Source organism: Streptomyces caniscabiei, from assembly GCF_014930365.1.
GTDB classification, from domain to species: domain Bacteria; phylum Actinomycetota; class Actinomycetes; order Streptomycetales; family Streptomycetaceae; genus Streptomyces; species Streptomyces caniscabiei.
Genome location: NZ_JABXWI010000011.1, coordinates 214,289 through 271,286, shown reverse-complemented (window position 1 = coordinate 271,286; position 56,998 = coordinate 214,289). Strand labels below are relative to the sequence as shown.

Sequence of the window (56,998 nt, the reverse complement as noted above, 5' to 3'; positions counted from 1 at the left end):
CGCTGGCGCTGCCCACGATCATGGCGGGCGTCAACCAGGTGATCATGCTGGCCCTGTCGATGGTCGTCATCGCGGGCATGGTCGGCGGCGGCGGACTCGGCTCCACCGTGTACGACGGCATCAGCTCCGTGGACGTCGGCCTCGGTTTCGAGGGCGGTATCGCGGTCGTCGTCCTCGCGATCTACCTCGACCGGATGACCGGCGCCCTCAACCAGCGCGTGTCGCCGCTCGGCCGCCGCGCCCTCGCCAAGGCGCACACGGCCGTCGGCGGCCTCGGCTTCCTGCGCTGGAAGCCGGCCACCCCCGTCGCGATGGTCGGTGTGGTCGTCCTCGCGCTGGTCGCCGGCGGTCTGAACGTCTTCGGCCGGTCGGACGACGGCACCGAGGTGACCTCGGACGTCGGCAAGGGCCGCCCCATCAGCATGGGCTACATCGACTGGCCCGAGGGCGTCGCCTCCACCTACCTCTGGAAGGAGATCCTCCAGCGGCGCGGCTTCACCCCGCAGACCAGGTCGCTGGAGGTCGGCGCCCTCTACAACGGGCAGGCACAGGGCAGCGTCGACATCCAGACCAACTCCTGGCTGCCGGCCACGCACGCCTCGTACTGGGCGAAGTACAAGGACCGGCTGGAGGACTACGGCAGCTGGTACGACAAGACCTCGCTGGAGATCGCCGTCCCCTCCTACGTCAAGGGCGTGAAGTCCCTCGACGACCTCAAGGGCAGGGCCGACCTGTTCAAGGGGAAGATCTACGGCATCGAGCCCGGCGCGGGCGAGACCAAGCTCTACGAGGACGAGGTCCAGCACAGGTACGGACTCGAGGGCGAGTACCAGCTGGTCAAGTCCAACACCTCCGCGATGCTGGCCCAGCTGGACCGTGCCTACCAGAAGAAGGAACCCGTCGCGGTCACGCTCTGGTCGCCGCACTGGGCGTACGACAAGTACGAGCTGACCAAGCTGAAGGACCCCGAGGGCGCCTTCGGCGCGGGCGACGGGATCCACACCCTCGGGCGGAAGGGCTTCGCGAAGGACGAGCCCCAGGTCGCCCGGTGGCTGAAGGACTTCGAGCTCGGCGACGCCCAGCTCACCTCCCTCGAAGGGGCGATCCAGGACGCGGGCAAGGGGCACCAGGAGGACGGCGTCCGGGCCTGGCTGAAGAAGAACCCCGGGATCGTCGACAAGCTGGCCCCGGTCGCCGGGTCCCACTACGAGCGGGGCAGGCAGGCCGGTGCCGCGCCGGTCATCGGCTACCCGGCGTGGGACGAGGGCGTCGCCGTCACCCATCTCTGGGAGAACGTCCTGGAGAAGCGCGGCTACCGGCCGAAGAAGACCAAGCTCGACATCGGTCCGCTGTACACGGGCCTGTCCACCGGGCAGGTCGACGTCGAGTTCGACGCCTGGCTGCCGGTGGCGCAGAAGTCGTACTGGGACAAGTACCGCGCCGATCTCGTCGACCTCGGCGCCTGGTACGACAGGACGTCACTGGAGATCGCCGTCCCGTCGTACGTGAAGGGTGTGCGCACGATGGACGATCTGCGGGCGCACAAGGACGAGTTCAAGGGCCGGATCGTCGGCATCGAGCCCGGCACCGGTCAGATGGTCCGCCTGGAGAACACCGTCATGCCGGCCTACGGGCTGTCGGACTTCAAGCTCACCGAGGCCGGGACGAGTTCGATGCTCGCCGAGCTGGACCGCGCCTACGCGAACAGGGAGCCGATCGCCGTCGTGCTCTGGTCGCCGCACTGGGCGTACGACGCGTACGACCTGACGCGGCTCGCCGACCCCGAGAAGACCTGGGGCGCGAACAACCAGATCCGTACGCTCGCGCACCGGGACTTCCCCGAGAAGTACGCCGAGCTGAACGGCTGGCTGAAGAACTGGCACATGACCCCGGACGAGCTGATGAGCCTGGAGCAGGCCGTCCGGAAGGCCGGGCGGGGCCAGGAGGACGAGGGCGTCGAGAAGTGGATCGACGCGCACCCGGGGATCGTCGACGAGATGGCCCCCGTGAGGTAGCAGGTCGCGACGGCCCGAACGTACGAAGGGGTTCGCGTACGGGCGTACGAGAAAGATCCGGACAACCCTGGGGCGGTCCGCGTCCACCCGGTTCCGCCGCTCGGCGGCCGGGTGGTGCGGGCCGCTCCCGCGTCCCCAACTCCTCTCCGCAGTCCCTGACTTGGCGGGACGGCGAGCGGCCGCGCCGAGCGCCAGGGACGATGTCGTGGCTGCGCGGGACGGCTACGGCGGTCGGCGGACCCGCACCGGCGGCGTGGTGACACGGTGTGCCGGAGGGGGTGCTCCGCGCGGTCGCCGGGGCCGCGACGACCCTCGCCGGGCGGTGCGACGAGGCCGCGAGAACGGAGGCGGGGTGGTGGCCGCGCTGGCGAGAAGTGTGAGCATGGACCCCCTGCCGTTTCACAGGGATGTGACGGGCGCGTGAAACGGTTTGCCGAACATGCGTAGGGTGCAGAGAACTCATCAGGACAAGCGCGCCCGATGAGTGCCGGACGGGTGGGCATCCGTACCCGGACCAGTGAGCGTTCGCGGACCCGCCCGACGGGAGTCCGCGAGCCGACCGACGAGCGAAGGAGGGAGCCGGAGCGATGGGCGACCACAAAGAACAGCCCCTTCGGGTGGGCGCGGCCGTCCGGCGGCGGCGCCGGGCACAGGAGCTCACCCTCGCCGCCGTGGCCGAGCGCAGCGGCCTGTCGGTCCCCTTCCTCAGCCAGGTCGAGAACGAACGGGCCCGCCCCAGCAGGCCCTCCCTGGAACGCATCGCGGACGCCCTCGGCACCACCGCCGTCGAACTCCTCGCCGCGGCCGACCCGGCGTGCAGCGTCGACGTCGTGCGCGCCGCCGACGAGGACGGCTTCACGCCCCCCGACGCCTCCTCGCGCTCCCTGGTGCGCGGTCACCACCAGTTGCACGCCATGGAGTTCACCGGCGACCACGACGAGGGCCGCGAGGTCCAGCACCGCAACGACGAGCTGATGTACGTCGTCGACGGCGCCGTCGAGGTCGAGGCCGAGGGCCGTGCCCACCGCCTCGGACGCGGTGACACGCTGTACATGTCCGGTGGCGTACGGCACCGCTGGCGGGCCACCGAGCCCGAGACCCGGGTGATCGTGGTCGCGGTCGCGGACCACATCGAGGCCCTGGAGGACCGCCACCGCAAGGGCGCGTGAGGTCGTGCCGCGCTCCCTCCCCCGGGTCGTCTCCCTCGTCCCGTCCCTGACGGAGGCCGTCGCCGTCTCGCTGCCCGGCGTGCTGGTCGGCGCCACCGACTGGTGCGCCCACCCGGGTGATCTTGACGTGGTGCGGATCGGCGGCACCAAGAACCCCAGGACCGACGACATCGTCCGGCTCGCCCCCGATCTGGTCATCGCCAACGAGGAGGAGAACCGCGAGCCCGACCTGGCCGCCCTGCGCGAGGCGGGTGTCGAGGTCCTCGTCACCGAGGTACGGGACGTGCCGGGAGCCTGCGCCGAACTGGACCGGGTGCTGCGCGCCTGCGGGGCCCGCTCCCGGCCGCGCTGGCTGGACGAGGCGGAGTCGGCGTGGTCCCGGCCGCCGGGCGCCGCCGACGGTCCGCTGACGCCGGGCCGTAGGACGACCGCCGTCGTGCCCGTCTGGCGGCGGCCGTGGATGGTCCTCGGCCGGGACACCTTCGCCGGTGACGTGCTCGCCCGGCTCGGTGTGGACCACCTGTACGCCGGGCACGCCGAACGCTACCCCCGGGTCCCCGTGGAGGAGCTGCGGGCCGCCGCGCCCGACGTCGTGGTCCTGCCCGACGAGCCGTACCGCTTCACCGCCGACGACGGCCCCGAGGCCTTCCCCGGGCTGCCGTGCGCGCTGCTCAGCGGCCGGCACCTCACCTGGTACGGGCCGTCGCTGGCCGAGGCTCCGCGGGTGCTGGACGCGGCGCTGCGGGCAGCGCGCCGCTGACCAGACCGCGCGCGGTGCACACGGCGGCGGTGACCCAGGCCGTCAGCAGCAGCGCGTACAGCGCGACGGCGAGGACGTCGAGGGCGACGAGCCCCGTGTGCCGGGCCAGCCCCGTCGCACCCGTCGCACAGGTGCCGACCGGGAAGGTGAACGCCCACCAGGCCATCGAGAACCCCATCCCCCGCCGCCGGGCGCGGACCACCAGGGCGGCGGCGAGCGCGAGCCAGAACAGCGCGAAGCCCAGGACGGGCACACCGTAGAGAACGGCGAACGGGGCGAAGGCGTGCGCGTACGAGGCCGGTACGGCGCCGGGGGCCGCGTCGGCGAGGTTGCCGACGGCGGTGGTCGACTGCCCGAGCGGGCCCAGGACCAGGAACAGGCTCGGTGTGAGCGCGAGCGGCAACGGCCCCGCCGCGACGAGCCGGCCGCACACCGCCGGCAGCACGACCAGGGTGGCCAGCAGGCTCAGCCCGAACAGCGCGAGACAGCCGAACAGCAGCGTCTGCCGGGCCTGCCCCGGCGGCAGATACGTCACGAGCAGCGGACCGAGCGCGGCGGAGACCATCGGGGCGACGAGGGGGAGCAGCAGGGCGGGGGTGACCCGTTCCGCGTCGATCCGCTGCCGGACGATCATCAGATACGGCACGACCACGGCGGCGAGAACGCCCGCGACCGTCCCGGCGCCGAAGAGCACGACGTCCAGGGCGACGGCCGCCCGCACGCCGATCCAGTCACGGCCGACGACGAGGGCACCGCCGCCGACGGCCAGCAGGGCCATGGAGAGGCAGCCGTGGAAGGGGGCCACGGCCGGGTCGAGGAGGTCGGCGCGGGCCTGGTCGCGGTGGTGGGTCCAGTGCAGGGCGCGGGCGCCGAGGACGGCGACCAGGGCGACGAGCGCGAGCGCCCACACCGCCGCACAGGCCGTCCGCAGACCCGGGACGCCCACGGGGAGCCCGGCACCGGCGGAGGCCACGATCGCGGTGCCCATGACCGGGGCGTACCAGTTCGGACCGAGGTGGCGGAGCGCGGGGAACGGGCGGGGGCGGGAGTGGGAGGGCGGCGTGGAAGCGAGGACTGGCTGGGGTGGGCGGACTGCGGTGGCCATGCTGCGAGCGTCCCGCTGCCGGGCGGGGCCCACCAGGGAGTTCGGCTGTATGGGGACATAAGCTGGGGTTATGAGTGAGACGAGCGGGGAGCGGGGCGGACTGGCCCACCGGGTGCCGGACCTCGGGGCGCTCGAACTGCTGCTGGCCGTGGCCCGGCTGGGTTCGCTCGGGCGGGCGGCGCGGGAGCTGGGCATCACCCAGCCCGCCGCGAGCAGTCGTATCCGCTCGATGGAACGCCAGCTGGGGGTCGCGCTGGTGGACCGGTCGCCGCGCGGGTCCCGGCTCACCGACGCGGGAGCGCTCGTCACGGACTGGGCCCGGCGGATCGTGGAGGCGGCCGAGGCGTTCGACGTGGGCGCGCAGGCGTTGCGGGACCGGCGTGACTCGCGGCTCCGGGTCGCCGCGAGCATGACCATCGCCGAGTATCTGCTGCCGGGCTGGCTCATCGCGCTGCGCGCCGAACGGCCCGACACGGCGGTGTCGCTCCTCGCGGGCAACTCGACGGTCGTGGCGGAGCGGTTGCTGGCGGACGAGGCCGACCTGGGGTTCGTCGAGGGGCCGACCGTGCCGGCCGGGCTGGACGCGGCCGTGATAGCGCACGACCACCTGATCGTGGTGACCGCGCCGAGCCACCCCTGGGCGCGCCGCCGCAAGCCGCTGGAGGCGGCCGAGCTGGCCTCCACGCCGTTGATCCTGCGCGAGAAGGGGTCGGGGACCCGGCAGGTCCTGGAAGCGGCCCTGGGGGGCCTCGCCCGCCCTCTCATCGAGCTGTCCTCCACGACGGCGGTCAAGTCCTCCGCGCTGAGCGGCGCGGGCCCGGCGGTACTCAGCGAACTCGCCCTCGGCGAGGAACTCTCCGCCCGCCGCCTGGTCCGCGTCCCCGTGAACGGGGTCCGCCTACGGCGCGCCCTCCGAGCGGTCTGGCCGACAGGCCACCGCCCGGCCGGGCCCGCGCGGGATCTGTTGGGGTTGACGCGAGGGGTGGGGTGACCGGGGTTCGCTGCGCGGCCGCGGGCCGGTGGGGCTTCTCGCGCAGTTCCCCGCGCCCCTGAAAAGCAGGGGCTGCGCCCCGCGCTTTTCGGGCCCGCAGGGCTGTGGTCTTTCAGGCCCGCAGGGGCCTGGTCTTTCAGGGGCGCGGGGAACTGCGCGAGAAGCCCCACCGGGCCCGCAGCCGCCAGATCGCCGTCCCCCCCACCTCAGGAGGCGCCCCCCACCCATGTGGCGCCCCTCACACTCAGACCGCCGCCGCGCACACAAGCGCCCGCATCACCCGCACGTCCTCGCCCATCTCGGGATGCCACTGCACGCCCAACACCCACGCGGGGTCGGCGAGTTCGATCGCCTCGACCGTGCCGTCGGAGGCGTACGCGGAGGGGAGGAGGCCCGTGCCGAGGCGGTCGACGGCCTGGTGGTGGTAGGTCGGGACGTCGGCCTCCTCCGCGTTGATGTCGGCGTACCGCGTGCCCGGTACCGGCTTCACCGCGTGGCGGCCGAAGACGCCGACCCCGGCCATGTGGTCGTCGATGTGCTGGATCAGCGTGCCGCCGAGCGCGACGTTCAGCAGTTGCATGCCCCGGCAGATGCCCAGCAGCGGCGTCCCGGCGTCCAGCGCCGCCCGGATCAGCGCCAGCTCCCACGCGTCGCGTGCCGGCGCGGCCGGGCCGCAGCGCGGGGAGCGCTCGGCGCCGTAGCGGGCGGGGTCCACATCGGGCCCGCCCGCGATGACCAGGCCGTCGAGACGGGCGACCGCCGCGGTGGCGTACGACGGGTCGTCCGGCGGCAGCATCGCGGCGATGCCGCCCGCCGCCTGTACGAGCCGGGGGTAGCCGGCCGGCAGCAGGGCCGCCTCCAGCTCCCAGACACCCCAGCGCGCGCCCGACTCCAGATACGTACTCACACCGATCAACGGCCTGGTCACACATGCTCCTCACGTGTGGAAGTCACGAAAGTCCCGTTCCACGGAACCCGTGGAACGGGTCGTTCAGTCCCGTGCCAACTCTGCCTCGGCCGCGGCCAGCGCGGCGAATTCCTCCTCCGGCGCCTTCGCCACCAGGTGCTTGCGGCTGTAGAACCCGAAGTACGCCGCCGCGACCGCGTACACGCCGAGCGCGATGAGCGCCGCCGTCACGTCCACCAGGAACGTCGCCACCAGCGCCGAGCACGCGAGGACGAGGGCGACCGAGGAGGTCAGCACGCCGCCCGGCGTGCGGTACGGCCGCTCCAGCCCCGGCTCGCGGCGGCGCAGCACGATGTGCGAGAGGGACATCAGCGCATAGCTGATGGTGGCGCCGAAGACAGCGATGTTCAGCATCCGGCCGCCGTCCCCGGTGGCCGCGGCCAGCGCGAAGCCGATCGTGCCCGGCACCAGCAGTCCCAGGTAGGGGGCCTTGCGACCGCTGGTGAGGGACAGGACGCGGGGCAGGTAGCCGGCCCGGGAGAGCGCGAAGAGCTGGCGCGAGCCGGCGTAGATCAGGGAGAAGAAGGAAGCCACGAGGCCCGCCAGACCGGCGTAGTTCACGAACCGGCTGAGCGCCGTCGCCTTGCCGTCCGGCTGGAGCGCCTCGACCAGCGGATTGCCGGCCGCCTGGATGGCGTTCGAGCCGCGCGCGCCGGCCGCGGCGAAGAAGGTGATGACCGCCAGCACCACCAGGACGCCCATCGACCAGCGGATGGCCTTGGGGAGCGTACGGGCCGGGTCCCTGGTCTCCTCGGCGGCCAGCGGCACGCCCTCGACGCCCAGGAAGAACCACATGCCGAACGGGAACGCCGCCCAGATGCCCAGCAGCCCCATGGGCAGCCAGGAACTCGCGCCGAACGCGGAGGAGTCGACCGGGATGTCGTCCAGCGCGGAGACGCTGAAGTCGGGCAGCGCGCCCAGGGCGAACACGATCAGGGCGAAGACCGCGATGCCCGTGACGACGAAGCTGGCGATCAGCGCCTCACCGACGCCCCAGAGGTGGATGCCGATGAAGATCGCGAAGCAGACGAGGTAGACCGGCCAGCCGGACTCCAGACCGAACAGGCCCAGCGATTCGACGTAGTCACCGATGAAGATCACGATCGCGGCGGGGGCGAGCACGTACTCGATCAGGATCGCCGTGCCGGTCAGGAAGCCGCCCCACGGGCCGAGCGCCCGGCGTGCGAAGCCGTAGCCGCCGCCCGCCGTGGGCAGGATCGCGGACAGCTCGGCGAGGGCGAAGACCATACAGGCGTACATGGTGCCCATGAGCACCGTGGCGATCGCCAGACCGCCGAAGCCGCCCTCCGCCAGGCCGAGGTTCCAGCCGGAGAAGTCGCCGGAGACGACATAGGCGACGCCGAGGCCGGTCAGCAGGACCCAGCCGGCGCTGCCCCGGCGGAGCGTCCGGCGCTCCAGATAGTCGTCCGCCGCGTCGGCGGTGTCGGTGGCTTTCAGGGACATGGCGCACTCTCCCCACTCAAAGGAATGGATCCATACCTTTGTGGGGTGGGTGGCCGAAAAGCAATACCCCTGCGTTAAGCGAGCGTAAATACGTGCTCATCCGGCTCATCCGAGGAAGCCGCGCAGCAGGGCCGCCGTGCCCGAGCAGTGTTCCCGCATGATCTCCCGCGCCGCCTCGGCGTCCTCGTCGAGGACGGCCTCCACCAGGGCCGTGTGCTGCTGCTGCGAGTGCTCCAGGTTGCGCACCAGCAGGGGGATGCAGTCGAGCAGGTCGTTCACCCCGGCGCGTACGCCCGCGTACTGGGCGGCCAGCGAGGGGGAGCCCGACAGCTCGGCGAGGGTGAGGTGCAGCAGGGTGTCCAGCCGCCGGTACTCCGCGAGCGGCGCGTTGTGGGTGCGCGCCAGCGCCCCGCGCAGCCGCTCCGCCTGCTCGCCGGTCAGGCCGTGCGCCGCGCACAGCCCCGCCGCGCCCACCTCCAGCACCTCACGGAAGCGCAGCGTGTCCTCGACGTCGATGCCCTTCAGGCGTCGGCGCAGCTCGTCCTCGTCCGGCGTGGCGACGCGGGGCAGCACGAACGTGCCGCCGTACCGCCCGCGGCGCGCCTCGATCAGGCCCTGGTCCTGGAGCACCTTCAGCACCTCGCGCAGCGTCACCCGGCTGATGCCGAGCCGCTCCGCCAGCTCGCGCTCGGCAGGCAGCCGTTCGCCGCCGGGCACCAGGCCGAGCCGGACCACCTGGAGGATCTGCTCCAGCGCCTCCTCGAAGCCGTTGCCCGCCCGGACCGGACGCAGGACGGACGCCAGTCGGTCGTCGGCCCACGGAGTCTCCGGTTCCGCCCCTGTCCGCGACATGTGACCGTTCCCCCTTCCCAACTAATGGTTACGGGTAATACCTTATGGCTCCCGGATGGCTGAATGGCTCCGGGGTGGCCGAAGAAGCTTCTAGGAGGCTTTCCCGTGGCAGACCGCACACCCCCGCTCTCCGTCGAGGAACTCCACACCCTCGTCGCGGGCGGTGAGATCGACACTGTCGTCCTGGCCTTCCCCGACATGCAAGGGCGCCTCCAGGGCAAGCGGTTCGCCGCGCGCTTCTTCCTCGACGATGTACTCGCCCACGGCACCGAGGGCTGCAACTACCTCCTCGCCGTCGACACCGAGATGAACACCGTCGACGGCTACGCGATGTCCTCCTGGGACCGGGGCTACGGCGACTTCGCCATGCACCCCGACCTGTCGACCCTGCGCCGGGTGCCGTGGAACGAGGGCACGGCCATGCTCATCGCCGACCTCGCCTGGAACGACGGCTCACCGGTCGTCGCCGCGCCCCGCCAGATCCTGCGCCGCCAGCTGGAGCGCCTCGCCGAACTCGGCTACACGGCCAACGTCGGCACCGAGCTGGAGTTCATCGTCTTCAAGGACACCTACGAGCAGGCCTGGGACGCCGGCTACAAGGGTCTGACCCCGGCCAACCAGTACAACATCGACTACTCGGTCCTCGGCACCGGCCGCATCGAGCCCCTGCTGCGGCGCATCCGCAACGAGATGGAGGCCGCCGGGCTGACCGTCGAGTCCGCCAAGGGCGAGTGCAACCCCGGCCAGCACGAGATCGCCTTCAAGTACGACGAGGCCCTGGTCACCTGCGACCAGCACGCGATCTACAAGACCGGTGCCAAGGAGATCGCCTCGCAGGAGGGCGTCTCGCTCACCTTCATGGCGAAGTACAACGAGCGCGAGGGCAACTCCTGCCACATCCACCTCTCCCTCGCGGACGCCGACGGCACCAACGTCATGGCCGACGGACAGGACATGTCCCAGGTCATGCGGTACTTCCTCGCCGGACAGCTGGCCGCCCTGCGCGACTTCTCGCTGCTCTACGCCCCCAACATCAACTCCTACAAGCGGTTCCAGCCGGGCTCCTTCGCCCCGACCGCCGTGGCCTGGGGCTACGACAACCGCACCTGCGCCCTCAGGGTCGTCGGCCACGGCCGCTCGATGCGCTTCGAGAACCGGCTCCCCGGCGGTGACGTCAACCCGCACCTCGCCGTCTCCGGACTGATCGCGGCCGGCCTGTACGGCATCGAGCAGAAGCTGGAACTGCCGGAGGTGTGTGCCGGCAACGCCTACGCCGCCGAGTACGACCACGTGCCGACCACCCTGCGCGAGGCCGCCGAACTCTGGGAGAACAGCCCCATCGCCAAGGCCGCCTTCGGCGACGAGGTCGTCGCGCACTACCTGAACATGGCCCGCGTCGAGCTGGCGGCCTTCGACGCCGCCGTGACCGACTGGGAGCTGCGCCGCTCCTTCGAACGTCTGTGAGGCACCCCTTGTCCCAGCACCACATCCTGGACGTCCTCAACCCGGCGACGGAGGAGGTGATCGCCGCCGTCGCGGGCGCCGCCGAGCAGGACGTCGACACGGCCGTGCGCCGGGCGGAGAAGGCACAGCGCGCCTGGGCCGCCGTCGCCCCCGCCGACCGGGCCCGGCTGCTGCGCCGCTTCGCCGCCGTCGTCGACGACCACATCGAGGAACTGGCCCTGCTGGAGGTCCGCGAGGCCGGACACACCCTCGGCAACGCCCGCTGGGAGGCGGGCAACGTCCGGGACCTGCTCGACTACGCCGCCGGCGGGATCGAACGGCTCTCCGGCCGGCAGATCCCGGTGCCCGGCGGCCTGAACGTCACGATCCTCGAACCGCTCGGGGTCGTCGGCGTGATCGCGCCCTGGAACTTCCCCATGCCGATCGCCGCCTGGGGCACCGCACCCGCACTCGCCGCCGGCAACGCCGTGATCCTCAAGCCCGCCGAGACCACCCCGCTCACCGCGCTGCGCCTCGCCGAACTCGCCCTGGAGGCCGGGCTCCCCGAACACCTCCTCCAAGTGCTGCCCGGCCGCGGCGACATCACCGGCGAGGCCCTCGTCCGTCACCCCGGCGTCGCCAAGATCGTGTTCACCGGCTCCACCCGGACCGGCAAGCGCGTCATGGAACTCTGCGCCGACCAGGTCAAGCAGGTCACCCTCGAACTCGGCGGCAAGAGCCCCAACATCGTCTTCGCCGACGCCGACCTCAAGGCGGCCGTCGACCCGTTCTCCTTCCTCGACAACGCCGGCCAGGACTGCTGCGCCCGCACCCGCGTCCTGGTCCAGGAGTCCGTGTACGACGAGGTCAAGAGCCTGCTCGCCGAGTCGTTGGCCGGCGTGGTAGTGGGCGACCCCGCCGACGAGAAGACCCAGATGGGCCCGCTGATCTCCCGTCAACAGCTGGACCGCGTACGGTCGTTCGTGCCCGACGACGCCTCCGCGCTGCGGGGCGAGGCCCCCGAGGGCCCCGGCTTCTGGTTCCCGCCGACCGTCCTCACCGGCGAACTGCCCGACTCCGCCGCCGCCCGCGAGGAGATCTTCGGCCCGGTCGCCGTCCTGCTGCCCTTCACCGACGAGGCGGACGCGATCCGGCTCGCCAACGACACCCCGTACGGCCTCTCCGGCTCCATCTGGACCCGGGACGTCGGCCGCGCCCTGCGCGTCTCCCAGGGCGTCCGCGCGGGCAATCTGTCCGTCAACTCCCATTCCAGCGTCCGCTACTGGACCCCCTTCGGCGGCTTCAAGCAGTCCGGCATCGGCCGTGAGCTGGGCCCGGACGCACTCGCCGCCTTCACCGAAACCAAGAACGTCTTCATCAGCACGGAAGGCTCCGCACAGTGACCTCGACGACCCCTGAGAACATCTGCCGCCGCCTGGTCGGCCGCACCGCCGTCATCACCGGCGCCGGCAGCGGCATCGGCCTGGCCGCCGCGCGCCGGCTCGCCTCCGAGGGCGCGCGCATCGTCTGCGGCGACGTGGACGAGGCACGCGGCAAGGCGGTCGCCGAGGAGGTCGACGGAATCTTCGTGAAGGTCGACGTCACCGATCCCGAGCAGGTCGAGGCGCTCTTCAAGACCGCCTACGACACCTACGGCAGCGTCGACATCGCCTTCAACAACGCGGGCATCTCACCGCCCGACGACGACTCCATCCTGGAGACCGGCCTGGAGGCCTGGAAGCGGGTCCAGGAGGTCAACCTCACCTCCGTCTACCTGTGCTGCAAGGCCGCGATCCCCTACATGCGCCGCCAGGGCAAGGGCTCGATCATCAACACCGCGTCCTTCGTGGCCCGGATGGGCGCCGCCACCTCCCAGATCTCCTACACGGCCTCCAAGGGCGGTGTGCTGGCGATGTCGCGGGAGCTGGGTGTGCAGTTCGCCCGCGAGGGCATCCGCGTCAACGCGCTCTGCCCGGGGCCGGTGAACACCCCCCTCCTCCAGGAACTGTTCGCCAAGGACCCGGAGCGGGCCGCGCGCCGGCTCGTGCACATCCCGGTCGGCCGGTTCGCCGAGGCCACCGAGATCGCGGCGGCCGTCGCGTTCCTCGCCAGCGACGACTCGTCGTTCGTGAACGCCACCGACTTCCTGGTCGACGGCGGTATCTCGGGCGCCTACGTCACCCCGCTCTAGGCGGTACGTCCGCCTGCGTCACCCCGCTCGGGTGGTACGTCCCGGACCCGCGCGGGGCGCTGTCCCCCGGACCCGCGCGGGGCGCCGCCTCCCGGCCACCGGAACACCGACCCCGCCGGTGTGATTAGAGTGCCGGGATGAGCAGTTCGCCGCCGCCCGGCTGGTACCGCGACCCGTCCTTCCCGCTCACCGAACGCTGGTGGGACGGGACCACGTGGACCGACCACCGGCGCCAGCCGGAACAGCCCGTGCCACCGCTGCCCCAGCCCGGGTCGCCCGCGCGCCGGGGTCCCGGCCGCACCAAGGTCGTGGCCCTGGCCGCCGTCGGGGCCGTCCTGGTGGCCGGGGCGGTCACCGGCGGTGTCCTGCTGCTCGGCGAGGACGGCGACGCCGGCCGGGAGACACGGACCACCACGGCGTCCCCGACCTCCGAGGCCGACGGGAAGGACAGCCCTGCCCCGACCGAGTCCGCCGGCCCGTCCCCCTCCGGGGACGCGAAACTCGTCGTGGACGACCTCAACGGCATCACGTTCCCGATCCCCGACGGCTGGGAGAACGGCGACCGCTCCGGTGAGGACGACGCCGTCCTGGTCACGGACGGCACCTTCGACTGCCCCGGCGAGGGCAGTGTGTGCCGCGGTGGCGTCGTCGTCTCGCGCACCGTCACCGGCAGCGACGAGACCTCCCCGAAGGTCCTCGCCGAGAACGACGTCGAGGACGCCGCGAAGGACGCCTTCGACCGCAACGGCCTGGACCAGCAGCCGTACGACGGCATCACCGGCCACGAGGTCGTCGGCTCCGGTTCGGTCGCCGTCGCGGGCCGCGCCGGCTACTACGTGCGCTGGCGGGTGACGACGGGGGCAGGCTCCGGCGGCTACGTCCAGTCCCTCGTCTTCCCCTCCAGCAGTGGCTCCGGGGCGCCGGTCCTCGTCCGCTTCGCCCTCGACGCGGGCGCCGAGGGCCCGCCGCTCGACGACATCGACGAGATCGTCGAAGGCATCCGACCGGCGGGCGACACGGACTCCGAAACGGGCGGGGGAGTGGGCAGCAGCCTCGGCCCCTCGTGACCCGCGCTACCGGAACGCGCTACAGGAACGTGTGACCCTCGCCGCGATACGTCGGCACCGTCGCCGTCACCTCGTCGCCCTCCACCAGGTGCAGCACGTCGAACCGCTCGCACAGCTCACCGGCCTTGGCGTGCCGGAACCACACCTTGTCGCCGAGCAGGAGGTCGTCCGCGGGCGCGCCCAGCAGCGGGGTCTGCACCTCGCCGGGACCCTCCTGCGGGTCGTACTTCAGCCCCTCCGGCAGATACGGCACCGGCAGCCGGTCGCGGCCCGGCGCGCCGGAGGCCGGATAGCCGCCGCCCAGGACGGTGACGACCCCGACACCGGGGCGCCGTACGACGGGCATCGCGAACAGCGCGGCCGGACGCCCCGTGAACGAGGTGTAGTTGTCGAAGAGCCGCGGCACGTACAGCCCGGACCCGGCGCCGATCTCGGTGACCGCGTCCTCGGCCGCCGTGTGCTGCACACTGCCCGTGCCGCCGCCGTTGACGAACTCCAGGTCCGGTGCCACCCGCCGGACGGCGCGCACCACTTCGGCCCGCCGCGCGGCCAGCTCCTTCTTCGCGGTGGCCTGCATCATCCGCACGGCCCGAGACCGCAGCGGCCGGCCGGCCACCGAGTCGCCGACACCGGCGATGTGACCCTCGTACGCCATGATCCCCACCAGCTTGAACCCCGGGCGCTCGGCCACGGCGCGCGCCATGTCGGCGACCTGCGCGGGGGAGTGCAGGGGGGAGCGCCGCGCGCCGACGCGCACCCGTCCGCCGAGCAGCTTCAGCGAGGTGTCCAACTCCAGGCAGACCCGGACGACTTCGGTGCCGCCGCGGCGGGAGTTGTCGATCAGCTGGAGCTGGGCGGGGTCGTCGACCATCACGGTCACCGCCGCGGCGAGCTTGGGGTCGCCCGCCAGTTCGGCGAAGGCCTCGTGGTCGGCCGACGGGTACGCGAGGAGGACGTCGTCGAACCCGGAACGGGCCAGCCACAGCGACTCGTCGAGCGTGAACGACATGATGCCCCGGAAGCCCTCACGGGCCAGGACCCTCTCCAGCAGGGCCCGGCAGCGAACGGACTTGCTCGCGACGCGGATCGGCTTGCCGCCGGCCCTGCGGACGAGGTCGTCGGCGTTGGCGTCGAAGGCGTCGAGGTCGACGATCGCCAGCGGGGCGTCGAGATGTGCTGTGGCCCGGTCGTACCGGGCCCGGTCGGCGGCGCGCGCAGTCATGCACGAAGCCTGCCAGACATGATTACCGCAGGGTAGGGGGACGTTCCGGGCTAAAGCCACGGTCCCGCGGACTGGTTCCCGTTCGACCGGGGCCAACCCGTAGAGTGACGCGCACGCAGGGACGACCTCGACGGGGATGCCGATCCGCTGCCACGGGTATGGCTTGCCCGAGGTGTCGGCGGGCCTGGCGAGCGACACCCCCGCTGTGCGCGACGGCCGCTCCCCACGGGCGGCGGGCCACCCGGACGACCTCGGGATCCCGGTCCGTACGGACGACGACCCTCGGGTCGGCAGGAAACGACGACCTCCGGGTCTGCACGGACGAGGAAACGGGGGGTGCATGAGCACGGAAGCGCGCCGCGCCTCCATTCCCCCACGCCCCCCGGTCCCACCCCGCCCCTCCATACCACCGGGCCAGGACCCGTCGGCCCCGGCACCGGGCACCCCGACGGACACCCCGCCCCCGACCACCCCGGCGGCCGACACCGCACACCCGGCGGACCCGACCCGGCCGCCGTCCCGGGACACCGCGCCGGACCGGGAGACACCGGGCAGGCGCCCGCACACGACAGACGGCCCGGGTCCGCGGCCGTCCGCCGGTGGCGGCCCGGGCCCACGGCCGGCTGGTCCGGACCGGTCGGCCTCCACGACGCCGGGGCCGCTTGCCCCACCCGGTTCCGGTCCCCGGGGCGGTTCCTCGGCCCTGCCGCCCCGCCCCGATCGCGCGCCCTCGGCCGGCGGGCCCACCGCGCCCCGTCGCCCGCAGCGTCCGCCGGAGGCCGGTGCGCCCGCGCGACCCACCACCCCGCCCCGCCCGTCCACGGCACCCTCGCCGACACCGGGCGCGGCCCGGGACGTACGGCGTCCCGGTGCCGCGGACGCGCCGAACACCCCTGCGAACAACCGGAGTTCCGGTGGTCGGGGTGAACCCGCGTCCTCCCGTGGCCGCGCTTCCGGCCCGGTCGCCGGGCACACCGACCCCTCGCGAGGTTCCCGACAGCCGGCCGCCCAGCCGACCCCTCCGCCGACCACCCAGCGGCCCGCCCACGGCTCCGGCCAGGCCAACGGGCGCAATCCGGCGCGCGGTTCGGGCGAGGCGACGGAGCGGACTCCCGCGCGGGGTGCCGGGCAGACGGCCGCCGGTCGTGGCCCCGGGCATGATGCGGGACAGAGCGGCAACGGGCGTGGCCCCACGCGGGGTTCCGGCCAGTCGTTCGGGCAGAGCGCGGGCCGTGGTCCCGTCGTGGACGGCGGGGGCGGGCGCCGCGCCGAACACCCGCGCTTCTCCGACTTCCGGCGCGCCGCGAACCAGAACGCCGGCACCTCCGCCACCCCGCCCCCGCCCCCGGCGGCCTCCGCCCGCTTCCCGGACGCGCCTCCCCGGACCTCGGCCCGTCGCCCGGAGACTCCTCCCGCCGCCTCGGCCGCCTCCCCGGACGACCGACGAGCGACCTGGACCCGCTATCTGAACACCCCGCCACCGTCCGCGACCCGGTTCCCTGACGTCCCGCCCGTGGCGTCGGCGCGTTTCCCGGACGAGCCGCCGACGGCGTCCGCCCGCTTCCCGGACGAGCCGCCGACGGCGTCCGCCCGCTTCCCGGACGAGCGGCCCGCCCCCCGGCGCGCGAACGACACCCCGCCCCCGGCCTCGGCACGCTTCCCCGACGCCCCGCCCGCCGCGCACGACACAGGTCGGCGTACGGGACCCGCCGCGCGGGCCCCGGGTGCCCGGACCGGTGACTCGGCCGCGCCCCTCGGCGACCGCGCGCCCCGGCCCACGGGTTCCTCGGCACGCTCCGCCGACGGGGCACCACCACGTCCCGCCGGACCGGCCCCCGGCGGCGACGCGTCCCGGCCCACCGGCTCCGGCCCGCACGACGCGACCCCCCGCCCGACCGGACGGTCCTCGGCGTCGGCGGCGTCGACACCGCGCGACCGCATACCGGCGTCCGGCGGCACCGTGCCGCCCCCGGTCTCGCCCCTGCGACGTCCACTGCCCGAGGAGGCCGGCCCCGAGGGGACTCCCCGCCCGCGGCCCCTCACCCCCGAGCGCCCCGGCGGCTGGCAGCCGCCCTCGGGTCCCTCACGGCGCTCGGCCGAGGCCATCGACGGCGTGCTCGGCACGTCCCAGGGACGGCCCTTCGTGACCTTCGCGCAGCCGGACACGTCCGCGTGGACGCCGCCCGAGCCGCACGACGGACGGCGCAGACCCCGGCCCACCAAGGCGCGGGCGGCGGCCGTGGCCGCGTGCGTCGTGCTCGGCGTCGGACTCATCGGCGGTGCGGCGGCCGGGAGTTGGCTCACCGGGGACTCCGGCGCGGACGACTCCCGCAACTCCTTCGCCGCGGCCGGCGACCTGTGGCACGGCGTGCCCGTCGACGTCCTGTTCCCGCCCACCGTCCAGGGCGAGGGAGCCGGACCCGGTGGCACCGACCGCACCTGGACCCGGATCGCCGTCGCACCCGACAGCGGCTGCGCCGACGCCTTCGACCCGCTGCTGCGCAAGGCCCTCGCCCCGGTCGGCTGCCTGCGGCTGCTGCGCGCCACCTACACCGACGCGACCCGCAGCAACGTCACCACCGTCGGCCTGCTGTTCACCAGGACGGACGCCGCCGCCATGACCGCGCTCAGGGCCCGCTTCACCCAGGACGGCCTCGACCGCCGGACCGACGCGATGCCCCGCCCGTACGCCGCCGAGGGGACGGTCGCCGCCGGCTTCGGCGACGACCAGCGGGCCTCCTGGACGATCTCCGTCCTCACCGACGTGCCCGTGGTCGTCTACGCGGTCTCCGGCTTCGCCGACGGCCGCACCGTCACCGAACCGCAGGCCGCCGAGGACGCGATGAAGCCCGGCGCCACCACCGCCCCCGCCCAGTCGGGCCTCGGCCACGAGGCGAAGGGCCTCGCCGACCGCATCGAACGCGGCCTGCGCAAGACCGCCGCGTCCGCCACGGAGCAGCCCTCGTGAAAGCCGACGCACCCGAGACCACCGCACCCGCCCACCCGGACGGGCCGCCCGAGGCGGCCGCTTCCGTGCACGCCGGACACGCGCACACCGCTCCTGTCACGCACGACGCCCAAGCGCCCGCCGACATCCCCCCGCGTGCCTCCGGAGCCGACCGCCGGCGGCGTCTGCGGAGCGGTCTGCTCAGTGTGCCCCTCGCCGCCTCCCTGGCCCTCCTGCCGTCCACCGCCGCGCACGCCGACGGCATCCGGGACCAGCAGTGGGCGCTGGACGCGATGCGTACGCAGGAGGCGTGGCGTACGACGAAGGGCGCCGGGATCACCGTCGCCGTGCTCGACACCGGCGTCGACGACGAACACCCCGACCTGGCAGGCAACGTGCTGCCGACGAAGGACATGGTCGGCTTCGGGGCCTCGCGCGGCGATCGCTCCTGGGCGCGGCACGGCACCGCCATGGCCGGCATCATCGCCGGACACGGCCACGGCGTGAACCGCTCCGAGGGCGTCCTCGGCATCGCCCCCGAGGCCAGGATCCTCCCCGTCCGCGTCATCCTCGAGGACGGCGACTCGGCCCGCTCCAAGGCCCGCAACACCCGGGGCAACGCCCTCGCCGACGGTATCCGCTGGGCCGCGGACCAGGGCGTCGACGTCATCAACCTCTCCCTCGGCGACGACTCCGAGTCCGCCCACCCGGAGCCCTCCGAGGACGCGGCCGTCCAGTACGCCCTCGCGAAGGGTTCGATCGTCGTCGCCTCGGCCGGCAACGGCGGCGAGAAGGGCGACCACGTCTCCTACCCGGCGGCCTACCCGGGCGTGATAGCGGTGACCGCGGTCGACGAGGACGGCGACCGCGCCCCGTTCTCCACCCGCCGCTGGTACGCGACCGTCAGCGCCCCCGGCATGCACGTCGTCATCGCCGACCCCGACCGCAAGTACTACGAGGGCTGGGGCACCAGCGCCGCCGCGGCCTTCGTCTCCGGCGCCGTCGCCCTCATCCGGGCGGCCCACCCCGCCCTCACCCCCGCCCAGGTCAAACGCCTCCTGGAGGACACCGCCCGCGAGGCGCCGGTCGGCGGTCGCGACGACTCCCGGGGCTTCGGCTTCGTCGACCCGGCCGCCGCCATCGCGGAGGGCGGCAAGCTGAAGCCCGACGATCTCAAGGCCGCGTCGCACGGCGGCAAGTACTTCGGCTCCGGCCCGGACCCGGTCGAGGAGGAGGACCCCACGGCCGGCTGGACGGCCCCCGCCGCGGGCGGCCTCGGCGTGCTCCTGCTGATCACCGCCGTGGTGATCTGGCGCGGGCGGGGCCGTGGCCGCCCCGATGAGTTCATCGTCTGACACCCGCGCCTACGAGCTGGTGGCCACCCGCGCCGCCGCATCCGCCCCTCCGGAGGCGTCCGCCCCCTCAGCCGCACCCGCCTCCTCCGCCGAACCCGTCGCGTCCTCCGCGTCCGCCGCGTCCGCCGTGCCCGCCGCGTCCGCCGCGTCCGCCGTGCCCGCCGTGCCCGCCGTGCCCGCCGTGCCCGCGGTGTCCGCGAAGACCGACACCGCCGCCTTCGCCGCCGCCTCGACCGTCGCGATGCCCTTCGCCTTCGTCGGGTGGCCGTCGGACACCACGGCGACCAGGTACGCGCGCCCGTCCACCGAGACCCGGCCGACACTGTTGATGTCCCACAGGCCGGTGGCGGTGCGGGGCAGCCAGCCGTTCTTCAGGGCGAAGCCCGATCCCGCGGCTCCGCCCGTCGCCGCGGCCGAGACACCCCAGTCCTGGCCCTCGGCGATCCGCGCCAGCAGATCCTGGACGTAGGCCCGCGCGTCCGCGCTCAGTACGGAGGTGTCGTCGTCCCCGAACACCTGCCGGAGCAGGGCGAGTTGATCGGCCGCCGTGGTCAGGGTGAGGCCCCAGTACAGCCCGTCGCCGCCCTCGGTCGCCGTCAGCCCGAACCGCTCGTTCGCCGCGTCCAGGCCGGCCGCCTGCCCGATGACCTTCCACAGCGCGGTCGCGGAGTCGTTGTCGCTGTCGCGGATCATCGCCGAGGCGTACGTCCGCTCCTGCGCGGTGAGCCGCCGGTCCGCGTCCTCGGCCTGGAGCAGCAGCGCCGCCAGGATGTCCAGCTTGACGATGCTCGCGGTGTCGAACCGGGCGTCCCCGTACACGGCCGAGTCGCCGGACGCCACGTCCAGCACGGCCACGGACACCGCCGCGCCGTCCTCGACGGGCAGCTCCGCCAGGGCCGTCGCGAGCCGTTCGTCGTGGTCCACCTCGGGCACCGCCACAGGTTCCACCGAAGCCTCCTCAGCGGCCACCGACGAGGGTGCCGACGGCCCCGACGACGATACGGCCGAGGCGCCGCGGTCCTGTGCCTGGGCCCGCACGAACACCGTCCCCGCGGCCGTGCCGCCCACCAGGACGACGGAGGCGAGCGCGAGAGGGAGGAACGGACGGCGCCCGGACGTACGGGCGCGGCGACGGGCTCGGCGAGAGGACATGCCGCGATGCTTCTGTGCCGGGCTGTGCGTGTGGTTAGGCGATTGTTAGATGGTTGTCAGGGTCGGCTGAGAAAACCGTGAGCGAGGTGACGAACACGTTTCCGGCCCGCCGAACGCCCAGGAGACTTCCCCCGATAGGGTCGACGACCGTGGCGAACAAGAACATTCCCGACCCCGGCTTCTCCGACGACGACGGCTCCGCCGACCCCCGGCTGAGTGCCGCGCTCGCCGCCTGGGCCGACGACCGCACCGCCGTGGGCCCCGTCCTCGAAGCGCTCAGGGGCGCCCGGCTGCTCGTGCCCGTCGTGGCCGTGCTCGGGGAGGTCGAGGTGGATGAGAACGGACTGCGCCGGGAGAAGACCAGCGACATGGCCGTCCCCACCCTCAAGGCCGGCGGCCGCACCGCCCTGCCCGCCTTCACCTCCACCGAGAGCCTCGCCCGCTGGGACCCCGCCGCCCGCCCCGTCGCCGTACCGCTGCACCAGGCGCTTCAGGCCGCCGCGCACGAGAACGCCGACACGATCGTGCTCGACCTGGCCGGCCCCGTCCCCTACGAGCTGACCGGCCGCGCCCTGCTCGCGCTCGCCGAGGGACGCACCACCACCGACCCGCTCGCCGACCCCGCCGTCCTCGACGCCGTACGCGCCGCCGTCGCCGCCGAGCCGGCCGTGCTCCGCGCCCACCTCGGCCCCGGACAGGCCGACGGCACCCTCGCCCTGGTCCTCGACGAGGCCGCGCCCCAGGCCGAGACCGCGCGGTCCGTCGCCGGGCGCCTCGCCGCCGACGAGACACTGAGGGCCCGCCTGGTGCGCGGCCTCGACCTGGCACTGCTGCCGGCCGGGGCGACATCACCGGGCGAGCCCTTGTACGTACGGGCGTAGCCGTCGGAAGGGCCCTAGCCGTAGATCGGGCCCGTGTACTTCTCGCCCGGGCCCTGGCCCGGCTCGTCCGGGACGAGCGACGCCTCGCGGAACGCCAGCTGGAGCGACTTCAGGCCGTCTCGCAGCGGGGCCGCGTGGAAGGAGCTGATCTCGGTCGCGGAGGCGTCCAGCAGACCGGCGAGGGCGCTGACCAGCTTGCGGGCCTCGTCCAGGTCCTTGTACTTGTCGCCCTCCTCGGTCAGACCGAGCTTCACCGCGGCGGCGCTCATCAGGTTGACGGCGACCGTCACGATCACCTCGACCGCGGGGACCTCGGCGATGTCGCGGGTCATCGAGTCGAAGTCGGGGTTCTCAGGAGGGGTCTCACTCATGCCCCACACGATAGGCCCCGGCACGTGCCTCCCGGCCTGCGGGAGTCGCCGCAGCTCGATTGGCACGTCAGGTTTGGACCCGGTATGGTGGTGTCAACGACCGGCTGGACACCTGTGTGTCCGGCCCGCAAGTGGAGGCTCCGCACTCCCACCTGACTGTCCTCCGGGACGGCAGGTCACCCGGTCAGACGGCCCCCACCGTTCCGTACGGACGGTGGAGTCGTCCGATATTGCGCCCCGCGGCACACCCGCGGCGGTGCTCCGGCAGTTCATGGAGCCCCGCCTGTGTTCCGTCCGGGGCATTTTTCGTGGCTCCCGGTGGTTGGTCCAGATGTCAACCAGACATGACGCGGCGGTCCGCCAGACCGTCGTGTGGTGCTACCGAGGAGGATCCATCAGCGCCGAGCCCCGCATCAACGACCGGATTCGCGTTCCCGAGGTGCGACTTGTCGGTCCCAGCGGCGAGCAGGTCGGGATTGTTCCGCTTGCCAAGGCCCTGGAGCTTGCGCAGGAGTACGACCTCGACCTGGTCGAGGTGGCCGCGAACGCCCGTCCGCCGGTCTGCAAGCTCATGGACTACGGGAAGTTCAAGTACGAGTCGGCCATGAAGGCCCGTGAGGCGCGCAAGAACCAGGCGCACACGGTCATCAAGGAGATGAAGCTCCGGCCGAAGATCGACCCGCACGACTATGACACCAAGAAGGGTCACGTCGTCCGGTTCCTCAAGCAGGGCGACAAGGTCAAGATCACGATCATGTTCCGTGGTCGCGAGCAGTCCCGGCCCGAGCTGGGCTACCGACTGCTGCAGCGTCTCGCGTCGGACGTCGAGGACCTCGGGTTCGTCGAGTCGAACCCGAAGCAGGACGGCCGAAACATGATCATGGTCCTCGGTCCGCACAAGAAGAAGACCGAGGCGATGGCCGAGGCCCGTCAGGCGCAGGAAGCCCGGAAGGCGGAAGCGAAGGCCAACCCCGGCAAGTCGCAGAACGCCGCCGACGCCGAGCACTCCGACGTGGAGCACGTCGAAGCCGAGGCGCCGGCCGAAGAGCCTGCCGAGGCGTAAGTCCCCGGGACGCGAGTCCGGGGGAAGCCCTGGACACCGGTCCAGGGTGCCAACCGAAAGAAATGACGTTCCGTCGTGCCCGGTTTAGCGACCGGGCACCGGAGCGCCACTGACGAGGAGAGAACGGCGCTATGCCGAAGAACAAGTCGCACAGCGGTGCCAGCAAGCGCTTCAAGATCACCGGCTCCGGCAAGGTGCTCCGTGAGCGCGCCGGCAAGCGCCACCTGCTCGAGCACAAGTCGTCCCGCGTGACGCGTCGCCTCACCGGCAACGCCGAGATGGCCCCGGGCGACGCCGCGAAGATCAAGAAGCTTCTCGGCAAGTGACGTACCCGGCGCCCCTCGTGAGCGCCGTACGTCAGGACCGGGACCCCATCGATTTCGGGTCGTGTGACGACATCCACGGCCCCGCTACAAGGAGTTAACAAGTGGCACGCGTCAAGCGGGCAGTCAACGCCCACAAGAAGCGCCGGGCGATCCTCGAGCAGGCCTCCGGCTACCGCGGTCAGCGTTCGCGCCTGTACCGCAAGGCCAAGGAGCAGGTCACCCACTCGCTGGTCTACAACTACAACGACCGCAAGAAGCGCAAGGGCGACTTCCGTCAGCTGTGGATCCAGCGCATCAACGCTGCGGCCCGCCAGAACGGCATGACGTACAACCGCCTCATCCAGGGTCTGAAGGCCGCGAACATCGAGGTCGACCGCAAGATCCTCGCCGAGCTGGCCGTCAACGACGCCCCCGCGTTCGCCGCGCTCGTCGAGGTCGCGCAGAAGGCGCTGCCGGCGGACGTGAACGCGCCCAAGGCGGCGTGACGCTCGCGCTGGCCTGAGCCGCGTATGACCCGGGCCCGCAGGTGCAAGATGCCTGTGGGCCCGGGTTTTTTTTGGGTGCGTTGTCGGGTGCGGGTGCGGGTGCGGGTGCGTGGGGGTTCTCGCGCAGTTCCCCGCGCCCCTGAAAGACCAGGCCCCTGCTTTTCAGGGGCGCGGGGAACTGCGCGACCAGCCCCCACGCACCCGCACTCGCTGACGCACCGAACCCCCCCGAGCTCTCCGATCCAAAGGTGACCCATGCCCGCCGTTCCCGAGTTGATCTCCCCCCGGTCCGCCCGCGTCACCGCGGCCCGCCGGCTGGCGAAGCGGAACTTCCGGGGGAAGGACCGGCTGTTCCTCGCGGAGGGCCCGCAGGCTGTCCGCGAGGCCACCGGGCGCGCGGACACCTTGGTCGAACTGTTCGTCACGGTCGACGCCGCGGAGCGCTACGCCGACGTCGTCCAGGACGCCCGCACCGCCGGCGCCCGCGTCCACCTCGCCGACGAGGCAGTGATCGCCGACATCTCCACCACCGTCACCCCCCAGGGCCTCGTCGGGATCTGCCGGTTCCTCGACACCCCCTTCGACGAGATCCTCGCCGCGCGCCCGAGGCTCGTCGCCGTACTCGCCCACGTCCGCGACCCCGGCAACGCCGGCACCGTGCTGCGGTGCGCCGACGCCGCCGGCGCGGAAGCCGTCGTGCTCACCGACGCCTCCGTGGACCTCTACAACCCCAAGGCCGTGCGCGCCTCCGTCGGCTCGCTCTTCCATCTGCCGGTGGCTGTCGGGGTGCCCGTGGAAGAGGCCGTCGCGGGGCTCAAGGGCATCGGCGTACGTGTCCTCGCCGCCGACGGCGCGGGGCAGGACGACCTCGACGACGAACTCGACAAGGGCACCATGGGCGGGCCCACGGCCTGGGTGTTCGGCAACGAGGCCTGGGGGCTGCCCGAGGAGACCCGGGCGCTCGCCGACGCCGTCGTGCGCGTACCGATCCACGGAAAGGCGGAAAGCCTGAACCTGGCGACCGCCGCCGCCGTATGTCTCTACGCGTCCGCCCGTGCACAGCGCGCCTTCGGAGGGTGCCGCACCGTCACGCCCAGCTAGTAGGGTGACGGGCTCGGGGGCCCACTGCACAACGCGAGAGGTGGGGTACGGGGATGAGGGTCGGCACGAGCGGCACACCGGTGGCACGGGACGTGCTCGCCACATCCGCGGCCCGGCAGGGCGACCTCGCCGACCTGGGCATCGACCCCGACGACCTCCCCGACGGACTGGTCGTGGCCGACGAGAACGGCCGCGTGATCTGCTTCAACGCCGCCGCCGCCCGGATCACCGCGATCCCCGCCGCCGACGCCCTCGGCCGCCCTCTCGAATGGGCCCTCCCCTTAGAAGACCTCGAAGGCCGCCGCTGGTGGCAGCTGACCGACCCGTACGGAGGGCTCGCCATCCGGGTCGGGCAGCCCGAGCGGAACCTGCTGCTGCCCGGGGCGCGCGAGATCCTCGTATCGGCCCGTTACGTCCGGACGGAGCCGACCGGGCCCGTCCGCCGGGTCGTCGTCTCGCTGCGCGACACCGAGGCCCGGCGCCGCACCGAGCGCAGTCACGCGGAGCTGATCGCCACCGTGGCCCACGAACTGCGCTCCCCCCTGACGTCGGTCAAGGGGTTCACCGCGACGCTGCTCGCCAAGTGGGAGCGGTTCACGGACGACCAGAAGAAGCTGATGCTGGAGACCGTCGACGCCGACGCCAACCGGGTCACCCGGCTCATCGCCGAGCTGCTCGACATCTCGCGGATCGACTCGGGACGGCTGGAGGTGCGGCGGCAGCCCGTCGACATGGGCGCCGCCGTCGGACGGCACATCCAGGCCTACGTCGCCGCCGGACAGCCCGCCGACCGGTTCCTGCTGCGGATCGGGCAGCCGCTGCCCGCCCTGTGGGCCGACCCGGACAAGATCGACCAGGTGCTGAGCAACCTGCTCGAAAATGCGGTGCGGCACGGCGAGGGAACCGTCACGATTGACGTCACGCCCACGGCGTCCCCCCGCGAAGGGGAGGACACCGGCACGTCGGTCACGGTGAGCGACGAGGGCAGTGGCATCCCGGAGGAGTCCATGAACCGCGTCTTCACCCGCTTCTGGCGGGGCAGCAAGCGCGGTGGCACCGGCCTCGGGCTGTACATCGTCAAGGGCATCGTCGAAGCCCACGGCGGCACCATCACCGTCGGACGCGCCCACGGCGGCGGCGCCGAGTTCCGATTTACGTTGCCCGTGGCGGCGCCGGCCTACCTGGCCTGAGCACCACGGGCGCGTTCGCAACACCTCCACCCCGTTAGACTCGGCCTTTGGCACCTTTGTGTCCCAAAAACCGTGACGATCCGTCCACGAGTCGGTACGGGGACCATCCGCCAGCCAATCGGAAGCACGGGAAGAGATGTCGGCACCGAATAAGTCGTACGACCCTGTAGAGGTCGAGGCCTTGAAACCGGAAGAGATCGAGCGCATGCGGGACGAGGCGCTCGCCGCCTTCGCCGCCGCGGACTCCCTCGACGCGCTCCAGGAGGCCAAGGTCGCCCACACCGGGGGCACCTCCCCGCTGGCCCTCGCCAACCGCGAGATCGGCGCGCTGCCCCCGCAGGCCAAGGCCGCCGCGGGCAAGCTCGTCGGACAGGCCCGGGGCGCGGTGAACAAGGGCCTCGCCGCCCGCCAGAGCGAGCTGGAGGCCGAGCGCGACGCCCGGGTGCTGGTCGAGGAGGCCGTGGACGTCACGCTGCCCTACGACCGCGTACCCGCCGGCGCCCGCCACCCGCTCACCACGCTCTCGGAGCGCATCGAGGACATCTTCGTGGCCATGGGCTACGAGGTCGCCGAGGGCCCCCAGGTCGAGGCCGAGTGGTTCAACTTCGACGCGCTCAACATCGGCCCGGACCACCCGGCCCGCGGCGAGGCCGACACCTTCTTCGTGCAGGGCCCCGAGGGCGGCACCGAGTCCGGCGTCGTGCTGCGCACCCACACCTCGCCCGTGCAGATCCGCTCCCTGCTGGAGCGCGACCTGCCGGTGTACGTGATCTGCCCCGGCCGCGTGTACCGCACCGACGAGCTGGACGCCACGCACACCCCGGTCTTCCACCAGGTCGAGCTGCTCGCCGTCGACGAGGGCCTGACCATGGCCGACCTCAAGGGCACCCTCGACCACATGGTCCAGTCGCTGTTCGGCGAGGGCATGAAGACCCGGCTCCGGCCGAACTTCTTCCCGTTCACCGAGCCGTCCGCCGAGATGGACATGCTCTGCTACGTCTGCAAGGGCACCTCCGTCGGCAACCCCGACAACCCCTGCCGCACCTGCTCCAGCGAGGGCTGGATCGAGCTCGGCGGCTGCGGCATGGTCAACCCCCGGGTGCTCACCGCCTGCGGCGTCGACCCCGAGAAGTACAGCGGATTCGCCTTCGGGTTCGGCATCGAGCGGATGCTGATGTTCCGCCACAACGTCGAAGACATGCGAGACATGGTCGAGGGTGACGTCCGGTTCACCCGGCCGTTCGGGATGGAGATCTGATGCGGGTCCCGCTTTCCTGGCTGCGGGAGTACGTCGACCTGCCGGCCACCGAGACCGGTCGTGACGTCCAGGCCAAGCTCATCTCGGCCGGTCTGGAGGTCGAGACGGTCGAGCAGCTCGGCGACGGCCTCAAGGGCCCCCTCGTCGTCGGTCAGGTGCTGACGATCGAGGAGCTGACGGAGTTCAAGAAGCCCATCCGCTTCTGCACCGTCGACGTCGGCACGGCCAACGGCACCGGCGAGCCCCAGGAGATCGTCTGCGGCGCCCGCAACTTCGCCGTCGGCGACAAGGTCGTCGTGGTCCTCCCGGGCGCCGAACTGCCCGGCGGCTTCGCCATCTCCGCGCGCAAGACCTACGGCCGCAACTCCCACGGCATGATCTGCTCCAGCGACGAGCTGGGCATGGGCGACGACGGCACCAAGGGCATCATCGTGCTGCCGCCGGAGACCGAGGTCGGCAAGGACGCGATCGAGCTGCTGGAGCTGGTCGACGAGGTCCTCGACATCGCCGTCACGCCCGACCGCGGCTACTGCCTGTCGATCCGCGGAGTCGCCCGCGAGACCGCCATCGCCTACGGCCTGCCGCTGCGCGACCCGGCGCTCCTCGACGTACCGGGCCCGAACGCGTTCGGCCACCCCGTCCAGGTCTCCGACCCGCTCGGCTGCGACCGCTTCACCGCCCGTACCGTCACCGGTCTCGACCCCGAGGCGCGCTCCCCGATCTGGCTCAAGCGCCGGCTGCAGAAGGTCGGCATGCGCCCGATCTCCCTCGCCGTCGACATCACCAACTACGTGATGATGGAGCTGGGCCAGCCCCTGCACGCCTACGACCGCTCCCTCGTCCAGGGCACGATCGGCGTCCGCCGGGCCGAGGAGGGCGAGAAGATCGTCACCCTCGACGGTGTCACGCGCACCCTGCACGCCGAGGACCTGGTGATCACCGACGAGCGCGGACCCATCGGCCTCGCCGGTGTCATGGGCGGCGCCGACACCGAGATCGCCGACCACGACGCCGCCGAGAACGGGGGGAACGCCTCCAGCGACGTCGTCATCGAGGCCGCCCACTTCGACCAGGTCGCCATCGCGCGCACCGCCCGCCGGCACAAGCTGTCGTCGGAGGCGTCCCGCCGCTTCGAGCGCGGCGTCGACCCGCTGGCCGCGGCCGCCGCCGCCCAGCGCACCGTCGACCTGCTGGTGCTCCTCGCGGGCGGCACCGCCGACGCGGGCGTCACCGAGGTGATCGCCCCGTCCGCACCCCGCACGATCACGATCCCGGCGAACCACCCGGACAAGGTCGCGGGCGTCGAGTACGGCCGCGAGACCGTCGTACGCCGCCTCCAGGAGGTCGGCTGCGACGTCTACGGGACGGACGAGCTGATCGTCACCGTTCCGTCCTGGCGGCCCGACCTCACCGACCCGAACGACCTCGCCGAAGAGGTCATCCGGCTGGAGGGCTACGAGAACCTGCCCTCCACACTGCCCAGGCCCCCGGCCGGGCGCGGCCTCACCCACCGGCAGCGACTGCACCGCCGGGTCGGGCGGGCGCTGGCCGGCGCCGGATTCGTCGAGGCGCCGAACTACCCCTTCATCGGCGAGCAGGTCTTCGACCAGCTCGGCCTGGAGGCGGACGACCCGGCCCGCCGTGTCGTCCGGCTGACCAACCCGCTGAGCGACGAGGAGCCCGCGCTCCGCACCTCGCTGCTGCCGGGTCTGCTGGCCGCGCTGCGGCGCAACGACGGCCGGGGCACGCACGACCTCGCCCTGTTCGAGACCGGCCTGGTCTTCCTCCCCCGCGCGGAGCAGCGTGTCGCCGTCGCGCTGCCCGTCGACCGCCGGCCCACCGACGAGGAGATCGCGACGCTGAACGCCGCGCTGCCCGAGCAGCCGCGCCACGTCGCCGTCGTCGTCGCCGGGGCCCGCGAGCAGGCCGGCTGGTGGGGCAAGGGCCGTCCCGCCGACTGGGCCGACACCGTCGAGGCCGGCCGCGCGGTCGCCCGCGAGACCGGTGCCGAACTGGTCGTCCGCAAGGGCCAGTACGGTCCCTGGCACCCCGGGCGCTGCGCCGAGTTCGTGGTCGTCGCCGACGGCACCGAGCGGGTCGTCGGCCACGCCGGCGAGCTGCACCCGCGTGTCCTCAAGGCGCTCGGACTGCCGGCCCGGACCGCCGCGATGGAGATCGACCTGGACGCCCTGGAGCAGGTGGGGGACGGCACCCCGCAGGCGCCGAGCATCTCCACGTTCCCGGTCGCCACGCAGGACGTCGCGCTCGTCGTCGACGCGTTCGTGCCGCACGCCGACGTGGAGGCCGCGCTCCGTGAGGGCGCCGGTGAACTCCTGGAGGGCATCCGGCTGTTCGACGTCTACGAGAACGCGGAGCAGCTGGGCGACGGGCGGAAGTCGCTGGCGTACGCGCTGCGCTTCCGGGCCGCGGATCGCACGCTGACCGTCGACGAGGCGTCGGCGGCCCGGGACGCGGCGGTCGCCCTCGCGGGCGAGCGTACGGGAGCGGTGCTGCGTAGCTAGGGCGCCTGAGGGGTGGGGAACTGCGGTTGTGCGGCGGCTGCGGGTTGTTCGTGGCTGGCCGCGCAGTTCCCCGCGCCCCATGGGGGCGGGCCCCGATGCCCCCTCAAGGCCCCCGTGTGGTCACCTCACTCATTCGGGTGACAATGGTGGGTGATCGCCCCCATCCGGGCGTGCTGTGGACAGAATCAGACCGGCCTTTCTGGGCCTCACGCGCTGTCCGGGCCTGATGGGGGGCCAACGGCATGATTCGAGTCAGGGCTGGGCTTCCTCGCCGGACATGGTCCCGGGGGCGAGGGCTCCTCGGCCGGCGGTCCGTCCGTGCCGGTGCCCGGATGGCGGGTGGCGCTGTGTGCCTCGCCGTCGGCACCGGGCTGATGCTGCACGTCAGGCGGGTGATGCTGCGGGAAGTGCGGCAGGCGCGCGCGGTCGCGGGCGCCACGCGGAGCGTCCTGCTCAGGCCGCTGCCCGCACGGATCGCCGGGCTAGCCACCGCCGCCGTCCAGCTCTCCGCCGACCGGGGAGCGACCGTCGGCGGCGACCTGTACGAGGTGATCGCCACCGAGCACGGTGTACGGGTGGTGATGGGCGACGTACGCGGTCACGGCCTCGCCGCCGTCGGTACCGTCGCCGCCGTCCTCGGCTGCTTCCGCGAGGCCGTCCACGACGAGGCCGACCTCGCCGGGGTCCTCGCCCGCCTCGACCGTGCCCTCGCCCGGCACCTCCGCGCCCGCGCCGAGGACACCGAGGACTTCGTCACGGTCCTCCTCCTGGAGATCACCCCCGACGGCGAACTCCACGCCCTCAACTGCGGCCACCCCTGGCCCTACCTGCTCGGCGTCGACCGAGCGACACCCCTCACCCGCGCCGACCCGCTGCCCCCGCTCGGCCTTTTCCCGCTCCCCGCCGAACTACCGGCCACGGCCTACGGCCGACTCCTCCCGGGCGAGGCCCTGTTCCTCCACACGGACGGCGTGGAGGACGCGAGGGACAGCGAGGGCCGCTTCTTCCCTCTGGGGATCGCGCTGGCGGCAGCCGTACGGCGCCGCCCCATCTCCCCCCAGTCCGTTCTGCGGGCCGTCTTCGCCCAACTTCTCCGCCACGCGGGAGGAAGACCCAAGGACGACATCGCCATACTGGTGCTGCGCAACGAACGTCCACTTGCCCTCAGGGGCGCGGGGAACGGCGCGACCAGCCACGACGTACCCGCAGTCGACAACCCGCCTGTCGTCCCCACCCGGTAGTCGCCCCAGTTGCGCCCGGACGGGCCACCGCACTGTACGAGGGGGAGCCGGCGGCCCGGCCGGCCTCTTGGCGAGGGATCCCAGTCAACCTGTCCGGAACTCTCTGCGACAGCGCGCACACAGCCCGAATTCGGGCGTTCCCGTCACACCCCGTGTGAAGAGGGAGGCGCTACGCTGCGATGCGCCGGCACCGAGCCACCGGAGGGCCTCCATGCAGCCCAACACCCTGCTCGACGCGATCCTCGACGAGGCCGGTATCTCCCACGCCGGTCTAGCCGCCCACGTCAATCAGGCGGGACGGGCCCGGGGGCTGGCGCTGAGATACGAACACACCGCTGTGGCGCGGTGGTTGAAGGGGCAGCGGCCGCGCGGACAGGTGCCCGACCTGATCTGCGAGGTGCTCGCCGGGCGGCTGCGCCGCACCGTCACCCTCGACGACATCGGGCTCGGCGTGCCGGGCGAGGCGGCCTCCCCGCACGGCGCCGGGCTCTCCGGGTTCGTGGAGCGCGCCACCGCGCTGTGGCGCTCCGACGAACAACAGCGACCCCATGTCCTCGGCGCCCCCGCCGTCACCGGGACGCCCGCCGTGATGCCCGTCTGGGAGTGGGAGAACCCGCCGGAGGACGTCGACGTCTCCCGCGGCGGACGGCATCGCGTCAGCATGGCCGACATCGAGATGCTGCGCGCGGCCCGGACGCACTACGAGCAGATGTACCGCAAGGCCGGGGGCGTCGCGACCCGCACCCGGATCGTCGGGTTCCTCAACGCCGAGGCCGCGCCGCTGCTGCGGGGCAGCTACACCGACGCCACCGGCCGCCAACTGCACCGGGCGACGGGCGGGTTGGTCGCGATCGCCGGGATCTGCGCGTACGACTCCGACGCCCACGGCCTGGCCCAGCGCTACTTCCACCAGGCGCTGCGGCTGGCCAAGGCCAGCGGGGACCGGGGGCTGGGGGCCTATGTGATCGCGCTCCTCGTCAACCAGTCGCTGTTCATGCGGGAGCACCGGCAGGCCGTCGCCTTCGCCGAGGCCGCGCTGCGCACGGCCGGCCCGCACATCACCCCGGCGCTCGCCTCCGACCTGTACGCGATGCAGGCGAAGGCGTACGCGCACCTCGGCGACGGCACGAGCGCGCTGTCCTGCATCCGGCGGGCGGAGCAGGCCGCCGACCGCATCCGGCGCGGGCACGAACCCGATGAGACCGGCTATGTCCAACCCGGTCTGGTGAACGTACAGGTGGCGGAGGCGCTGCTCAGCCTCGGCGACCTGACGGCCGCGGCGGAGCACGCGGCGGCGGCCGTCGACACCCCGGCGCACGACCGGGGACGGGTGCACCGGCTCGCGATGCTCAGTCAGATCGAACTGCGGCAGGGAAACGCGGACAAGGCGGTGGCCACCGCGGTCGAGATGGCCGAGCGGGCGCGCGGAATGGAGTCCATGCGCCTGCGTGACAGACTCCGGGCGGTACGCGAGCACCTCGTGCGCAGCGGCTGCGCGGGGACCTCCGAGGCCGCCGAACTCATCGACGGGGCACTGCGCGTACCGCTCTGACACCGTCCCGGGGGCGCGGCCGTGCACCGGCTGTGCGCCTGCTGTCACCTAGCTACTGCTGCGATATTGCCACTTACTCGGCGGAAGGTGGCAGAACCGTGCAGTGGACGAAACAGAGCGAACAAACTGTGTACTCGAACCGCTGGTTCAGCGTCAATCTCGCGGATGTGGCGTTGCCGGACGGGCGGCACCTCGATCACTTCCTGATACGGCTGCGGCCTGTCGCCGTGGCCACCGTGGTCAACGAGGCGAACGAGGTGCTGCTGCTGTGGCGGCACCGCTTCATCACCGACAGCTGGGGCTGGGAGCTCGCGGCGGGCGTCGTCGAGGACGGCGAAGCCATCGCCGAGGCGGCCGCCCGCGAACTGGAGGAGGAGACCGGATGGCGGCCGGGACCCCTGCACCACCTGATGAGCGTCGAGCCCTCCAACGGGCTCACCGACGCGCTGCACCACGTCTACTGGGCCGACGAGGGCGCGTACGTCGGTCACCCCGTGGACGACTTCGAGTCCGACCGCAGGGAATGGGTCCCCCTCAAGCTCGTCCCCGACATGGTCGCCCGCGGCGAGGTCCCGGCCGCCAACATGGCGGCCGCCCTGCTCCTGCTGCACCATCTGCGGCTCGGGCAGGACACCAAGCCCTGAATTCCCGCGCGTCCCGCCCGAGGGACCCTAACGGCCCAGCGCCTGCCAGATGGACACCACCAGGGCGCCCAGGGCGGTGAGGGCCGCCACCGCGGGCAGCGGCCAGCGGGCGTGCTCCAGGGTGACGACCCGCGTGTTGAGGTCGTCGAGTTCCTTGGCGCTCTGTTCGGCGCGGTGGCTCAGCAGGGTCAGCCCTCCTTCGACGCGTGTGTGCGCCACATCCAGGCGGCGGCGTAACTCTGCGAGTTCGCCGTGGTGCACCGGATGCTCGGGGTCGATGGCCACGAGTCCGCTCCTTTCTGTAGTCGTCCCGTCCCTTGCGTGCGCACGTGAAGTCAACTCGCCTGGTGGGCGCGTGAGGAGAGTGTGCGAAGGGCATATGCGTGTCCGCCGCGCACACGGTGTGTGAATACGACGGGCCCGGCACCCAGGAGGGTGCCGGGCCCGTACGCGTGAGAGAACTGACGGTGCGTAGTCGGACCGCCGGGAGGTCAGGTGTACGCGTAGAAGCCCGACCCCGACTTCCGGCCCAGCCGCCCCGCGTCCACCATGCGCTGGAGCAGCGGGGGAGCGGCGTACAGCGGCTCCTTGTACTCGTCGTACATGCTGTTGGCGATGGAGACGATGGTGTCCAGACCGATCAGGTCGGAGAGCTTCAGCGGACCCATCGGGTGGGCGCAGCCCAGCTCCATGCCGTTGTCGATGTCCTCGCGGCCCGCGATGCCCGACTCGAACATCCGGATCGCGGAGAGCAGGTACGGCACCAGCAGCGCGTTGACGACGAAGCCCGAGCGGTCCTGGGCCCGCACGGGGTGCTTGCCGAGGACCTTCTCGGCGAACAGCTGCGCCCGGCTGAGCGTGCCCTCGGAGGTGGTCAGCGCCGGGATCAGCTCGACGAGCTGCTGCACCGGGGCCGGGTTGAAGAAGTGGATACCGATGACATGGTCCGGCCGCGAGGTGGCGACGGCGAGCTTCACCAGCGGGATCGAGGAGGTGTTGGAGGCGAGGATCGCGTCCGGGCGGGTCACCACCTGGTCGAGCACCTGGAAGATCTCCGTCTTCACCTGCTCGTTCTCCACGACCGCCTCGATGACGAGGTCACGGTCGGCGAACTCGCCGAGATCGGTGGTGAAGCTCAGGCGCGCCTGGGTCCCGTCCCGCTCGGCCTCGGTGATCTTGCCGCGTTCGGCGGCCTTGGCAAGGGAGTTGAACAGCCGGGTGCGGCCGATCTCCAGGGCTTCGCCGGTGGTCTCGGCGACCTTGACGTCCAGTCCGGCGCGGGCGCACACCTCGGCGATGCCCGCTCCCATCTGGCCGCAGCCCACGACTCCGACGCGTGCAATGTCTCCCGCCGGGATGTCCGTCACATCGTGCCTTTCCATGGTCCTCGTGCCTGGCAGATACCCCGGGTGGAGGCCTGCGCCAAACCTGCACGTTACCCGCGACGCCTACTGATCAGTATTCCGGGTGTCACATGGAAGGCTGGTCCGGGATCGGTCCGCGACGGCGGACACGCGGTAGGCGGAGGTACGAGGAATGCATCGCAAGCCACGGATGTCACGGCGGGCCTTCTGGGCGACCGCGGCGGCGACCCTCGTGGCGGCGGGCGGGGTGGCGGCGGGCACCGCCATCGCCGGCGGCGAACCGAGCCCGCGCCGCAGGGCGGGCGAGGGCGAGCTGCGCGGCATGTGGCTGGCCACCGTCCTCAACCGGGACTGGCCCTCGAAGGCCGGACTGACGGCGGCCGAACAGCGCGCCGAACTCCTCGCCCGGCTCGACACCGCCGTGGACCGGCGCCTCAACGCGGTGTTCTTCCAGGTGCGCCCCAGTGCCGATGCCCTCTGGCCCTCCCCGTACGAGCCCTGGTCGCAGTACCTCACCGGCACCCAGGGCAAGGACCCCGGCTGGGACCCGCTGGGCACGGCCGTCCGGGAGGCGCACGCCCGGGGGCTCGAACTGCACGCCTGGTTCAACCCGTACCGGGTCGCGATCCACAGCGACCCGAGCCGGCTGGTCGCCTCCCATCCGGCCCGGCAGCACCCCGACTGGGTCGTCCCCTACGGCGGCAAGCTCTACTACAACCCCGGCATCCCCGCCGTCCGCGCCTTCGTGGAGAAGGCCATGCTCGACGCCGTCCACAAGTACGCCGTGGACGCCGTGCACTTCGACGACTACTTCTACCCCTACCCGGTGGCCGGCCAGGTCTTCGACGACGACGCGGCCTACGACCGGTACGGCGCGAGCTTCCCCAACCGGGCGGCCTGGCGGCGCGACAACATCGACCTGCTGGTGCGCGAGACGGCGGCCCAGATCAAGGCGATCCGCCCCGGCACCCAGTTCGGGATCAGCCCCTTCGGCGTATGGCGCAACGCGGTGACCGACGAGCGGGGCTCGGACACCCGGGCGGGCGTGCAGACCTACGACGACCTGCACGCGGACACCCGGAAGTGGGTCCGGGAGAACTGGATCGACTACATCGTCCCGCAGCTGTACTGGAACATCGGCTTCGCCGCCGCCGACTACGCCAAGCTGCTGCCCTGGTGGGCGGAGACCGCCCGGGGCAGCGGGACGCGGCTGTACATCGGGGAGGCCCTCTACAAGGCGGGTGACCCGGCCCAGCCCGCGGCCTGGCAGGACCCGGCCGAACTCTCCCGGCACCTCACTCTGGCCCGCGACGTCCCGGAGGCACGCGGACACGTCTTCTTCTCGGCCAGGGAGGTCGAGCAGGACAAGATCGGCGCGATGGCACGCGTGGTCGCCGACCACTACCAGCGGCCGGCGGAACCACCGCGCTGACGGAGACCCGCTACTCGGTGTCCCCGAGGTGGCGGACGACGGTGTCCGGGCCCGGGGACATCAGCGCCTCGTGCCCGTCGTCGAACCGGACCCGGTAGGGCGGATTCCCGTTCTGGCCGAGCACCTCAAGGACCTCCGCGGTCCGGTCGTGGTGCCCGACGGTCCTGCCGTGCACCAACAGGGTGTCGCCTTTGGCTGCCTGCATCGGGGGCCTCCTCGTCTCGCACGGGAGTGGCGGTCCGTGACCGCAGTCTATTGCGGGCGGCGCCGGTTGCACCGGTCGCGTACGGGCTCAGGCGGACGAGCGCTGGGTGACCGCGATGCAGACCAGTACCGCGGCCGCCGTCAGGGGCGCGGCCGGGGTGAGCTGCTCGCCGAGGAGCAGCACCGACCACACCAGTGTGAGCAGCGGCTGCGCCAGCTGCAACTGGCTGGCCTTGGGAATGCCGATCGCCGCCATGCCCCGGTACCAGACGACCAGCCCCAGGAACTGGGATCCGGCCGCCACCCACACCAGCCCGGCCACGCTGTGCGCGGTCAGCCGCGCCGGTTCGTACGACAGGGCCAACAGCGCGCCCGGCACGCTCAGCGGCAGACAGAGCACCAGAGCCCAGCCGATGACCTGCCAGCCGGGCATCACCCGCGCCAGCCGGCCGCCCTCGGTGTAGCCGGCCGCGCACACCAGCAGCGCGCCGAAGAGGTAGAGGTCGGCCGTGGTGAGCGAGCCGCCGCTCTGCGTCACGGTGAACGCGAGCACCGCGGCGGCTCCGGCGAGGGCGGCTGCCCAGAAGGTGCGTGAGGGGCGGGTGCCCATGCGCAGAGCCGAGAACAGGGCGGTCGTCAGCGGGAGCAGACCGACCACGACGGCCGCGTGCGCGGTGGTGGAGGTCCGCAGCGCGAGCGTGGTCAGCAGCGGGAAGCCCAGCACGACCCCGGCGGCCACGACCGCGAGCCCCGCCCAGTGCCGACGGTCCGGCAGCGGCACCCGCAGGACCAGCAGACACACCCCCGCGAGGACGGCGGCCAGCGCGCTGCGCACGGCGACCAGCGACCAGGGGCCGAAGCCCTCCAGGCCCCAGGCGGTGGCGGGGAAGGTGAGCGAGAAGGCGGTGACACCGAGGGCCGCCAGGAGCGTGCCGCCGCCGGAGTTGCGGGTGCCGCGGATGTCGGCACCGGCAGCGACACCGCTCGCCGGGGCGGCCGGGCGCGGCCCGGTGTCCCGTCGTCGGCCGGTGCCCGCCGCTGCCGAGGTGCCGGTGTCGCCCGCCACGGATGGGCCGGCGTCCACCGCTACTGATGTCTCCGTGGTAGCGCTACTCTCTACTCTCATGCATGAGCGTAGCAGTGGTGCGGAACTGGCGGAACAGCTACGGAAGGAGCTCAACCGCTACTCGGTCGGTGGAAAGCTGCCGTCGAGCCGGGCCCTCGTCGAGCGGTTCCGGGTGAGCCCGGTGACCGTGTCGCGCGCGCTGGCGCAACTGGCCGCCGAGGGGCTCGTGGTGACCCGGCCGGGGGCGGGCGCCTTCCGGGCCGCCCCGCGCGAGAGCGGTACGGCACCGGTGGGGGACACCTCCTGGCAGGAGGTCGCGCTGAGCGCGGACGGCAGCGCCGAGCCCTCGCCCCGCACGGTGGACGCTTCCGGGGTCCTCGTCTCGCTCGCCTCCCCGCCGCCCGGTGTCATCGAGTTCAACGGCGGCTATCTGCACCCGTCGCTCCAGCCGGAGCAGGCGATGGGCGCCGCCCTGTCCCGGGCGGGGCGGCGGCCCGGGGTGTGGGCGCGGCCGCCGGTCGAGGGGGTGCCGGAGCTGCGCGAGTGGTTCGCGCGGAGCATCGGCGGGGCGATCACCGCGGCCGAGGTGATCGTCGCGGCGGGCGGCCAGTCCGCCCTGACCACCGCCCTGCGCGCTCTCGCCCCGCCCGGGGCGGCCGTGCTCGTCGAGTCGCCCACCTACCCCGGCATGCTGGCGATCGCCCGGGCGGCCGGGCTGCGCCCCGTGCCGGTCCCGGTGGACGCGGACGGCGTCAGACCCGCCCTCCTCGCCGACGCGTTCAAGGCGTCCGGCGCCCGGGTCTTCGTCTGCCAGCCGCTCTTCCAGAACCCCACCGGCGCCGTCCTGGCGGCCGACCGCAGGGGCGAGGTGCTGCGGATCGCCCGTGCGGCGGGGGCCTTCGTCGTGGAGGACGACTTCGTACGCCGGCTCGTGCACGAGGACGCGGGGCCCCTGCCGCGGCCCCTGGTGGCCGACGATTCCGACGGCGTGGTCGTGCACGTCTCCTCGCTGACCAAGGCGACCTCGCCCAGCTTCCGGGTCGGTGCCCTGGCCGCGCGGGGCCCGGTCCTGGAGCGGCTGCGCGCCATCCAGGTCGTCGACACCTTCTTCGTGCCGCGCCCCCTTCAGGAGGCCGCCCTCGAACTCGTCGGCTCGCCCGCCTGGCCCCGCCATCTCCGCGCCGTCTCACGGGAGTTGAAGCTCCGTCGGGACGCCCTCACCTCCGGGCTGCGCTCGCGCCTGCCCGCACTCGCCCTGCCTCACATCCCCTCCGGCGGCTACCACCTCTGGCTGCGCCTCCCTGACGGCACCGACGAGCCCGCCCTGGTCGCCGCCGCCCTCCGCGCGGGTGTCGCCGTCACCCCCGGGCGCCCCTACTTCAGCGCCGAACCCCCGGCCGGCCACCTGCGGTTGAGCTTCGCGGGGGTCGCGGGCACGGGCGAGATCGCGGAAGGGGTACGGCGCCTGGAGGAGGCCGTAATCGGTTCGACAGGGGGCGCCCGGCCTGCGAACGTCCTGCCATGAGCGACGAGTCGAACCCCGCCGTGCCCACGGGCTACGAGATCTCCGACGATCCCGGACGCATCGATGTCGGACGGGTCCACCACTGGCTGTCCACCGATGCCTACTGGGCCCTCGGCCGCGCCCGCGAGAAGCAGGAGAGCGCGATCCGGGGATCGCTCAACTTCGGTGCGTACGAGGTGGGTTCGGGGGAGCAGGTGGCGTACGCGCGGGTGGTGACCGACCGGGCCACGTTCGCCTGGCTCTGCGATGTGTACGTCGCCCCGTCGGCGCGCGGGAAGGGGCTCGGCACCGCGCTCGTCGCGGCCGTGTGCGAGCACCTCCGGGCGTACGGGCTGCGGCGTGTCCTGCTCGCCACGCACGACGCGCACGGCGTCTACGCGAAGCTCGGGTTCGAGCCGCTCGCCAAGCCCGACCAGTGGATGGCTCTGGTGTTCGAGTGAGGGGCAGGGTGCGGCGCCGCGTGCCCGGAGTGCCGGACGCGGTACCCCCGGTAACTCCTGAGTAACGCCTCTTGACCTGCGGAGAACCCCGTTCCACCATCGCCGCATGCATCTTCGGGTCACGTTCGTCGCCGCCGCGCGCTGCTCCTCGCTGCTCGCGGAGCGTTTCGAGGACGACCGGCCGCTGGACCAGGCCGGCTGGGACGAAGTGCAGCGCGCCGCCCACGAGCTGGTGCCGCTGGCGGCGGCCGAGCTGCGCTACTGCTCACCCACGCCCCGCAGCCGGGCCACCGGGGACGCCCTCGGCTACGCGCCGCTGGCCCAGCCCGCGCTGCGGGACTGCGACATGGGCCGCTGGCGCGGCTTCACGCTGGGCGAGGCCATGGCGCGCGAGCCCTCGGCCGTGGACGCCTGGCTCGCCGACCCGCACGCCACCCCGCACGGCGGCGAGTCGCTGATCGGGTTCATCTCCCGCATAGGCGGCTGGCTGGAGACCCGTCCGGTGGGGGAGGGCGGCCGTGTCGTCGCGGTGGCCGAGCCGTCCGTGCTGCGCGCCGCCCTGGTCTACGCGCTGAAGGCCCCGCCGTCGTCGTACTGGAACATGGACATCCGCCCCCTGTCGACGGTCACGGTCGCGGGGCACGCGGGCCGCTGGAACCTGCGGCTGGGCGCCGCGCAGTAGGAGCGGGGCCCCCGGCCGACCGGTCGCGGGTGTAGTCGGTGACCAGGAGCAGATCCTTGGCGGGGCCGCCGACCCGCCAGGTCGTCCGCCAGCGGTCCTCGTCGTACACCTCGAACTCGCCCCGGTAGAGGTCGGCGACGCAGGGGTGGTCCGTGTGCCACCGGCCGGTGGTCAGGTCCAGGTCGTGGAAGGGGCGGTCGTCCGCGAAACGGACGTCGGCCGTGCCGGGCGCGGCGCCCGGGAGGAAGCGCAGGGTGCGTTCGGCGGGGCGCGGGACGTCCTGCCAGACGAAAGTTCCGGCTTCCCGGTGCAGCAGCCCGCCGTCGTCCAGCGGGCTGAAATCGGTCGTCCCCGAGAACTCCCCCTCCGCGCCGCTCGCGAGATCCCGCACGGACCGCAGGACCCGCCATCCCCCGACGAGATGCGCCAGGACATCGGGAACTGGCAGGAAAGTGCTCATCCGTCCTTCACTTCCGATCACTTCCGACACTTTCGGTGCCGTGCGACCCGTTGACGCTGTCTCGGTCACCTCCCTATCTTGCCGTTCGACGTGCTGATCATTGTTCAGCACGTCGAACAACTTCCTTCCGTCCATGTAACTCCCTGCACCTCACGACCCCCACCCCGAGCCGCGGAGTATCCATGTCACGCAGTAGCCGTACCCGTTGGAGACTCGGCCTCACCGCCACCGCCTTCCTGGTGGCCGCCGCCTCCGTCCCGGCCCCCGCGCACGCCGAGGACGTCACCGACTACGCGATCACCGTCGACCCGGCCGCCAAGGGCGCGAAGATCGACGACACCATGTACGGCGTCTTCTTCGAGGACATCAACCGGGCCGCCGACGGCGGTCTGTACGCCGAGCTCGTGCAGAACCGGTCCTTCGAGTACTCGACCGCCGACAACCGTGCCTACACCCCGCTCACCTCGTGGACCGTGGACGGCACCGCACAGGTCGTGAACGATGCCGGCCGCCTCAACGAGCGCAACCGCAACTACCTCTCCCTGGGCGCCTCTTCGGCCGTCACCAACGCGGGCTACAACACCGGCGTCCACGTCGAGGAGGGCAAGAAGTACGACTTCTCGGTGTGGGCGCGTGCCGACTCCCGCACGGCGCTGACCGTCACCCTCCAGGACGCCGACGGCGCGCTCGCCGAGGCCCGCCGCGTGAAGGTCAAGGGCGGCTGGGCCAAGTACCGGGTCTCCTTCAAGGCGACACGGACCAGCTCCCACGGCCGTCTGACCGTCGCCTCCGCCGGCGCCGTCGCCCTCGACGAGGTGTCCCTCTTCCCCCGCGACACCTACAAGGGCCACCGGAACGGTTTGCGCAAGGACCTCGCCGAGAAGATCGCCGCGCTGAAGCCGGGCTTCGTCCGCTTCCCCGGCGGCTGCCTCGTCAACACCGGGTCCATGCAGGACTACAGCGAGGCCTCGAACTGGGAGCGCAAGCGCTCCTACCAGTGGAAGGACACCATCGGCCCCGTCGAGCAGCGCGCCACCAACGCCAACTTCTGGGGCTACAACCAGAGTTACGGCCTCGGCTACTACGAGTACTTCCAGTTCTCCGAGGACATCGGCGCCATGCCGCTGCCCGTGGTGCCCGCCCTCGTCACCGGCTGCGGCCAGAACAAGGCCGTCGACGACGAGGCCCTGCTCCAGCGGCACATCCAGGACACCCTCGACCTCATCGAGTTCGCCAACGGGCCCGTCACCAGCACGTGGGGCAAGAAGCGGGCGCGGATGGGCCACCCGAAGCCCTTCCACCTCACCCACCTCGGCGTCGGCAACGAGGAGAACCTGCCGAACGAGTTCTTCGCCCGCTTCCAGAAGTTCCGGGCCGCCATCGAGGCGAAGTACCCGGACATCAAGGTGATCTCGAACTCCGGCCCCGACGACACGGGCACCACGTTCGACACGGCGTGGCAGCTGAACCGTGAGGCGAACGTCGACATGGTCGACGAGCACTACTACAACAGCCCCCAGTGGTTCCTCCAGAACAACGACCGCTACGACTCGTACGACAGGAAGGGCCCGAAGGTCTTCCTCGGCGAGTACGCCTCCCAGGGCAACGCCTTCAAGAACGCGCTCTCCGAGGCGGCGTTCATGACCGGCCTGGAGCGCAACGCCGACATCGTGAAGCTGGCCTCCTACGCGCCGCTCCTCGCCAACGAGGACTATGTGCAGTGGCGCCCCGACATGATCTGGTTCAACAACCACGCCTCGTGGAACTCCGCCAGCTACGAGACGCAGAAGCTCTTCATGAACAACGTCGGCGACCGTGTGGTGCCGTCGACGGCCACCGGCACCCCGTCACTGACCGGCCCGATCACCGGCGCCGTGGGCCTCTCCACGTGGGCCACGACGGCGGCGTACGACGACGTGACGGTCACGGCCGAGGACGGTACGAGCCTGCTCAGCGACGACTTCAGTGGTGACGCCTCGAAGTGGACCCACACCGGCGGCGGCAGCTGGAGCGTCCAGGACGGCCAGTACGCGCAGACCGACGTGGCCGCCGAGAACACCATGGTCACGGCCGGTGACACCGCCTGGCACGACTACGACCTCAAGGTGAAGGCCACCAAGAAGTCCGGCAAGGAGGGCTTCCTCGTCGCCTTCGGCGTCAAGGACACCGGCAACTTCTACTGGTGGAACCTCGGCGGCTGGAACAACACCACCAGCGCGGTCGAGCAGGCCGTCGACGGCGGCAAGTCCTCGCTGATCTCCAAGCCGGGCACGATCGAGACCGGCCGCACCTACGACATCGAGGTCGAGGTGCGCGGCCGGAAGGTGACCCTGCTGCTGGACGGCAAGGAGTGGGGCAGCTTCACCGACGACAAGCCGGCGGAGCCGTTCCGGCAGGTCGTGACGCGGGACGCGAAGACGGGTGACCTGATCCTGAAGGTCGTCAACGCGCAAGGGGTGGCCGCGCGCACGGCCATCGACCTCGGCGGCGCGAAGGTGCGCTCCAAGGCGCGGGTGACCACGCTGACGGCCGCGCCGGACGCGGTGAACACGGAGACGGCTACGCCGGTGGCGCCGGTGAAGTCCACGTTCAGCGGGGTGGCCAGGAAGTTCAGCTACACGTTCCCGGCGAACTCCGTGACGTTCCTGAGGATCAAGAAGCGGTGACGGGGGGAGCGGGCCGGGCTTTGTGAGCCGGGTGCGGGTGTGTGGGGGCTGGTCGCGCAGTTCCCCGCGCCCCCCGCGTGTGGCCTGCGGCCCATCTATGAGCGGCGGCGGGGCTTTCCGGGCCTGCCGCCGCTCTTGGGGTTCCTGCCGCCGGAGGAGCCGCCCCGGGGGGTGCGGGCGGCCGGCTTGCCCGTGCCCGTGCGCTTGGGCTTCTGCTGCGGCTTCTTCTCCTCCGCGGGCTTGGCGCGGCCCCGTGAACTGTTGACCGTGCGGCCCCGGACGATGCCGATGAAGTCCTCGACCATGTCGGTGGTCGCGTCCTGCGGCCAGGACAGGGCGACACGGGACTCGGGGGCGCCCGTGAGCGGGCGGTAGGTGAGGTCCTTGCGGTGGTGGAGCCGGGCCAGCGACTGGGGGACGACGAGCAGTCCGATCCCGGCCGCCACCAGCTCGATCGCGTCCGCCGTGGTGGCGGGGCGCTCGAACGCCGGTTCCCCCGGCGGGCGCTCCCAGTCGAGGGTGTCGTCCAGGGGGTGCAGGACGACCTCGTCCGCCAGATCCTCGGTGGTCACCTCGTCGACCGCCGCGACGACATGGTCCTTCGGGACCACGACCACCGTGGTCTCGGTGTAGAGGGGGATCGCGCTGAGATCGGCGTCGTCCACCGGCAGCCGGACGAAACCGGCGTCGGCACCGCCGTCCCGGAGCACGCCGAACGCCTCGGCGGCGGACACCTGGAGGAGGGTCAGGGGGATGTCGGGCAGCCGCTCGTTCCAGATCCGCACCCACTTGGCGGGCGTCACCCCCGGCACGTACGCGAGCCGGAACGAGGGGAGCGAGGAGGATGCTTCCGAGCCTGTCACGTCACCAGGCTAACGGGCGGCCGGACGGGCCCGGTCGCCACCGGCGGGGAGCCGCGTGGTCGGCGGTCGCGCAGGCGCTCGATACCCTTGACCCCATGACGTCGCACCAGACCGCCCAGACCATGAAGCCCGCCACCGCGGCGAAGAAGCTGGGTGTGTACCTCCAGGCCACGCCCGCCGAGTTCCAGGAGGGCGTCGTCTCGCGCGCCGAACTGAGCGCGCTCCAGACCGACCCGCCTGCCTGGCTGGAGGAACTGCGCCGCAACGGCCCGCACCCCCGCCCGGTGGTCGCCGAGAAGCTGGGCGTCTCCATCGCCGGGCTCGCGCGCGGCGGAGTCACCGAGCCCCTCACCACCGAGCAGATCGAGGCCCTGAAGCAGGACGGCCCTGAGTGGCTGCGCAAGGAACGCGCCACCCAGGCCGAGGTCCGCAAGGAGGGCGCCCGCATCAAGAAGCGCAACGCCGAGCGAGCGGACCGATCGGACGACCGGAACTAGCGCGGACGGACGAGGACGAGGGCCGACGCCGACGCGGGTGACCGGCTGACGTAGGTGACGGCCGACGTTGACGCGGGCTGACGCCGATGCAGGGGGGCTCGGCCAGTTCCCGGCCGGGCCTGCCGGTGGCCACGGGCCGGCGCGGCGGCCGACGGATAGGGCCGCGACCGACGCGTGCGACGGCTGACGGACGAGAGCCGCGACCGACACGCGTGCGACGGCTGACGCGACGCGGGTGACCGGCTGATGTAGCTGTTAGCCGACGCGGACGCGGGTGGCGGCCGATGCCGACGTGGCCGACGTGGCCGACGGGGCGATGTCGCCGCAGGCCACGGTCGCGCGGTGAAAATCGTGGGCCGTGGGGCAGGGGGCCGGGGCAGGATGCTCCCCGTGCATCCTCTTCTGCGTGGGCTCGCCGCCAATCCGGCTCTGCCGGTCGCGCTGATCGACCGGCTCCTCGCGCTCGCGGACGCCGACATCGACGACGAACTCGCCTGCCGCGACGATCTCAACCGGGCGCAGGCGATCACGCTGGCCTCGCGGGACGAGGGCAACGGGGTGCGCCTGGCGTACGGAGGCACGCTGACCGCCGCCGACGTCGATCCCACGGCGTGGCCACGCGTCGCCCTCGCCCTGCTGGACGAAGGCGTCGGCGACCCGGCGTGGGCTCGCCTCCTCGCCACCTCCGAGGGCGTCGAACTCCGGGAGAGACTGGCCGCCTGCCCGGGCCTGCCGCCGGACGTGGTGGAAACCCTCGCCGCGGACCCGGACGTACGCGTCGTCGCGGAGCTGGCCCTGTGGGCCGGGCCGGACATGGCCGCCCGCCTTGCCACGCACCCGCACGCCGAGGTCCGCCGCGCGGCGGCGGCCAACGAGGCGACGCCACCGCAGGCGCTGGCCGCCCTCGTCGGCGGCGAGGTGCCTCCCGCCCGGCACTGCCTGGTCTGCGACCGCGAGGACCCGCCCTTCACCCACGCCCCCGACTGCCCGCGGCTCGACTGCGATCTGCGGCCGGGCGCCTCCTGCGACGGCTCCCACGAATCCACCGCCCTCGACATCCTGCGGGCGGCCCTGGAGAACCCGGCCACCCCGGCGGCGGCGGTCGCGGACTTCGCCGACCACCCCTCCGCGCTGCTGCGCTGGGCGGTCGCCGCCCGTCCCGGCCTGCCCCCGCAGGCTTACGCCCGGCTCGCCGCGGACCCCACGCCAGGGGCGCGCGCCGACCTCGCCGCGAACCCCTCGATCGACGACACCGTGGTCCGTGCGCTGGCCCACGACAGCTCCCCCGATGTGCGGCGCGCGCTCGCGCACAACCCGCGCGTACCGCTCGACGTCCTCACGGAGCTGGTCGCCACCACCCGGATCGGTGCCGTGCCGCTGCCGCGGATCGCCGCCGCCACGGCCGCCGAGATCGAGGCGCTGCCCCGGTCGCCGCGCTCCGGCGTACGCGCTCTGGTGGCGAGACGGCGTGATCTGCCCGCCGGTGTCCGGGACGCGCTGGCCGACGATCCCGACGCCAAGGTGGTCACGGCCGTCGCCGCGCACCCCGGTCTCTCCGAGGCCCGGCTGCACGCCATGGTCGACCGGCACGGCGTCCGGGTCCTCACCGGCGCGGCGGCCAACCCGGACGCGACCGGGGCGTTCCTGGAGCGGGTGGCCCGGCACCGGCCGCCGGTGCGCAAGGCGCTCCGGGAGATCGCCCGGCACCCCCGGGCGACGGCCGCCGCGCTCCTGCCGTGCCTGGCGGACGAACGGGCCCGGCCCCTCGCCGCCGGTCACCCGGCCCTCCCACCGACGGTCGTCGTCGAACTGCTCTCCGACCCGGCGGACGTGGTGGTGGAGTCGGCGGCCGCCAATCCGTCCCTGCCGCTCGCTGCGATGGCGAAGCTGATCGAGGGCGTGACTCGAGGACGTGATGGAGGAGCTGACCGGTAGGGGGTGATGAGGGGGCGGCGGGGCGACGGCCCGGGGGCGGGACCGGCTTCCGCGTCAGGACGGCGCGAGGACGCAGAACTCGTGGCCCTCCGGGTCGGTCAGGCAGGTCCACGGGACGTCGCCCTGGCCGATGTCGAGGTCGGTGGCGCCGAGGGCACGCAGCCGGGCCACCTCCGCCGCCTTGTCGTCACCGGGCGACGGCAGCAGGTCGAGGTGGACGCGGTCCGGCACGGTCGCCGCGTCGGCCGTACGGAGGAACTCCAGGTGGGGGCCGACCCCCGCGGGCGAGCGCAGCGAGGCCTGCGCGTCGGTCACCTCGTGCGGGGCCCAGCCCGTCGCCTCGCCCCAGAACCGGGCCATGGCCCGAGGGTCCGCGCAGTCGACGACGACCGCCGCGATGGGCCCGGTGTCCCGGTAGACCTCCCGGGGCTCCAGCACACAGAACTCATTGCCCTCGGGGTCGGCGAGCACGGTCCACGGCACGTCGCCCTGGCCCACGTCGGCGGGCGTCGCGCCGATCGCCCTGAGCCGTGCGACGAGCTCCGCCTGATGTGCCTCGGAGGTGGTGGCGAGATCGAGGTGCGTACGATTCTTCGTCGCCGTCTTGCCTTCCGGGACGGGAACGACGTCGACACCCAGCACGACCGGGTCCGGCCAGACGAGACCGCCGGCGGGCCCGACATAGGTGGTCACGCCGGGGCTGTAGGCGGTCCAGCCGAGCGCCTCCGCCCAGAACCGGCCGACTGCCCCGGCGTCGAGAGCCTTGATGTTCACTTGGACGGGTCGCAGCGCCATGCGGGCGATCCTATGCGCCCGCGCGGCAGACCACGGCTGGGCGACAGAGGCCCTCGTCCCCCACCAAAGATTGCATAAACGTGCAGCGAAACGTATAGTCATGCCATCCAAGAGGAGGGTTCCATGGCGGTACGTGTGGCGGTGGCGGGAGCGAGTGGTTATGCGGGCGGCGAAGTGCTGCGCCTGCTGCTCGCCCACCCCGAGGTCGAGATCGGTGCACTGACCGGCAACTCCAACGCGGGACAGCGCCTGGGCTCGTTGCAGCCGCACCTGCTGCCGCTGGCCGACCGGGTGCTCCAGGAGACGACCGCCGAGGTGCTCACGGGCCACGACGTGGTCTTCCTCGCGCTGCCGCACGGGCAGTCCGCGGCCGTGGCCGAGCAGCTCGGCCCGGAGGTGCTCGTGGTCGACATGGGCGCCGACTTCCGGCTGAAGGACGCGGCCGACTGGGAGAGGTTCTACGGCTCGCCCCACGCCGGGACCTGGCCCTACGGCCTCCCCGAACTGCCGGGTGCCCGCGCCGCGCTGGAGGGGTCCAAGCGCATCGCGGTACCCGGTTGCTACCCCACGGCCGTCACGCTGGCCCTGTTCCCGGCGTACGCGGCGGGCCTCGCCGAGAACGAGGCCGTGATCGTCGCCGCCTCCGGCACCTCCGGCGCAGGCAAGGCGCCCAAGGCGCATCTGCTGGGCAGCGAGGTCATGGGGTCGATGACCCCGTACGGCGTCGGCGGCGGCCACCGGCACACACCCGAGGTGATGCAGAACCTCGGCGGTGTCGCGGGCGAACCGGTCACCGTGTCCTTCACACCGACCCTCGCACCGATGCCCCGCGGCATCCTCGCCACGTGCAGCGCGAAGGCCAGGCCCGGCGTCACCGCCGAGACCGTGCGCGCCGCGTACGAGAAGGCCTTCGCCGACGAGCCCTTCGTCCACCTGCTCCCCGAGGGACAGTGGCCGGCGACGGCGTCCGTCCACGGTTCCAACGCCGTTCAGATCCAGGTCGCGTACGACGAGGCCGCGGGCCGCGTCATCGCGATCAGCGCCATCGACAACCTCACCAAGGGCACCGCCGGTGGCGCCATCCAGAGCATGAACATCGCCCTCGGACTCCACGAGACGACGGGGCTTTCCACGATCGGAGTCGCACCGTGAGCGTGACGGCAGCCAAGGGATTCACGGCGGCGGGCATCGCCGCCGGGATCAAGGAGAACGGCAACCCGGACCTGGCCCTCGTGGTCAACACCGGGCCCCGCCTCGCCGCCGGCGGCGTCTTCACCTCCAACCGCGTGAAGGCCGCACCGGTCCTCTGGTCCGAGCAGGTGCTGAAGGGCGGCCGGGTCTCCGCCGTCGTCCTCAACTCCGGTGGCGCCAACGCCTGTACGGGCCCCAAGGGCTTCCAGGACACCCACGCGACCGCCGAGAAGGTCGCGGACGTCCTCGGGCACAGCGCCGGCGAGATCGCCGTCGCCTCCACCGGCCTCATCGGCGTGCTCCTGCCGATGGACAAGCTGCTGCCGGGCGTGGAGACGGCCGCCGCGCAGCTCTCCGAGCACGGCGGCGAGAAGGCCGCCATCGCCATCAAGACCACCGACACCGTGCACAAGACGTCCGTCGTCACCAAGGACGGCTGGACCGTGGGCGGCATGGCGAAGGGCGCCGGCATGCTCGCGCCCGGCCTCGCCACCATGCTCGTCGTGCTCACCACCGACGCGGACCTGGAGAGCGAGGTGCTCGACGGCGCGCTGCGGGCCGCCACGCGGACCACCTTCGACCGGGTCGACTCCGACGGCTGCATGTCCACCAACGACACCGTGCTGCTGCTCGCCTCCGGGGCCTCCCAAGTCGTCCCCGACCACGCGGAGTTCGCCGAGGCCGTACGTGCCGTCTGCGACGACCTCGGACAGCAGCTCATCCGGGACGCCGAGGGCGCCAGCAAGGACATCAAGGTCGAGGTCGTGAACGCGGCGACCGAGGACGACGCCGTCGAGGTGGGCCGCTCCATCGCCCGCAACAACCTCCTCAAGTGCGCCATCCACGGCGAGGACCCCAACTGGGGCCGTGTCCTGTCCGCCATCGGCACCACGTCCGCCGCCTTCGAGCCGGACCGCCTCAACGTCGCCATCAACGGCGTCTGGGTCTGCAAGAACGGCGGCGTGGGCGAGGACCGCGACAACGTCGACATGCGCTACCGCGAGGTGCACATCGTCGCCGACCTCGCCGCCGGGTCCGAGACCGCCACGATCTGGACCAACGACCTCACCGCCGACTACGTCCACGAGAACAGCGCCTACTCCTCATGAGCACCACGCGGAAGCACACCGCCCTCCCCAAGGCCCAGATCCTCATCGAAGCGCTGCCCTGGCTGACCCGCCACAACGGCAAGACGGTCGTCATCAAGTTCGGCGGCAACGCCATGATCGACGAGGACCTGAAGGCCGCCTTCGCCCAGGATGTCGTCTTCCTGCGGCACGCCGGGCTCAACGTCGTCGTCGTGCACGGCGGCGGCCCGCAGATCAGCGCCGCCCTCGACAAGCACGGCATCGTCAGCGAGTTCAAGGCCGGCCTGCGCGTCACCACCGAGGACGCGATGGACGTCGTCCGCATGGTGCTCGCCGGGCAGGTGCAGCGCGAGCTGGTCGGCCTGCTCAACCAGCACGGCCCGCTCGCCGTGGGCCTCACGGGCGAGGACGCGCACACCATCACCGCCACCAAGCACCAGCCCGAGATCGACGGCGAGTTGGTCGACATCGGGCGGGTGGGCGAGATCACCGCGATCGACACGGGCGCGATCGAGGCACTGCTCGCCGACGGCCGCATCCCGGTCGTCTCGTCGATCGCCCGTAGCCAGGACGACGGACATGTCTACAACGTCAATGCTGATACGGCGGCTGCGGCACTCGCTGCTGCTCTGGGCGCCGAGACCCTCATGGTCCTCACCGACGTCGAGGGCCTCTACGAGGACTGGCCGAACAGCGACGAGGTGATCAGCCGCCTCACGGCTTCCCAACTGGAGAAGCTGCTGCCGGAGTTGTCCTCCGGCATGGTGCCGAAGATGCAGGGCTGCCTGCATGCCGTCCGGGGCGGCGTCAACACCGCCCGCGTCATCGACGGCCGGGTCCAGCACTCGATCCTGCTGGAGATCTTCACCGACGAGGGCATCGGCACGATGGTCGTGCCGGATGCGGAAGAGGGGGACGCCGAATGACCGCCAACGAGGAGCTGACCCAGCGCTGGCAGGGCTCGCTCATGAACAACTACGGCACCCCGAACCTCTCCCTGGTCCGCGGTGCGGGCACCAGGGTGTGGGACGCCGACGGCACGGAGTACGTCGACTACGTCGGCGGCATCGCGGTCAACGCGCTCGGCCACGCCCACCCCGCGATCGTCGAGGCCGTCAGCAACCAGATCGCCTCCCTCGGCCATGTCTCCAACCTGTTCGTCGCCGAGCCGCCCGTCGCGCTCGCCGAACGGCTCCTGGAGCACTTCGGGCGCGACGGCAAGGTCTTCTTCTGCAACTCCGGCGCCGAGGCCAACGAGGGCGCGTTCAAGATCGGCCGGCTGACCGGGCGGACCCACATGGTCGCCACCGAGGGCGGCTTCCACGGCCGGACCATGGGCGCCCTCGCCCTCACCGGCCAGCCCGGCAAGCAGACCGGCTTCCACCCGCTCCCCGGTGACGTCACCCACGTCCCCTACGGCGACGCGCAGGCCCTCGCCGCGGCCGTGACCGAGGCGACCGCCCTCGTCATCATCGAGCCCGTCCAGGGCGAGAAGGGCGTCGTCGTCCCGCCGGCCGGCTATCTGAAGGCCGCGCGGGCCATCACGGCCGCCACCGGCTCGCTGCTGGTCCTCGACGAGGTGCAGACCGGCGTCGGCCGGACCGGGCACTGGTTCGAGTACCAGGCCCATGAGGGCGTCCTGCCGGACGTCGTCACCCTCGCCAAGGGCCTCGGCGGCGGACTGCCGCTCGGCGCGACGGTCGCCTTCGGCCGGGCGGCGGACCTCCTGCAGCCCGGTCAGCACGGCACGACCTTCGGAGGGAACCCGGTCGCGTGCGCCGCCGGACTCGCCGTCCTGGAGACCATCCGCGCCGAAGGGCTGCTGGAGAACGTCAAGCGGCAGAGCGAGAAGCTGCGGAACGGAATCGAGTCCCTCGGCGACCCGATGATCGACCACGTCCGTGGCGCGGGTCTCCTGCTGGGTATCGTGCTCACCGAGCCGCTCGCGCCCCTGGCGCAACAGGCCGCTCAGGACGCCGGTTTCCTGGTGAACGCGCCCGCCCCCGATGTCGTACGGCTGATGCCCGCGCTCAACATCGGTGACGCCGAGGTGGACGCCCTCCTCCAGGCGCTGCCCGGCATCCTCGACGCGGCGCGGGCGGCGCACGAAGCCAGTGGGGACGGACGAGCCGGAGAATGAGACGACGATGAGCCAGGCGCAGGAGCACGACCAGGCGGGGCCCGCCGTGCCGCAGACCCGCACCGCACGCCACCGGCGGATCGTGGACATCCTCAACCGGCAACCGGTGCGGTCGCAGAGCCAGTTGGCGAAGCTGCTGTCCGACGACGGGCTGAGCGTCACGCAGGCGACACTCAGCCGGGACCTGGACGAGCTGAACGCGGTGAAGATCCGCAACAACGACGGCGACCTGATCTACGCGGTGCCGAGCGAGGGGGGTTTTCGGACCCCCCGGGCGCCGCTGGGTGAGTCGGCCAAGGAGGAGCGGATGCGGCGGCTCTCCGCGGAGCTGCTGATCTCCGCGGAGGCCTCGGCGAACCTGGTCGTGCTCCGCACCCCGCCGGGCGCGGCCCAGTTCCTCGCCTCGGCCATCGACCAGGCGGAACTCCACGACATCCTGGGCACGATCGCGGGCGACGACACGTTGCTGCTGATCAGCCGGGATCCGGTGGGCGGGCAGGCGTTGGCGGACCATCTGCTGCGGCTGGCCCAGAACGGCAACGGCCACGTGCACTGAGCCGACGGGGGGCGGCTACGGGGAGGGGCGGTTCGCGGGGACGCCGGGTGCGGGTCGTCCGTGGCCGGTCGCGCAGTTCCCCGCGCCCCTTTGGCGACCGGTGGCTTCCAGTGGCTCCACCCCGCCCCTCTCGACCCGGGCCCGTTCAGCCCAGGCGTGCCGCCAACCCGCCCGTGCAGCGGACCTCGTCGCCTGCCGTGATCAGCAGGGCCTCCGCGTCCTCCAGGGACTCCAGCCAGGCGAGGCCCGCACGGGAGCCCATGGCGAACGCGGCGGTGGCCCAGCAGTCCGCCCAGGTGAGGCGGGGGGCCACGACCGTCACCGAGACCAGGTCGGTCACGGCGGACCTACCCGTGCGCGGGTCGACGATATGCGCGCCCCGCTCCGCCGTACCGGACGTGGCGACGGCCAGGCGATCCGCGCCCGCGGCCGTGACGACCGCCGCCAGCCCTCCGGGCCGGAGCGGATCCGCGACACCCACACGCCACGGCCGGTCCGGACCGGGCACACCGCACAGCTGCACATCACCACCCCCGTTCACACTCACCCCGACCGCGCCGGCCTCGACCAGCCGCAGCGCGGCCCGCTCGGTGGCCCACCCCTTCACCAGGCCGGTCGGGTCGAAGCGGCCCTCGTACGTCGCGCTGAACCAGCCGTCGCTCGACCGCTCGGCCTCCGCGCACAGTTCGAGCACCTCGGCGACCTCGGGAGCGCACTCCTCGATCGTCGCCTCGCCCCGGGCGAGCCGGGAGATCTGGCTGTTCTCGCGGTAGGTGCTGAACACCTCGTCCACGGCGTGGAGTCCGGCCACCGCCTCCTCCAGCGCGGCCTTGACCGCCCCGGGCTCGCCTCCCCGGACGTCGAAGGAGAAGACGGTGCCCATGACCTCCTCGACGTGCCGCAGTGGCGACGGCGCGGCCCCGGCGGGTACGGCCACCGGATCAGCCGGCCTGGTCCAGAGCGGACTGGAGGGACTGCTTGTAGCCACCGCTGGTGTACGTGGCGCCTGAGACAGCATCGATGTCAGCGCTCCCTGCCGAGACGGCGTTCTGGTTGAGCTTCGGGATGGCGGTACCGCTGATCTGGGTGGAACGGCCGCCGGTGGGCTGCTGCAGCGCCTCGGCGCCTGTGATCTTCCCGTCGGTGACCGTGACCCGGACCTGCACCGGCCCGTAGTCCGTCTTGATGGCGGAACCGGTGAGCACCTGGGTGCCCGTCACCTGCCCGGCCCCGGCTCCCGCCCCGGCCCCGGAGTCCCCGCCGTCCTCGGCGCCGCCGCCCGCGTCCTGCGAGCCGCCCGCCTCGACGTCGGAGCCGGAGCCCTGCGCGTTGCCGGCCTGGTCGAGCGCGGACTGGAGGGACTCCTTGTAGCCGGCGCTGGTGTAGGTGGCGCCCGAGACCGCGTCGATCTCCGCGCTGCCGGCCGCCACGGCCGCCTGGTTGAGCTTCGGCACCGAGTCGCCGGTGATCTGGGTGGAGCGACCGCCGCTGGGGGCCTGGATCGCCTCAGCGTTGGTGATCTTCCCACCACTGACCGTGATCCTGACCTGCACCGGCCCGTAGTCGGTCTGCACGGTGGTCCCCGTCAGCACCTGGGCGCCGGAGTCCTGCGCGTTGCCGGCCTGGTCGAGCGCGGACTGGAGGGACTCCTTGTAGCCGGCGCTGGTGTACGTGGCGCCCGAGACCGCGTCGATCTCCGCGCTGCCGGCCGCCACGGCCGCCTGGTTGAGCTTGGGGATCGCGTCGCCGCTGATCTGGGTGGAGCGGCCCCCGCTGGGCTGCTGCACGGTCTCGGCGCCTGTGATCTTGCCGCCGTTGACGGTGATCCGGACCTGGACCGGCCCGTAGTCGGTCTGGACGGCGGTGCCCGTGAGGGTCTGCGCGCCCGCCGCCACCCCGCCCTGTGCCGAAGGAGCGCCCCCTGCCGCTCCGGCCTGTACCGAACCGGCCGGGTCGGAGGCCGGCTTCAGCGACAGCAGCAGCACGATGCCGGACACGGTGGCGGCGGTGGCGAGCAGGGTCCGCCGGATGGGGTGGCTCTTCTTCATCGCTCCTTCAGCTCCTGAAGTGTGAAGTCTCGCGGGGGAGACCCGGGGCGAACCCACGGGAAACCATGGTCAGAAGTCGGGGTGGGGCAGGTCGTGGTGACCGACGGCTGGAGCGGTCGGCCGGGTGGGGATCCGTGACGAGCGGTCCCGTCGCTCACATCTCGAACGACTCGTGGTGGATGCGCCGGGTCGGGACACCCGCGCCGCGCAGGGCCTCGTACACGCCCTGGGCGAAACCGGGCGGACCGCACAGGAAGACGTCGTGGCTCTCGATGTCCGGGATCTTGCGGCGCAGGGAGTCCGGCGAGATGTCCGGGCGCTCGCCGTCCGGGCTGTTCACCGCGTACATCAGCCGCGCCCCGCGCTCCTCCGCGATCTGCGCCAACTCGTCCCACAGCGCCAGGTCCTGGGTGGTGTTGGCCCGGTAGAGCAGGGTCAGGTCACCGGCCGCGCCGGGCAGCGTCTCGAACAGGGCTCTCATCGGGGTGATGCCCACCCCGCCGGCCACCAGCAGCACCTTGCCCCGGCTGCGCTTGCCGGCCGTGAGCGCCCCGTACGGGCCCTCGGCCCACACCCGGGTGCCGGGCTCCAGATCGCGCAGCGCCGTGCTGTGGTCGCCGATCGCCTTGACCGTGATGCGCAGCATGTTGGGGCGGGGAGCCGCCGACAGCGAGTACGGGTGCGAGCTGAACCGCATGCCGGGGGCGAGGAACCGCCAGCGGAAGAACTGGCCGGCCTCCGCGCCCATCCGGTGCAGCTTGCGCCCGCTCATCAGCACGGAGACGATGCCGGGCGACTCCTCGATGACCGCCTCGACCCGCAGCCGGTGTCGCATGTTGAGCCGGATCGGCGTGATGATCCGGTACCAGACCACCAGCGCGGTCACCGACCCGTACAGCGCGTACCAGCCGGTCTTCGCGGCGGGCGTGACGGCGAACTCGTTGCCGGTGGAGATCTGGTGCCAGAACGTCAGGAACGTGGCCGCGTACGTCAGCAGGTGCGTGTGGTACCAGAAGTCGTACGGGATCCGCTTGCGCACCGGACCGATCGACATCAGCCCGATGAGCACCAGCAGACCGGTGCCGATGGCGGCCTTGCCCATGTCCGGCAGCTGGTTGATGGAGTCGATGGTCTGCTGCACGATCGCGGTGTGGGTGAGACCGGCCTGCAGCGCGTACCCGTACATCGTGAGGACGACGTGGGCGACGACCAGGCAGAGCGTGTAGCGGCCGGTCATCGCGTGCCAGCGGGCGACCCGGTCGGAGCCGACCCGGCGTTCCAGGGCGGGCACCCGGGCCATCTGGAGGACCACCAGGGCCATCATGTAGCCGCCGAGCAGACCGGTGATCCGGCCGGCGTTGACCATCTTGCTGCCCTGGTCGGCGATGGAGGGCGTGTTGTCCCACCACAGCCACACCACCGCGGCCACGCCCGCAAAGAAAACGATCAGCAGCGGGACTGCGGGGGAGCGGCGAGGTCGGATGCGGCGCATCGTCTGGCGGCGCGCGGCGCGACCTCCGGCGATCGTGGACACGGTTCCTCCGTGGTGGGCTGGACCCTTGGCCCACACGTACGTGCAGCGAGTGCCGTGTGTTCAACCGTGTGAACAACTGTTGCGCGGAACGATCCGTACCGGAGGGCGCGCCCGCGTCCCACGCCGTCAGACGGCGGACGGCGGCAGCGGCAGTGGCAGCCCCGGGAGGCCGTCCATGCTGGTCGCGATGTGTTCCTTGGAGCTGAAGTAGGCGCTGAGCGACGCGTCGTCCTCGCGCGCGAAGCGCCGGCCGTGCAGGTCGCGCTCCTCCTCGTACGCCATGAACGGCACGGCGTAGCCGCAGCTGTCGCGGATCTGGCGGGCGCGGACCACGATGATCGCACGCAGGCCGTGCGCGGTGGGGTCGATGTCGGGGAAACGGGCGAGGAGTTCGGCGAAGCGGTCGTCGTCGCGGAAGACGGCCTCGCCCGTGCCGTGCACGCGGACGATGGTGGGCGGGCCCTGGAAGGCGCACCACATCAGGGTGATCCGGCCGTTCTCGCGCAGATGCGCGATGGTCTCCGCGTGGGACCCGGCGAAGTCCAGGTAGGCGACCGTCAGTTCGTCGAGGATGACGAACGAGCCCTTGAGGCCCTTGGGCGAGAGATTGACCGTGCCGTCGCCGGCGAGGGGCGCCGAAGCGGTGAAGAACAGCGGCTGTGCCTCGATGAACGTACGCAGGCGGCCGTCGATGCGCTCATAAGTCTTTCCCATGTCTAACGATTATCGACGGAAACGCTTCGGCTGTCTAACGAATTTGGCGCCGGTACGCGAATTCCGGGCGGACCCCTCCATGGGATCCACCCGGAACCAGGTCTTCCATGCCCGCCCCGGCCGGCGCGCGGGGCGGACACGGCCCCTGTCGCCCACGAGGAGCGCAGGAGGTCACTCGCCGACCGAGGGGGCCCGTCGCGGACGGCTCATCGCGACGGGCCCCCTCGGTTCGACGGCCCTTCGGCAGGACCGGCCCTCCGACAGGACCGGCCCCTCGGCTCGACCGGTCCTCATGCGACCGGCGAGCTCCGCCGGTCCCTCGACTACTGGTTGAGCTGGCAGGGGGCGAGGGCTTCGAGGCCTTCGGGCTTGGCGGCGGCGCGGCCGATGGCGGTCTCGATGCGGTTGAGCGTGGCGACGCGCTTGTCCTCCAGCGGGCCGAGGATGGCGTTGTTGACGAAGTT

General features: G+C 72.5%; 51 protein-coding genes (1 of these 51 only partly in view). 33 read left to right on the top strand and 18 right to left on the bottom strand.

Translation table 11 applies throughout. From position 1 onward, the window contains the following. The 3 genes from HW837_RS29645 to HW837_RS29635 all read left to right on the top strand — a co-directional run. Positions 1-2,015 carry the 3' portion of an ABC transporter permease/substrate binding protein gene (locus tag HW837_RS29645; RefSeq protein WP_193380456.1) on the top strand. The gene continues 598 nt to the left of window position 1, outside the view, so only the last 2,015 of its 2,613 coding nucleotides appear in the window; its start codon lies off the left edge, out of view; the stop codon is at positions 2,013-2,015. A 587-nt stretch (positions 2,016-2,602) separates the two neighbouring features. Further along, the gene (locus HW837_RS29640) at positions 2,603-3,184 is read left to right on the top strand and encodes a helix-turn-helix domain-containing protein (protein ID WP_045557132.1); all 582 of its coding nucleotides are present in this window, start codon (positions 2,603-2,605) and stop codon (positions 3,182-3,184) included. 4 nt (positions 3,185-3,188) lie between these two features. Next, the gene (locus tag HW837_RS29635) at positions 3,189-3,944 is read left to right on the top strand and encodes a helical backbone metal receptor (protein WP_045557133.1); all 756 of its coding nucleotides are present in this window, start codon (positions 3,189-3,191) and stop codon (positions 3,942-3,944) included. Here HW837_RS29635 and HW837_RS29630 read toward each other — a convergent pair. Beyond that, the gene (locus HW837_RS29630; protein ID WP_193380457.1) at positions 3,871-5,049 is read right to left on the bottom strand and encodes a TDT family transporter; all 1,179 of its coding nucleotides are present in this window, start codon (positions 5,047-5,049) and stop codon (positions 3,871-3,873) included. The two genes, HW837_RS29635 and HW837_RS29630, sit on opposite strands and share 74 nt — an antisense overlap. 70 nt (positions 5,050-5,119) lie before the next feature. Here HW837_RS29630 and HW837_RS29625 point away from each other — a divergent pair, with 70 nt between their 5' ends. Then, on the top strand, positions 5,120-6,040 hold the full coding sequence (locus HW837_RS29625; RefSeq protein ID WP_045557135.1) for a LysR family transcriptional regulator: 921 nt from the start codon (positions 5,120-5,122) through the stop codon (positions 6,038-6,040). A gap of 244 nt (positions 6,041-6,284) precedes the next feature. Here HW837_RS29625 and HW837_RS29620 read toward each other — a convergent pair whose 3' ends face one another. The 3 genes from HW837_RS29620 to HW837_RS29610 form a co-directional block, all read right to left on the bottom strand. After that, positions 6,285-6,968 (bottom strand): gamma-glutamyl-gamma-aminobutyrate hydrolase family protein, encoded by a 684-nt coding sequence (locus HW837_RS29620; RefSeq protein WP_093789386.1) that lies wholly within the window; start codon positions 6,966-6,968, stop codon positions 6,285-6,287. A gap of 63 nt (positions 6,969-7,031) precedes the next feature. Next, positions 7,032-8,471, bottom strand: a complete 1,440-nt coding sequence (gene eat, locus HW837_RS29615; protein WP_045557137.1) for an ethanolamine permease — start codon at positions 8,469-8,471, stop codon at positions 7,032-7,034. Between the two features lie 105 nt (positions 8,472-8,576). Then, complete coding sequence (locus HW837_RS29610; RefSeq protein WP_045557138.1) at positions 8,577-9,323, bottom strand: FadR/GntR family transcriptional regulator; 747 nt, start codon at positions 9,321-9,323, stop codon at positions 8,577-8,579. A gap of 105 nt (positions 9,324-9,428) precedes the next feature. Here HW837_RS29610 and HW837_RS29605 point away from each other — a divergent pair, with 105 nt between their 5' ends. The 4 genes from HW837_RS29605 (at position 9,429) to HW837_RS29590 (ending at position 14,024) form a co-directional block, all read left to right on the top strand. Next, on the top strand, positions 9,429-10,787 hold the full coding sequence (locus HW837_RS29605; RefSeq protein ID WP_045557139.1) for a glutamine synthetase family protein: 1,359 nt from the start codon (positions 9,429-9,431) through the stop codon (positions 10,785-10,787). A gap of 8 nt (positions 10,788-10,795) precedes the next feature. Then, positions 10,796-12,169 (top strand): aldehyde dehydrogenase family protein, encoded by a 1,374-nt coding sequence (locus HW837_RS29600; RefSeq protein ID WP_060885387.1) that lies wholly within the window; start codon positions 10,796-10,798, stop codon positions 12,167-12,169. Further along, on the top strand, positions 12,166-12,957 hold the full coding sequence (locus tag HW837_RS29595; RefSeq protein WP_045557141.1) for a 3-oxoacyl-ACP reductase: 792 nt from the start codon (positions 12,166-12,168) through the stop codon (positions 12,955-12,957). Before HW837_RS29600 ends, HW837_RS29595 begins: the two co-directional genes overlap by 4 nt. A 137-nt stretch (positions 12,958-13,094) precedes the next feature. After that, a complete protein-coding gene (locus HW837_RS29590; RefSeq protein WP_045557142.1) occupies positions 13,095-14,024 on the top strand; it encodes a DUF2510 domain-containing protein in 930 nt (309 codons plus the stop codon). Between the two features lie 19 nt (positions 14,025-14,043). On the opposite strand, the gene HW837_RS29585 is transcribed toward HW837_RS29590, so the two are convergent. Next, the gene (locus HW837_RS29585; protein WP_045557143.1) at positions 14,044-15,246 is read right to left on the bottom strand and encodes an amino acid deaminase/aldolase; all 1,203 of its coding nucleotides are present in this window, start codon (positions 15,244-15,246) and stop codon (positions 14,044-14,046) included. Positions 15,247-16,489: 1,243 nt separating this feature from the next. On the opposite strand from HW837_RS29585, the gene HW837_RS48945 reads away from it, so the two are divergent. Together HW837_RS48945 and mycP are read left to right on the top strand one after the other, a co-directional pair. After that, positions 16,490-18,214: a hypothetical protein gene (locus tag HW837_RS48945; protein WP_313895553.1), complete on the top strand. Its 1,725-nt coding sequence runs from the start codon at positions 16,490-16,492 to the stop codon at positions 18,212-18,214. 125 nt (positions 18,215-18,339) lie between these two features. Next, positions 18,340-19,548: a type VII secretion-associated serine protease mycosin gene (mycP, locus tag HW837_RS29575; protein WP_093789439.1), complete on the top strand. Its 1,209-nt coding sequence runs from the start codon at positions 18,340-18,342 to the stop codon at positions 19,546-19,548. Positions 19,549-19,557: 9 nt separating this feature from the next. On the opposite strand, the gene HW837_RS29570 is transcribed toward mycP, so the two are convergent. Beyond that, the gene (locus HW837_RS29570) at positions 19,558-20,700 is read right to left on the bottom strand and encodes a class A beta-lactamase-related serine hydrolase (protein ID WP_237270430.1); all 1,143 of its coding nucleotides are present in this window, start codon (positions 20,698-20,700) and stop codon (positions 19,558-19,560) included. Positions 20,701-20,849: 149 nt separating this feature from the next. Between HW837_RS29570 and HW837_RS29565 the strand changes: the two genes are divergently transcribed. Then, positions 20,850-21,581, top strand: coding sequence for an SseB family protein (locus HW837_RS29565; protein WP_045557145.1), 732 nt, complete (start codon positions 20,850-20,852; stop codon positions 21,579-21,581). 14 nt (positions 21,582-21,595) lie between these two features. Here HW837_RS29565 and HW837_RS29560 read toward each other — a convergent pair whose 3' ends face one another. Beyond that, the gene (locus tag HW837_RS29560; RefSeq protein WP_045557146.1) at positions 21,596-21,952 is read right to left on the bottom strand and encodes a DUF1844 domain-containing protein; all 357 of its coding nucleotides are present in this window, start codon (positions 21,950-21,952) and stop codon (positions 21,596-21,598) included. 370 nt (positions 21,953-22,322) lie between these two features. On the opposite strand from HW837_RS29560, the gene infC reads away from it, so the two are divergent. From infC to HW837_RS29510, 10 genes are all read left to right on the top strand, one after another. Further along, positions 22,323-23,015, top strand: coding sequence for a translation initiation factor IF-3 (gene infC, locus HW837_RS29555; protein WP_060885396.1), 693 nt, complete (start codon positions 22,323-22,325; stop codon positions 23,013-23,015). A 131-nt stretch (positions 23,016-23,146) separates the two neighbouring features. Then, positions 23,147-23,341, top strand: a complete 195-nt coding sequence (gene rpmI / locus HW837_RS29550; RefSeq protein ID WP_003977225.1) for a 50S ribosomal protein L35 — start codon at positions 23,147-23,149, stop codon at positions 23,339-23,341. Between the two features lie 101 nt (positions 23,342-23,442). Further along, entirely contained in the window at positions 23,443-23,826 is a 384-nt protein-coding gene (gene rplT / locus HW837_RS29545; protein WP_045557148.1) for a 50S ribosomal protein L20, read from the top strand. Positions 23,827-24,081: 255 nt separating this feature from the next. Beyond that, a complete protein-coding gene (locus HW837_RS29540; protein ID WP_045557149.1) occupies positions 24,082-24,927 on the top strand; it encodes a TrmH family RNA methyltransferase in 846 nt (281 codons plus the stop codon). A gap of 53 nt (positions 24,928-24,980) precedes the next feature. After that, positions 24,981-26,117, top strand: coding sequence for a sensor histidine kinase (locus tag HW837_RS29535; protein WP_045557150.1), 1,137 nt, complete (start codon positions 24,981-24,983; stop codon positions 26,115-26,117). Between the two features lie 136 nt (positions 26,118-26,253). Continuing rightward, positions 26,254-27,375 carry a phenylalanine--tRNA ligase subunit alpha gene (gene pheS / locus HW837_RS29530; RefSeq protein ID WP_045557151.1) on the top strand — a complete coding sequence of 374 codons (1,122 nt, stop codon included), beginning with the start codon at positions 26,254-26,256 and terminating at the stop codon, positions 27,373-27,375. After that, a complete protein-coding gene (pheT, locus tag HW837_RS29525; protein ID WP_045557152.1) occupies positions 27,375-29,897 on the top strand; it encodes a phenylalanine--tRNA ligase subunit beta in 2,523 nt (840 codons plus the stop codon). The genes pheS and pheT overlap by 1 nt, the downstream gene beginning before the upstream one ends. Before the next feature lie 332 nt (positions 29,898-30,229). Next, positions 30,230-31,138, top strand: a complete 909-nt coding sequence (locus HW837_RS29520; protein ID WP_196790282.1) for a PP2C family protein-serine/threonine phosphatase — start codon at positions 30,230-30,232, stop codon at positions 31,136-31,138. Positions 31,139-31,349: 211 nt separating this feature from the next. Then, positions 31,350-32,690, top strand: a complete 1,341-nt coding sequence (locus tag HW837_RS29515) for an NsdA family TPR-like regulatory protein (RefSeq protein ID WP_045557358.1) — start codon at positions 31,350-31,352, stop codon at positions 32,688-32,690. Positions 32,691-32,788: 98 nt separating this feature from the next. Next, a complete protein-coding gene (locus tag HW837_RS29510; RefSeq protein WP_045557153.1) occupies positions 32,789-33,334 on the top strand; it encodes an NUDIX domain-containing protein in 546 nt (181 codons plus the stop codon). Between the two features lie 27 nt (positions 33,335-33,361). On the opposite strand, the gene HW837_RS29505 is transcribed toward HW837_RS29510, so the two are convergent. Beyond that, positions 33,362-33,619, bottom strand: coding sequence for a hypothetical protein (locus HW837_RS29505; protein ID WP_045557154.1), 258 nt, complete (start codon positions 33,617-33,619; stop codon positions 33,362-33,364). A 206-nt stretch (positions 33,620-33,825) separates the two neighbouring features. Next, positions 33,826-34,716, bottom strand: coding sequence for a 3-hydroxybutyryl-CoA dehydrogenase (locus HW837_RS29500; RefSeq protein ID WP_060885398.1), 891 nt, complete (start codon positions 34,714-34,716; stop codon positions 33,826-33,828). A gap of 154 nt (positions 34,717-34,870) precedes the next feature. Between HW837_RS29500 and HW837_RS29495 the strand changes: the two genes are divergently transcribed. Next, positions 34,871-36,130, top strand: a complete 1,260-nt coding sequence (locus HW837_RS29495; RefSeq protein ID WP_443033188.1) for a glycoside hydrolase family 10-like protein — start codon at positions 34,871-34,873, stop codon at positions 36,128-36,130. A 10-nt stretch (positions 36,131-36,140) separates the two neighbouring features. Here HW837_RS29495 and HW837_RS29490 read toward each other — a convergent pair whose 3' ends face one another. Beyond that, the gene (locus HW837_RS29490; RefSeq protein WP_045557157.1) at positions 36,141-36,335 is read right to left on the bottom strand and encodes a DUF1918 domain-containing protein; all 195 of its coding nucleotides are present in this window, start codon (positions 36,333-36,335) and stop codon (positions 36,141-36,143) included. Positions 36,336-36,422: 87 nt separating this feature from the next. Then, positions 36,423-37,460, bottom strand: a complete 1,038-nt coding sequence (locus HW837_RS29485) for a DMT family transporter (protein ID WP_193380458.1) — start codon at positions 37,458-37,460, stop codon at positions 36,423-36,425. On the opposite strand from HW837_RS29485, the gene HW837_RS29480 reads away from it, so the two are divergent. From HW837_RS29480 to HW837_RS29470, 3 genes are all read left to right on the top strand, one after another. Further along, positions 37,459-38,925 carry an aminotransferase-like domain-containing protein gene (locus HW837_RS29480; RefSeq protein ID WP_093789381.1) on the top strand — a complete coding sequence of 489 codons (1,467 nt, stop codon included), beginning with the start codon at positions 37,459-37,461 and terminating at the stop codon, positions 38,923-38,925. The genes HW837_RS29485 and HW837_RS29480 overlap by 2 nt on opposite strands. Then, positions 38,922-39,365, top strand: coding sequence for a GNAT family N-acetyltransferase (locus HW837_RS29475; protein WP_045557160.1), 444 nt, complete (start codon positions 38,922-38,924; stop codon positions 39,363-39,365). The genes HW837_RS29480 and HW837_RS29475 overlap by 4 nt, the downstream gene beginning before the upstream one ends. A 106-nt stretch (positions 39,366-39,471) precedes the next feature. Next, positions 39,472-40,047 carry a histidine phosphatase family protein gene (locus HW837_RS29470; protein WP_045557161.1) on the top strand — a complete coding sequence of 192 codons (576 nt, stop codon included), beginning with the start codon at positions 39,472-39,474 and terminating at the stop codon, positions 40,045-40,047. On the opposite strand, the gene HW837_RS29465 is transcribed toward HW837_RS29470, so the two are convergent. Next, a complete protein-coding gene (locus HW837_RS29465; RefSeq protein ID WP_237270429.1) occupies positions 39,992-40,507 on the bottom strand; it encodes a DUF6314 family protein in 516 nt (171 codons plus the stop codon). The genes HW837_RS29470 and HW837_RS29465 overlap by 56 nt on opposite strands. 182 nt (positions 40,508-40,689) lie before the next feature. Between HW837_RS29465 and HW837_RS29460 the strand changes: the two genes are divergently transcribed. Further along, complete coding sequence (locus HW837_RS29460) at positions 40,690-43,173, top strand: alpha-L-arabinofuranosidase C-terminal domain-containing protein (protein WP_193380459.1); 2,484 nt, start codon at positions 40,690-40,692, stop codon at positions 43,171-43,173. A 95-nt stretch (positions 43,174-43,268) separates the two neighbouring features. Here the strand turns inward: HW837_RS29460 and HW837_RS29455 are convergent, their stop codons facing one another. Continuing rightward, positions 43,269-44,036, bottom strand: coding sequence for a LysR substrate-binding domain-containing protein (locus HW837_RS29455; RefSeq protein WP_078853395.1), 768 nt, complete (start codon positions 44,034-44,036; stop codon positions 43,269-43,271). 95 nt (positions 44,037-44,131) lie between these two features. Here HW837_RS29455 and HW837_RS29450 point away from each other — a divergent pair, with 95 nt between their 5' ends. Together HW837_RS29450 and HW837_RS29445 are read left to right on the top strand one after the other, a co-directional pair. Then, complete coding sequence (locus HW837_RS29450) at positions 44,132-44,533, top strand: DUF5997 family protein (RefSeq protein WP_045557164.1); 402 nt, start codon at positions 44,132-44,134, stop codon at positions 44,531-44,533. 390 nt (positions 44,534-44,923) lie between these two features. After that, positions 44,924-46,468, top strand: a complete 1,545-nt coding sequence (locus tag HW837_RS29445) for a hypothetical protein (RefSeq protein ID WP_193382476.1) — start codon at positions 44,924-44,926, stop codon at positions 46,466-46,468. A gap of 54 nt (positions 46,469-46,522) precedes the next feature. On the opposite strand, the gene HW837_RS29440 is transcribed toward HW837_RS29445, so the two are convergent. Continuing rightward, positions 46,523-47,263: a VOC family protein gene (locus tag HW837_RS29440; RefSeq protein ID WP_045557166.1), complete on the bottom strand. Its 741-nt coding sequence runs from the start codon at positions 47,261-47,263 to the stop codon at positions 46,523-46,525. 123 nt (positions 47,264-47,386) lie between these two features. Here HW837_RS29440 and argC point away from each other — a divergent pair, with 123 nt between their 5' ends. Genes argC through HW837_RS29415 form a run of 5 tightly spaced genes read left to right on the top strand, consistent with a single transcriptional unit; the run spans position 47,387 to position 52,238 of the window. Continuing rightward, a complete protein-coding gene (gene argC / locus HW837_RS29435; RefSeq protein WP_045557167.1) occupies positions 47,387-48,415 on the top strand; it encodes an N-acetyl-gamma-glutamyl-phosphate reductase in 1,029 nt (342 codons plus the stop codon). After that, positions 48,412-49,563: a bifunctional glutamate N-acetyltransferase/amino-acid acetyltransferase ArgJ gene (gene argJ / locus HW837_RS29430; protein WP_045557168.1), complete on the top strand. Its 1,152-nt coding sequence runs from the start codon at positions 48,412-48,414 to the stop codon at positions 49,561-49,563. Before argC ends, argJ begins: the two co-directional genes overlap by 4 nt. Next, complete coding sequence (gene argB, locus HW837_RS29425) at positions 49,560-50,468, top strand: acetylglutamate kinase (protein WP_045557169.1); 909 nt, start codon at positions 49,560-49,562, stop codon at positions 50,466-50,468. The genes argJ and argB overlap by 4 nt, the downstream gene beginning before the upstream one ends. After that, entirely contained in the window at positions 50,465-51,682 is a 1,218-nt protein-coding gene (locus tag HW837_RS29420) for an acetylornithine transaminase (RefSeq protein WP_193380461.1), read from the top strand. Before argB ends, HW837_RS29420 begins: the two co-directional genes overlap by 4 nt. Before the next feature lie 7 nt (positions 51,683-51,689). Then, positions 51,690-52,238 carry an arginine repressor gene (locus HW837_RS29415; protein ID WP_045557360.1) on the top strand — a complete coding sequence of 183 codons (549 nt, stop codon included), beginning with the start codon at positions 51,690-51,692 and terminating at the stop codon, positions 52,236-52,238. A gap of 145 nt (positions 52,239-52,383) precedes the next feature. Here the strand turns inward: HW837_RS29415 and HW837_RS29410 are convergent, their stop codons facing one another. The 4 genes from HW837_RS29410 to HW837_RS29395 form a co-directional block, all read right to left on the bottom strand. Then, complete coding sequence (locus HW837_RS29410) at positions 52,384-53,175, bottom strand: FAD:protein FMN transferase (protein WP_045557171.1); 792 nt, start codon at positions 53,173-53,175, stop codon at positions 52,384-52,386. 4 nt (positions 53,176-53,179) lie between these two features. After that, positions 53,180-54,286, bottom strand: coding sequence for an FMN-binding protein (locus HW837_RS29405; RefSeq protein ID WP_045557172.1), 1,107 nt, complete (start codon positions 54,284-54,286; stop codon positions 53,180-53,182). Between the two features lie 154 nt (positions 54,287-54,440). Continuing rightward, complete coding sequence (locus HW837_RS29400) at positions 54,441-55,778, bottom strand: ferredoxin reductase family protein (RefSeq protein ID WP_045557361.1); 1,338 nt, start codon at positions 55,776-55,778, stop codon at positions 54,441-54,443. A 168-nt stretch (positions 55,779-55,946) separates the two neighbouring features. Next, the gene (locus HW837_RS29395; RefSeq protein ID WP_045557173.1) at positions 55,947-56,534 is read right to left on the bottom strand and encodes a pyridoxamine 5'-phosphate oxidase family protein; all 588 of its coding nucleotides are present in this window, start codon (positions 56,532-56,534) and stop codon (positions 55,947-55,949) included. Positions 56,535-56,998: the final 464 nt, after the last annotated feature.

Bases quoted from the DNA above. Each gene is read 5' to 3' on its own strand.
- HW837_RS29640 (WP_045557132.1), top strand. From the start codon at position 2,603: ATGGGCGACCACAAAGAACAGCCCCTTCGGGTGGGCGCGGCCGTCCGG.
- HW837_RS29590 (WP_045557142.1), top strand. From the start codon at position 13,095: ATGAGCAGTTCGCCGCCGCCCGGCTGGTACCGCGACCCGTCCTTCCCG.
- pheS (WP_045557151.1), top strand. From the start codon at position 26,254: ATGTCGGCACCGAATAAGTCGTACGACCCTGTAGAGGTCGAGGCCTTG.
- HW837_RS29560 (WP_045557146.1), bottom strand. From the start codon at position 21,952: ATGAGTGAGACCCCTCCTGAGAACCCCGACTTCGACTCGATGACCCGC.
- HW837_RS29395 (WP_045557173.1), bottom strand. From the start codon at position 56,534: ATGGGAAAGACTTATGAGCGCATCGACGGCCGCCTGCGTACGTTCATC.
- argB (WP_045557169.1), top strand. From the start codon at position 49,560: ATGAGCACCACGCGGAAGCACACCGCCCTCCCCAAGGCCCAGATCCTC.
- argC (WP_045557167.1), top strand. From the start codon at position 47,387: ATGGCGGTACGTGTGGCGGTGGCGGGAGCGAGTGGTTATGCGGGCGGC.
- HW837_RS29480 (WP_093789381.1), top strand. From the start codon at position 37,459: ATGCATGAGCGTAGCAGTGGTGCGGAACTGGCGGAACAGCTACGGAAG.
- HW837_RS29405 (WP_045557172.1), bottom strand. From the start codon at position 54,286: ATGAAGAAGAGCCACCCCATCCGGCGGACCCTGCTCGCCACCGCCGCC.
- HW837_RS29460 (WP_193380459.1), top strand. From the start codon at position 40,690: ATGTCACGCAGTAGCCGTACCCGTTGGAGACTCGGCCTCACCGCCACC.
- pheT (WP_045557152.1), top strand. From the start codon at position 27,375: ATGCGGGTCCCGCTTTCCTGGCTGCGGGAGTACGTCGACCTGCCGGCC.
- HW837_RS29515 (WP_045557358.1), top strand. From the start codon at position 31,350: ATGCAGCCCAACACCCTGCTCGACGCGATCCTCGACGAGGCCGGTATC.
- HW837_RS29475 (WP_045557160.1), top strand. From the start codon at position 38,922: ATGAGCGACGAGTCGAACCCCGCCGTGCCCACGGGCTACGAGATCTCC.
- HW837_RS29420 (WP_193380461.1), top strand. From the start codon at position 50,465: ATGACCGCCAACGAGGAGCTGACCCAGCGCTGGCAGGGCTCGCTCATG.
- HW837_RS29470 (WP_045557161.1), top strand. From the start codon at position 39,472: ATGCATCTTCGGGTCACGTTCGTCGCCGCCGCGCGCTGCTCCTCGCTG.
- HW837_RS29540 (WP_045557149.1), top strand. From the start codon at position 24,082: ATGCCCGCCGTTCCCGAGTTGATCTCCCCCCGGTCCGCCCGCGTCACC.
- HW837_RS29520 (WP_196790282.1), top strand. From the start codon at position 30,230: ATGGCGGGTGGCGCTGTGTGCCTCGCCGTCGGCACCGGGCTGATGCTG.
- HW837_RS29400 (WP_045557361.1), bottom strand. From the start codon at position 55,778: ATGCGCCGCATCCGACCTCGCCGCTCCCCCGCAGTCCCGCTGCTGATC.
- HW837_RS29625 (WP_045557135.1), top strand. From the start codon at position 5,120: ATGAGTGAGACGAGCGGGGAGCGGGGCGGACTGGCCCACCGGGTGCCG.
- HW837_RS29450 (WP_045557164.1), top strand. From the start codon at position 44,132: ATGACGTCGCACCAGACCGCCCAGACCATGAAGCCCGCCACCGCGGCG.
- HW837_RS29500 (WP_060885398.1), bottom strand. From the start codon at position 34,716: ATGGAAAGGCACGATGTGACGGACATCCCGGCGGGAGACATTGCACGC.
- HW837_RS29585 (WP_045557143.1), bottom strand. From the start codon at position 15,246: ATGACTGCGCGCGCCGCCGACCGGGCCCGGTACGACCGGGCCACAGCA.
- HW837_RS29535 (WP_045557150.1), top strand. From the start codon at position 24,981: ATGAGGGTCGGCACGAGCGGCACACCGGTGGCACGGGACGTGCTCGCC.
- HW837_RS29630 (WP_193380457.1), bottom strand. From the start codon at position 5,049: ATGGCCACCGCAGTCCGCCCACCCCAGCCAGTCCTCGCTTCCACGCCG.
- HW837_RS29415 (WP_045557360.1), top strand. From the start codon at position 51,690: ATGAGCCAGGCGCAGGAGCACGACCAGGCGGGGCCCGCCGTGCCGCAG.
- eat (WP_045557137.1), bottom strand. From the start codon at position 8,471: ATGTCCCTGAAAGCCACCGACACCGCCGACGCGGCGGACGACTATCTG.
- HW837_RS29495 (WP_443033188.1), top strand. From the start codon at position 34,871: ATGCATCGCAAGCCACGGATGTCACGGCGGGCCTTCTGGGCGACCGCG.
- HW837_RS29610 (WP_045557138.1), bottom strand. From the start codon at position 9,323: ATGTCGCGGACAGGGGCGGAACCGGAGACTCCGTGGGCCGACGACCGA.
- HW837_RS29465 (WP_237270429.1), bottom strand. From the start codon at position 40,507: ATGAGCACTTTCCTGCCAGTTCCCGATGTCCTGGCGCATCTCGTCGGG.
- rpmI (WP_003977225.1), top strand. From the start codon at position 23,147: ATGCCGAAGAACAAGTCGCACAGCGGTGCCAGCAAGCGCTTCAAGATC.
- HW837_RS29490 (WP_045557157.1), bottom strand. From the start codon at position 36,335: ATGCAGGCAGCCAAAGGCGACACCCTGTTGGTGCACGGCAGGACCGTC.
- HW837_RS29485 (WP_193380458.1), bottom strand. From the start codon at position 37,460: ATGAGAGTAGAGAGTAGCGCTACCACGGAGACATCAGTAGCGGTGGAC.
- HW837_RS29440 (WP_045557166.1), bottom strand. From the start codon at position 47,263: ATGGCGCTGCGACCCGTCCAAGTGAACATCAAGGCTCTCGACGCCGGG.
- HW837_RS29570 (WP_237270430.1), bottom strand. From the start codon at position 20,700: ATGTCCTCTCGCCGAGCCCGTCGCCGCGCCCGTACGTCCGGGCGCCGT.